This window comes from Coprobacillus sp. AF33-1AC (assembly GCF_003475785.1).
In the GTDB taxonomy this organism is placed as follows: Bacteria; Bacillota_I; Bacilli_A; order Erysipelotrichales; family Coprobacillaceae; genus Faecalibacillus.
The window spans coordinates 1-51,336 of the sequence record NZ_QRQB01000018.1 but is presented as its reverse complement, the minus strand read 5'-3'; the positions used below and the strand labels follow the sequence as shown (position 1 = coordinate 51,336).

46 protein-coding genes are annotated in these 51,336 nt (G+C 30.0%); 39 read left to right on the top strand and 7 right to left on the bottom strand.

Annotation, left to right across the window (positions count from 1 at the left end):
* The first annotated feature begins 265 nt into the window (after positions 1–265).
* The 9 genes from DWZ53_RS07595 to DWZ53_RS07555 all read left to right on the top strand — a co-directional run bounded on the left by DWZ53_RS07595 (position 266) and on the right by DWZ53_RS07555 (position 10,498).
* A complete protein-coding gene (locus DWZ53_RS07595; RefSeq protein WP_118433158.1) occupies positions 266–1,816 on the top strand; it encodes a recombinase family protein in 1,551 nt (516 codons plus the stop codon).
* Entirely contained in the window at positions 1,816–2,328 is a 513-nt protein-coding gene (locus DWZ53_RS07590; protein ID WP_118433156.1) for a hypothetical protein, read from the top strand. Before DWZ53_RS07595 ends, DWZ53_RS07590 begins: the two co-directional genes overlap by 1 nt.
* A 17-nt stretch (positions 2,329–2,345) precedes the next feature.
* The gene (locus tag DWZ53_RS07585; protein WP_118433154.1) at positions 2,346–4,013 is read left to right on the top strand and encodes a recombinase family protein; all 1,668 of its coding nucleotides are present in this window, start codon (positions 2,346–2,348) and stop codon (positions 4,011–4,013) included.
* 80 nt (positions 4,014–4,093) lie between these two features.
* Complete coding sequence (locus DWZ53_RS07580; protein WP_118433152.1) at positions 4,094–6,676, top strand: DEAD/DEAH box helicase family protein; 2,583 nt, start codon at positions 4,094–4,096, stop codon at positions 6,674–6,676.
* A gap of 630 nt (positions 6,677–7,306) precedes the next feature.
* Complete coding sequence (locus DWZ53_RS07575; RefSeq protein ID WP_118433150.1) at positions 7,307–8,068, top strand: MerR family transcriptional regulator; 762 nt, start codon at positions 7,307–7,309, stop codon at positions 8,066–8,068.
* 52 nt (positions 8,069–8,120) lie between these two features.
* Entirely contained in the window at positions 8,121–8,519 is a 399-nt protein-coding gene (locus tag DWZ53_RS07570; protein ID WP_118433148.1) for a C-GCAxxG-C-C family protein, read from the top strand.
* 76 nt (positions 8,520–8,595) lie between these two features.
* Entirely contained in the window at positions 8,596–8,847 is a 252-nt protein-coding gene (locus DWZ53_RS07565) for a DUF454 family protein (protein ID WP_118433146.1), read from the top strand.
* A 60-nt stretch (positions 8,848–8,907) separates the two neighbouring features.
* The gene (locus tag DWZ53_RS07560; protein WP_118433144.1) at positions 8,908–9,888 is read left to right on the top strand and encodes an ROK family protein; all 981 of its coding nucleotides are present in this window, start codon (positions 8,908–8,910) and stop codon (positions 9,886–9,888) included.
* Entirely contained in the window at positions 9,875–10,498 is a 624-nt protein-coding gene (locus tag DWZ53_RS07555; RefSeq protein WP_118433143.1) for an HAD family hydrolase, read from the top strand. The genes DWZ53_RS07560 and DWZ53_RS07555 overlap by 14 nt, the downstream gene beginning before the upstream one ends.
* 123 nt (positions 10,499–10,621) lie before the next feature.
* Here the strand turns inward: DWZ53_RS07555 and DWZ53_RS07550 are convergent, their stop codons facing one another.
* Entirely contained in the window at positions 10,622–11,434 is an 813-nt protein-coding gene (locus DWZ53_RS07550) for a MerR family transcriptional regulator (protein ID WP_118433141.1), read from the bottom strand.
* 70 nt (positions 11,435–11,504) lie between these two features.
* On the opposite strand from DWZ53_RS07550, the gene DWZ53_RS07545 reads away from it, so the two are divergent.
* Together DWZ53_RS07545 and DWZ53_RS07540 are read left to right on the top strand one after the other, a co-directional pair.
* Complete coding sequence (locus DWZ53_RS07545) at positions 11,505–12,851, top strand: MATE family efflux transporter (RefSeq protein ID WP_118433139.1); 1,347 nt, start codon at positions 11,505–11,507, stop codon at positions 12,849–12,851.
* Between the two features lie 44 nt (positions 12,852–12,895).
* Positions 12,896–13,171: a hypothetical protein gene (locus DWZ53_RS07540; protein ID WP_118433137.1), complete on the top strand. Its 276-nt coding sequence runs from the start codon at positions 12,896–12,898 to the stop codon at positions 13,169–13,171.
* 4 nt (positions 13,172–13,175) lie between these two features.
* Here the strand turns inward: DWZ53_RS07540 and DWZ53_RS07535 are convergent, their stop codons facing one another.
* The 3 genes from DWZ53_RS07535 to DWZ53_RS07525 form a co-directional block, all read right to left on the bottom strand.
* Entirely contained in the window at positions 13,176–13,556 is a 381-nt protein-coding gene (locus tag DWZ53_RS07535) for a helix-turn-helix transcriptional regulator (RefSeq protein WP_118433135.1), read from the bottom strand.
* 150 nt (positions 13,557–13,706) lie between these two features.
* Positions 13,707–14,018, bottom strand: a complete 312-nt coding sequence (locus DWZ53_RS07530) for an AraC family ligand binding domain-containing protein (RefSeq protein ID WP_118433133.1) — start codon at positions 14,016–14,018, stop codon at positions 13,707–13,709.
* Positions 14,019–14,045: 27 nt separating this feature from the next.
* Entirely contained in the window at positions 14,046–14,309 is a 264-nt protein-coding gene (locus DWZ53_RS07525) for a DUF4177 domain-containing protein (RefSeq protein WP_118433131.1), read from the bottom strand.
* A 76-nt stretch (positions 14,310–14,385) separates the two neighbouring features.
* On the opposite strand from DWZ53_RS07525, the gene DWZ53_RS07520 reads away from it, so the two are divergent.
* The 9 genes from DWZ53_RS07520 to DWZ53_RS07480 all read left to right on the top strand — a co-directional run bounded on the left by DWZ53_RS07520 (position 14,386) and on the right by DWZ53_RS07480 (position 21,325).
* Positions 14,386–14,787 (top strand): MerR family transcriptional regulator, encoded by a 402-nt coding sequence (locus DWZ53_RS07520; RefSeq protein ID WP_118433129.1) that lies wholly within the window; start codon positions 14,386–14,388, stop codon positions 14,785–14,787.
* 58 nt (positions 14,788–14,845) lie between these two features.
* On the top strand, positions 14,846–15,700 hold the full coding sequence (locus tag DWZ53_RS07515) for an aldo/keto reductase (protein WP_118433127.1): 855 nt from the start codon (positions 14,846–14,848) through the stop codon (positions 15,698–15,700).
* Positions 15,690–16,523 carry an aldo/keto reductase gene (locus tag DWZ53_RS07510; protein WP_158568211.1) on the top strand — a complete coding sequence of 278 codons (834 nt, stop codon included), beginning with the start codon at positions 15,690–15,692 and terminating at the stop codon, positions 16,521–16,523. The genes DWZ53_RS07515 and DWZ53_RS07510 overlap by 11 nt, the downstream gene beginning before the upstream one ends.
* Positions 16,524–16,593: 70 nt before the next feature.
* Positions 16,594–17,043, top strand: a complete 450-nt coding sequence (locus DWZ53_RS07505) for a GNAT family N-acetyltransferase (protein WP_118433123.1) — start codon at positions 16,594–16,596, stop codon at positions 17,041–17,043.
* The gene (locus DWZ53_RS07500; RefSeq protein ID WP_118433121.1) at positions 17,036–18,361 is read left to right on the top strand and encodes a hypothetical protein; all 1,326 of its coding nucleotides are present in this window, start codon (positions 17,036–17,038) and stop codon (positions 18,359–18,361) included. Before DWZ53_RS07505 ends, DWZ53_RS07500 begins: the two co-directional genes overlap by 8 nt.
* Before the next feature lies 1 nt (position 18,362).
* Positions 18,363–19,106, top strand: a complete 744-nt coding sequence (locus DWZ53_RS07495) for a copper homeostasis protein CutC (RefSeq protein WP_118433119.1) — start codon at positions 18,363–18,365, stop codon at positions 19,104–19,106.
* Positions 19,107–19,111: 5 nt separating this feature from the next.
* Complete coding sequence (locus DWZ53_RS07490; protein WP_118433117.1) at positions 19,112–19,486, top strand: PAS domain-containing protein; 375 nt, start codon at positions 19,112–19,114, stop codon at positions 19,484–19,486.
* Positions 19,455–19,874, top strand: a complete 420-nt coding sequence (locus tag DWZ53_RS07485) for a hypothetical protein (protein ID WP_158568209.1) — start codon at positions 19,455–19,457, stop codon at positions 19,872–19,874. Before DWZ53_RS07490 ends, DWZ53_RS07485 begins: the two co-directional genes overlap by 32 nt.
* Before the next feature lie 107 nt (positions 19,875–19,981).
* Positions 19,982–21,325: a dicarboxylate/amino acid:cation symporter gene (locus tag DWZ53_RS07480; RefSeq protein WP_118433113.1), complete on the top strand. Its 1,344-nt coding sequence runs from the start codon at positions 19,982–19,984 to the stop codon at positions 21,323–21,325.
* Positions 21,326–21,373: 48 nt separating this feature from the next.
* Here the strand turns inward: DWZ53_RS07480 and DWZ53_RS07475 are convergent, their stop codons facing one another.
* A complete protein-coding gene (locus DWZ53_RS07475) occupies positions 21,374–21,805 on the bottom strand; it encodes an Rrf2 family transcriptional regulator (RefSeq protein WP_118433164.1) in 432 nt (143 codons plus the stop codon).
* A gap of 156 nt (positions 21,806–21,961) precedes the next feature.
* Here DWZ53_RS07475 and DWZ53_RS07470 point away from each other — a divergent pair, with 156 nt between their 5' ends.
* From DWZ53_RS07470 to DWZ53_RS07435, 8 genes are all read left to right on the top strand, one after another.
* Positions 21,962–24,388, top strand: a complete 2,427-nt coding sequence (locus tag DWZ53_RS07470) for a YhgE/Pip domain-containing protein (protein ID WP_118433111.1) — start codon at positions 21,962–21,964, stop codon at positions 24,386–24,388.
* A gap of 122 nt (positions 24,389–24,510) precedes the next feature.
* On the top strand, positions 24,511–25,458 hold the full coding sequence (locus DWZ53_RS07465) for a 3-hydroxyacyl-CoA dehydrogenase (protein WP_118433109.1): 948 nt from the start codon (positions 24,511–24,513) through the stop codon (positions 25,456–25,458).
* A 111-nt stretch (positions 25,459–25,569) separates the two neighbouring features.
* On the top strand, positions 25,570–27,048 hold the full coding sequence (locus tag DWZ53_RS07460) for a glycoside hydrolase family 1 protein (protein ID WP_118433107.1): 1,479 nt from the start codon (positions 25,570–25,572) through the stop codon (positions 27,046–27,048).
* A 118-nt stretch (positions 27,049–27,166) separates the two neighbouring features.
* A complete protein-coding gene (gene ppk1, locus DWZ53_RS07455; protein WP_118433105.1) occupies positions 27,167–29,206 on the top strand; it encodes a polyphosphate kinase 1 in 2,040 nt (679 codons plus the stop codon).
* Positions 29,207–29,217: 11 nt separating this feature from the next.
* Entirely contained in the window at positions 29,218–30,285 is a 1,068-nt protein-coding gene (locus DWZ53_RS07450; protein ID WP_233541861.1) for a 6-phosphofructokinase, read from the top strand.
* A gap of 91 nt (positions 30,286–30,376) precedes the next feature.
* Positions 30,377–31,582, top strand: a complete 1,206-nt coding sequence (locus tag DWZ53_RS07445; protein WP_118433103.1) for a class I SAM-dependent rRNA methyltransferase — start codon at positions 30,377–30,379, stop codon at positions 31,580–31,582.
* Between the two features lie 154 nt (positions 31,583–31,736).
* Positions 31,737–32,495, top strand: a complete 759-nt coding sequence (locus DWZ53_RS07440; RefSeq protein ID WP_118433101.1) for an EFR1 family ferrodoxin — start codon at positions 31,737–31,739, stop codon at positions 32,493–32,495.
* Between the two features lie 88 nt (positions 32,496–32,583).
* Positions 32,584–34,950 carry a diguanylate cyclase domain-containing protein gene (locus DWZ53_RS07435; protein WP_118433099.1) on the top strand — a complete coding sequence of 789 codons (2,367 nt, stop codon included), beginning with the start codon at positions 32,584–32,586 and terminating at the stop codon, positions 34,948–34,950.
* A gap of 23 nt (positions 34,951–34,973) precedes the next feature.
* Here the strand turns inward: DWZ53_RS07435 and DWZ53_RS07430 are convergent, their stop codons facing one another.
* Positions 34,974–36,311, bottom strand: coding sequence for an MATE family efflux transporter (locus DWZ53_RS07430; RefSeq protein WP_199589133.1), 1,338 nt, complete (start codon positions 36,309–36,311; stop codon positions 34,974–34,976).
* Positions 36,312–36,454: 143 nt separating this feature from the next.
* On the opposite strand from DWZ53_RS07430, the gene DWZ53_RS07425 reads away from it, so the two are divergent.
* Positions 36,455–37,312, top strand: a complete 858-nt coding sequence (locus DWZ53_RS07425; RefSeq protein ID WP_118433097.1) for a MurR/RpiR family transcriptional regulator — start codon at positions 36,455–36,457, stop codon at positions 37,310–37,312.
* Between the two features lie 118 nt (positions 37,313–37,430).
* Positions 37,431–38,243 (top strand): Cof-type HAD-IIB family hydrolase, encoded by an 813-nt coding sequence (locus DWZ53_RS07420; protein ID WP_118433095.1) that lies wholly within the window; start codon positions 37,431–37,433, stop codon positions 38,241–38,243.
* Between the two features lie 18 nt (positions 38,244–38,261).
* Here DWZ53_RS07420 and DWZ53_RS07415 read toward each other — a convergent pair whose 3' ends face one another.
* Entirely contained in the window at positions 38,262–40,820 is a 2,559-nt protein-coding gene (locus DWZ53_RS07415; protein ID WP_118433093.1) for a cation-translocating P-type ATPase, read from the bottom strand.
* Positions 40,821–41,226: 406 nt separating this feature from the next.
* Between DWZ53_RS07415 and DWZ53_RS07410 the strand changes: the two genes are divergently transcribed.
* The 9 genes from DWZ53_RS07410 (at position 41,227) to DWZ53_RS07370 (ending at position 51,252) form a co-directional block, all read left to right on the top strand.
* The gene (locus DWZ53_RS07410) at positions 41,227–42,126 is read left to right on the top strand and encodes a LysR family transcriptional regulator (protein ID WP_118433091.1); all 900 of its coding nucleotides are present in this window, start codon (positions 41,227–41,229) and stop codon (positions 42,124–42,126) included.
* A 106-nt stretch (positions 42,127–42,232) separates the two neighbouring features.
* A complete protein-coding gene (gene metE, locus DWZ53_RS07405) occupies positions 42,233–44,509 on the top strand; it encodes a 5-methyltetrahydropteroyltriglutamate--homocysteine S-methyltransferase (protein ID WP_118433089.1) in 2,277 nt (758 codons plus the stop codon).
* Between the two features lie 122 nt (positions 44,510–44,631).
* Positions 44,632–46,101, top strand: a complete 1,470-nt coding sequence (locus DWZ53_RS07400) for a glycoside hydrolase family 1 protein (RefSeq protein ID WP_118433087.1) — start codon at positions 44,632–44,634, stop codon at positions 46,099–46,101.
* A 402-nt stretch (positions 46,102–46,503) separates the two neighbouring features.
* Complete coding sequence (locus DWZ53_RS07395) at positions 46,504–47,484, top strand: ABC transporter substrate-binding protein (protein ID WP_118433085.1); 981 nt, start codon at positions 46,504–46,506, stop codon at positions 47,482–47,484.
* A gap of 10 nt (positions 47,485–47,494) precedes the next feature.
* Positions 47,495–48,373, top strand: coding sequence for an ABC transporter permease (locus tag DWZ53_RS07390; protein ID WP_118433083.1), 879 nt, complete (start codon positions 47,495–47,497; stop codon positions 48,371–48,373).
* Positions 48,367–49,152, top strand: a complete 786-nt coding sequence (locus tag DWZ53_RS07385; RefSeq protein WP_118433081.1) for an ABC transporter ATP-binding protein — start codon at positions 48,367–48,369, stop codon at positions 49,150–49,152. The genes DWZ53_RS07390 and DWZ53_RS07385 overlap by 7 nt, the downstream gene beginning before the upstream one ends.
* Before the next feature lie 39 nt (positions 49,153–49,191).
* Entirely contained in the window at positions 49,192–49,602 is a 411-nt protein-coding gene (locus DWZ53_RS07380; protein ID WP_118433080.1) for a peptide deformylase, read from the top strand.
* Complete coding sequence (locus DWZ53_RS07375) at positions 49,602–50,468, top strand: DMT family transporter (protein WP_118433078.1); 867 nt, start codon at positions 49,602–49,604, stop codon at positions 50,466–50,468. The genes DWZ53_RS07380 and DWZ53_RS07375 overlap by 1 nt, the downstream gene beginning before the upstream one ends.
* Positions 50,461–51,252, top strand: a complete 792-nt coding sequence (locus tag DWZ53_RS07370) for a Cof-type HAD-IIB family hydrolase (protein ID WP_118433076.1) — start codon at positions 50,461–50,463, stop codon at positions 51,250–51,252. Before DWZ53_RS07375 ends, DWZ53_RS07370 begins: the two co-directional genes overlap by 8 nt.
* Positions 51,253–51,336: the final 84 nt, after the last annotated feature.

Genomic DNA, 51,336 nt, shown 5'->3' with positions numbered 1-51,336 from the left:
TATAAACAGTTCTCTTTAGAATTGTCCAATAAAGTGTAACCTATCCACTTTGATTACTATTACATATATACATGCCTGAAGAAACTTGTCACCTATAAAAAGATCACTAAAAATGTTGCCAATAAAGTTCTGAAAAAGTATGAAGAAGAATGTAATCCACTTGTCAAATATCATTTTTAAATTCACAAAATAAAGTGAATAATGTCATGGATAGTTCGAAAGAGTTGTGGTACTGTGTGTGGTGATAAGAAAGGGGATTTTTAGAATGGCTCAAGCTCAAAAACAAGTACACATTATCGAACCACTGGAAAGATTTGTAAATAGAATCAATCTTATTGGCTGTTATGCGAGAGTCAGTTCAGACAGTGAAGATCAGCTTAATTCATATAAAAATCAGGTTGATTTCTATGAATCCTTTGTCAACAGTCTTGAAAATTCGAAACTGGTTAAGCTCTATACAGATGAAGGAATAACTGGAACAAGAATGGACAAGAGAGATGGTTTTCTTCAAATGATTGAAGACTGTCGAAAAGGTCTTATAAATAGAATAATTACTAAATCGATCAGTCGATTTGCACGAAATATAACGGAGACACTTTCAGTAGTAAGAGAGCTGAAATCAATAGGTGTCTCCGTTTATTTTATGACAGAAAAAATTGATACAGCAAAAATGGGAAGTGAAATGATGCTTGCTGTTTATGCTGCCTGTGCCGAAATTGAATCAAAAGCAATTTCAAATGCACAGAAATGGGCATTTCGTACAAGAGCAAAAGAAGGAAGATACAATCAACCAAAACTGCCATATGGATATCAAAGAATAGATGGTGAAGTAAAAATCATAGAAGTTGAAGCAAAAATCGTTGAAGATATCTTTAATAAATATGTGAATAAAGATTTTTCAGTAACAAAACTTGTAGATTATCTGAATAAACATTATTCCAAAAAGAAAAAGTGGTCACAGTCCACAGTTTCATCAATGCTTAAAAATGAAAGATATTGTGGAGACATGCTTCTTCAAAAAAGATATTCACCTGATGTCTTTCCTTATAAGTTAGTCACAAATAAAGGTGAACTTGCACAGTATTATGTTTACGATGTGTTTCCAAAAATCATTGATCGTGAACTTTTTGAAAAGGCAAATGAAAAACTTGTGAACAACAAGTTGAAGTTCAACAAAAACCAGACGGATGGAAACAGAGAATATCTGCTGACATCAAAAATAAAATGTGAACATTGTGGTGGAACTTTTAAAAGAAGGGTGTTGAGGAATAAAGAATATTGGAGTTGCAGTAATCATGTTACTTCAGCAAAGAAATGTGAAGTAAAAATGATTGGAACGGATGAAATAGAAGATGCATTTTTAAAAATCTTTTATAAGCTCAAAGAAAATATTCATGTTTTGGAAGCCTATAAAAAACATATTGTGAATTTTACGACAAATGACGATGACAAATGTGAACTTGATCTCGTTAATCGTGAACTTAAAAAAGTAAGCAGTTCTATCAATACACTTGTTCGATATTATCAGAAAGATCTTATAAGTCTGGAAGATTATAAGAAAAAGCATAACGAGTTGCTGGTAGACAAATCAGTTTTTGAAATGCAAAAGTGCAAACTCAATGAAAAAATCTATCAGAGATTTGAAGTGATACAGACACAGATCATCATTGAATGTCTGGAATCAGCAAAAGAAATTACTTCACTGGATGAAGAAATCTTCAATACTTTAGTTGATTCGATTGAAGTGGGAACATTGGATATCCAGTTCACATTGAAAAACGATCTTAAGTTAAAAGTAGAAAGGAAACAGTTCTAATGGATAAAGAAAAGGCAAAAGAAAATAGAATGATACAGCAGTTTTTTAAAAACAAGGTTTTTTGGGGAATTGACAGCGTTCCTTTAAAAAGAAAAATCTACAGAGGTAAAAGAGATAAGAATGGATCTCGAAAAAATGAATGCTTCTATGTAAGTGAAGATCAGAAATATCGAATTGAAGAAAGTGTTCTGGTCAAGAATGTGAATTTGTTGCTGGAAGAAGTTATCAATATGAAAGACAAATACATACAAGGATGGAACAGTGAATCAAGTGAACAGTATTTTGAAATACTAAACAGAAATGCACTTCAAAATGTGAATACAGAAAGTGACTACAAGAACTTTATCTGTGACTATCTGAATCAGCAAAATTCACAGGAATATGAAAATGTGAAGTTAAAAAGCAATATAGAAAAATGTGAATTCAAGAATATTATTGAAAAGATTGAGGTATATGAAACAGGAATACTGAGTATTTTCAATAATGGTCTTGAACTTTTTATTAATTATTAAGGAAAGGAGGTAAGATTGTGAACTATATTATCAGAGATGACAAAGAACATGAAACAACTGCACCGAAGGTTAAAGTGATTGCTCCAAGAAAGAAGTTTCAGCCATCATACAATGACAGGCAAAACAGGGAAATAAGAGTTGGAGCATACTGCAGAGTTTCAACAGATTCTGACGAACAGGAACTGAGTTATGAAACACAGTGTGAATATTATGAAAACTACATAGGCAGTCATGAAAACTGGGAACTTGTTGCCATTTATTCAGATGAAGGAATAACGGGTACATCAACCAATAAAAGATCAGATTTTATGCGTATGATTGATGATGCTCGAGCAGGAAAATTAGATATGATCATTACTAAAAGTATTACACGATTTGCAAGGAACACAGTTGATTCACTGATGTATTTGAGAATCCTCAAGGAATACAATGTTGATGTTTACTTTGAAGTGGAGAATGTTCACAGTCTGGAAGCAAATGAGATGTTGCTGACGATCCTTTCAAGTGTTGCCCAACAAAGCAGTGAAGATAAAAGCGAAAGTATCAAGTGGGGATATCAAAGGCAGTTTGAAAAAGGAAAGGTTTATGCTGCCAATATGTATGGCTATAAGTCAAACAGAGGAACACTTGATATTATTGAAGAAGAAGCAAAAGTTGTTCGAGAGATCTTTTCTAAATATCTTTCAGGTATGAGCGAAAGTAAAATAGCAAGGTACCTGACGGAAAACAAAGTCCCCAAGAAGAACGGGAGTACAAAATGGGATTCAGGAACAATTGGCAGGATGCTGCAAAATGAAAAGTACAGTGGGGATGCTCTTTTAAAGAAGACATTCAGCATAGACTTTCTTCATAAGAAACGGTATAAAAATGAAGGTCAGAAGAAAATGTACTTTGTGGAAAACAGTCATCCTGCGATTGTGACTAAAGAAGTATTCAAAGCAGCTCAAGTAGAAAGAACAAAAAGGAACATGAAATCAAATGATGAAAAAGAAGTTGTGGAAAGTCATCATCAGAATCGCTATTCATCAAAAAATCCTTTAAGTAACAAAATCATCTGTTCAGAGTGTGGCGCCTTATATAGAAGGGCTGTCTGGACAAAAAGAAATAAGGAAAAAGAACCTGTATGGAGATGTTCAAACAGGTTGAAGAATGGAAATGCAATCTGTCCCAACAGTGTGACTTTAAAAGAAAAACCATTACTGGATGCTTTAACATCATTGATCAATGGAAAAACCAAATCAAAAGAAAAAACACGACTTGAACTTGCTAAAGAATTATCGGAATATTTGAATCCAAAAGATATTGTTGAAAAGAAACAAAAACTGAATTGTGAATTAGAAAATGTGAATTCACAAATAAATGAATTATTAGATAAAGGAATGTTACTTGTTGCCAGAGGCGTTCAAGACGAAAGTCAAATTGAGGAACACTTGGCACAATGTTATCAAACCAAACAAATGCTTAAAAAAGAACTGAAAAAGCTTGATGACAAATACAATGCATTAAAGCAAGGCAGACAGGAAAAACTATTAAAAACGTTAGAAAAAAATAGCAATGAACATACTGTTATGACACAAGAAAATCTTGCAGTTTTTATTGATAGAATTGTTGTAAAGAAAGACAAGATCGAAATAGAAACAATAGATGATCAAAAATGTGAGATTTCTTTAGAAATATTAAAATAGATATAACAATTATTAGATGAATTGAAACCTTGTTGATTGATTTTTAAATGGTATAATAGATACATAGAGGAGGAAAAATTATGGCGTTTCTATATAAAAGAAGAGAAAGAATTTCATACGATACACCTCAAGCTATGTATCAAGATAACAAGGCAAAAACAATTCTAGGACCATTAGATTATCAATCAAATATGATTAATGAATATATGAAAGAATTAAATACAAATAATGTTGCATTGGAGCTTCCCACTGGTAGTGGAAAAACATTAATTGGACTATTGATTGGTGAATATAGAAGAAAAATGAAACACGAGACAGTTTTGTTTTTATGTACAACTAATCAATTAGTAAAGCAGGTGGTTGAACAGGCAAATAAAAAATATGGAATAAATGCAATTGCTTTTTGTGGAAGACAAAAAGATTATAATATCAGTGATTGGGTACAATATAGTTCAGGAGAAGCGATAGGTGTTACGACGTATAGTTCTTTTTTTGCAACCAATTCACGTTTCGATGAAGTGGACATTATAATTATGGATGATGTTCATTCGAGTGAAGACTATATTATTTCTAATTGGACGGTAAATATATCGAAAAATGATATAGCATTTGAGCAAATAGCAGCAATTCTTAAAACTATTTTAAGTGAAAATGATTATATAAATTTAACGGCAGATGAAACCAGTATATGCCCTGAAAATTGGTGTAATTTAGTTCCAATGCCACTTTTAATTGAGAGAATATCTGAGATAAATAGTATTTTACAAATAAATATTAATGATGAAAGAAAATTTGCATATATGAATATTGCTGAAAATTTAAAAGATTGTAATATTTATATAAGTAATAAACAAATTCAAATTAGACCATGGATACCTCCAACAATGTTTCATAATGCATTTTCTAATGCAAAGCAAAGGATACTGATGTCTGCAACTTTAGGGAAAAGTGGTGAATTAGAAAGAATAACAGGAATTTCTAAAATAAAAAAATTACCAATGATTGATAATTGGGATCAAAGAAGTATAGGTAGAAAATTATTTATTTTTCCTGATTTAGCTATGGAAAAATCAGAAAAGAAAAAAATAATACCTGAATTACAGTTATTGATGAAAAAAAGTGTATTTCTTGTACCAAATAAAAGCGTTGAGAGAAAATTTGCAGAAAACTTAAAAGAAATATGTAATACAGATGTATTTGATGCAGGTGAATTAGAAAGCAATAAGGATGTATTTTTAAAATCAGAAAATTCATCAGTAATTTTAGCTAATAGGTTTGAAGGAATTGATTTTCCTGATGACTCAAGTCGATTATTATTTGTATACCGAATTCCAAAGTTAATGAATTTACAGGAAAATTTTTTAGTATCTAAAATGTCTGCTGCTACAATATATACTGAAAGAATTAAAACTCGTATTATTCAGGCATTTGGGCGATGCACAAGAAATGCTAATGATTATGCAGTAATATGTGTTTTTGGAAAATCAATTATGAATGAATTTACAAAAGAAGAAAAACAAATGCAATATCCAGCTGAGTTAAGAGCAGAATTATCATTTGGATTAGAAACATCTGAGGGGTATAAAACGATTACAGATATTATAACAAATGTAAAGTTATTTTTAGATCAAAAAAGTCCTGAGTGGCAGGATGCAAATGAAGCAATAATTGAAAGAAGAAATGAATATATGGAAGATGAAATCAAAAATCCATATAGCTCATGTTATGATCAATTAAATGCTGTTGCTAAATTTGAAGTAAATTATCAAAGTTATATTTGGACTAATAATTATATTAAGGCAATTGAACAATTGAATACTATTATTAGTACTTTAACATCACCTAAATTAAAAGGATATAAATGCTATTGGATATATATTAAAGGTTGTTTGCAATATTATTTATATAAACAAGGGGCACAACAATATGGTAGTATTTCAAAAAGAAGTTTTGAAGAAGCGGCTGGACTAAATGTTCCATTAAAATGGTTAAATACTCTATCAATGAAATTATTTTCTGGGGAAAGTAATACTACTAATACAGAAGATTATTTTGAAGATGTGATAGATGGCATTGAAAATAAATTACAAAAATACAGTTCTCCACAAAAATTCGAAAGATATATTGAAAAAATATTAGGCGATTTAAATTCAGAAGATGGTAAAAAATTTGAAAAAGGACAAGAAGAATTTGGTAAATTACTGGGATGCTTTTCAAAGAATGATGATAGTCAAGGAGCTCCTGATCCGTATTGGATTATAAATCTAGATATGGTTGTTGTTTTTGAAGATAAGATTTATAAAACAGATAAGAAAATACCAATTGAGGATGTAAGGGAAGCAGGAACTCACCATATATGGATAAAGAGAAATGTAGATGGTTTATCTCCAAATGCTAAGATTTTAACTATATTTGTTACTACTTCTAAAGAAATAGAAGAGAAAGCACGACAATTTGCAGATGGCATATATTATATGCATAAAAGTGACTTTATGAGTTTTGTTAATAGTTATATTGCAGTCATTAGAAAGGAATACAATACTTTTAACGAAAATGGAGATTACGGTTGGAGAAATGATTTATATGAAAATTTACAAACACAAAAACTTTTAATGTCTGACTTTATTGAATTATTAACAAAGAAAAAGTTAGCTGAAATATAAAAGGTAAAAATAAATATTATAAAGGTATATAGAAAATATATGCCTTTTTAAGTAGAAAAATAATTGTTTTAATTAGCCAATAATATGTAAATTTATGTGAATTTTATATTTTCTATTTTATTGTTTGTACTTTTCAAACATGATATACTAATCTTGTTTAAAAATTAAATATGCGATGTAATATGTACGGAAAAAGTAAATTGTGAGAATCTTATATATGATATTGAGTCGCTTTTTGAAAAGGTAATAATATATGTAATGATATCTTTATTGACTCTTAAATTCAAGTCAATTACGAAAGTATGAAATTTCGTTGATATAAATAATGAAAACCTATGAAATACATGTGAATGAAACGTGTAATCATGGGTTTTTAGTTTTGATACAGAGTAACCTAATGACGCAAATTTATTTAATTTAGGTAAAAATAAATATGTCGAAAATTGCCGGGGAAATAAAATGTATTTTATATTGTTTTTATAAAGGTTCAAAAAATTATACAATAAATAGTTTAGCGTGGCTTAGTTGTATTTTTAATATCATCAAGAAATATGATAAAAATTGTTGTGATTTCATCTTGACTATATCCTCAGGTCATAGTGTTATAATGAGATAAAAGGTGGGATAAACATGATAGTACATGAAATAGAACAAAAATATAATGTGACTAAAAAAACACTTATTTATTATGAAAATGAAGGATTACTTAAACCGGGTAGAGATCATAATAATTATCGTCATTATAGCTACGATGACATAACAAGATTGAAATATATACTATTACTTAGATCAATGGATATTTCAATTAATGAAATTAAACAAATTCTTAATGAAGAACTATCTGTAGCTGATGTTTTAAAAGATAAAAAAGAACTCATAAAACAACAGCATCTCAAATTAGAGGATATAGATAAAAAAATAAATGAGTTTATTAAAAGAAGAAAAGTTAAAGTATCACTTAGTCAAGACCAAGAAGATAAAGATACAACAGATTATTTGTTTTTTAATCAAGAAGTTATCAAATATCATGATGTTATGATTCCTTATCAAGATATTCAATATTTTAAATTATCCATGTCCAGTGCGATAGGTCATGCCCGAGGTTTGATATCAGTATTTATGAATTATTATGTAGATTTAGATATTGTGATAGCATTACATACTTATAGTTTTCAAATTATGAATAACGAACAAGTGGTTTCAATGATGGAAATCATTAAAGAAAAAAATATAAAGATAGAAGATCCTTTAAATTTAATGAATATTTATTTAGAAAAAAGAGATTTAGTAGCATTAAACAATTATATTAATAGGAATTTTAGAAAATGGGCTAAACAATATCATTTAGATAATCCTAGAGAAAATTATTTAATAAATAAGCATTGTGATTGATTAAAATTATACTTGTGTTATGATTTTATTTAGATATAAGGAAGGTAATAATATGAATAAACATGTAGAAAAAGCAATGGCATTAAGAAATGCAACGCCCATGGTCAATAACTGTGCACAAGCTATTATGAGAACTTATGCCAGTGAATTAGGATTAGATGAAGATTTAGCAGCAAAGTTAGCTTGTAACTTTGGCGGTGGTATGAAGTGTGGTAGTGTGTGTGGTGCCATCACTGGAGGAATTATGGTTTTAGGGGCAAAAGGTTTAGATTCTCCTAAAATTGTTGGTGAATTTAAAAATGCAATAGCGAATAATCATGATGGAATGGTTAATTGTAGTGACTTATTAAGAGCTAATGCCAAAAAAGGTGGTATTAAAAAAGTACACTGTGATGCCATGATTAAGGAAGCCATTGAATTAATTGATCAATTAGAAGAAAAATACAAATAAGATTGGTTAGCCAATCTTTTTTTGTTCACGTTTCATTCATAATGATTTGTTATGATGAAATCAAGGAGTAAAGGATATGGCTAAAACAATAAAAGTAGTTTATAAAACTGTTTTGTTTATATTAGGTGTTATTTTCATTATACTAGGATTAATTGGATTAATGTTACCGGTTATACCGCAAATTCCCTTTTTGCTTGCTGGAGCGATTTGTTTAACACGTTCTTCTAGTAAACTAAGGAATTGGCTTTTTTCTCATCGCCTTTATCAAAAACATTGTAAAAAGTATGTAGAAAAACATTCATTTTTAAGAAAATTATTAGGTGTATAACTTCATGATTTTCTTTATTTTTTACTTTTATTATACTATAATAAAAGTAAAGGTGATGCTATGACAAATGCTTTAAAACAAATCAAGAAACAACATTTATACGCTATTATCAAAGATATTTATTTACATCAAAGTTCAACAATGAATGAATTATCTTCACGATTAAATTTATCACAGCCTAGTATACGAAATATGGTTCGATATCTTCAAGATAGTCAAGCAATTATGGAAATAGGTAATGATCAATCTAGTGGAGGAAGATGTCCAACCCGTTTTGCTTTAAATCAAGATCAATATCATATTTTATGTTTATATATTAAACATGACATGATTGACCTTGAATTAAGATACATTAATGAAATTGTTGTTAAAGAAGAAATTCTTTATGATAAAAATCAGGATCTTACAGTTCTTATTGAAAAGACAGTTCATCAATATAATCCTCATTGTGTATGCATAGGGGTTGAAGGGATTATTAAGGGATATATGTATATTACTGATCATCATAATCAAATAGAAAACCATACCTGGATTAAAGATTTAAAAGATAAATTGAAAATACCGGTTTACTTACAAAATGATGTTAAGATGATGCATCAAGGGCGTTATTTTCATCATCAATTAAATCATAGTTATTATGTTCACATTAATGAAGTAGGAATAGGAGGATCTTATTTTGAACATGATGGTCCTCTTTATGGGAAAAATGGTTTGTCAGGAGAAATGGGGTTAATACATAAACAAGGTATAACTTTAAATCAATTGATAAGGCAATGCCAATCACAAGATGAATTTAATCAGTATGTTTATTTTATTTTAGAGATGATTATAACGATGTTTGATCCTCAACTTATAGATATTTCTATTCATCATCAATTTACATATCAAAAAGAAAAAATAGATGAAAGGTTAAAGAATTATTTAGGACATCATGTTATTTGTTATGACGGTGATTATCAAGAAATGTTATTTGAAGGATTGTTATATACAGGGGTAGTTAATTTAATGAAGGAAAGGATAGAAAATAATGAAAAAATATAAAGCGTTTATTTATGATTTAGATGGAACAGTATTAAATACGCTTAATATGAATATGTATCCATTAATGAAAATTATTAAAGAAGAAACAGGAGAAGATTGGACTTTTGAACAGGTTTTAAAATTTGCCCCTTATCCAGGTATGAAAGTCATGGAAGAATTAAATATTAAGGATAAAGAAAAAACTTATGCAAGATGGGTTCAATATGTAAACGAATATGAAGAAGGAGCTACTTTATATGAGGGCTTTAATGAAGTATTTGAAATCCTTAACAATCAAAAAATAAAACAAGCAATTGTTTCTGCTAAAACATTAAAACAATATCAAATAGATGTGGTTTCCAAAGGAATAGACCAATATATGGAAACAGCTGTCTTAGCTGATGATACAACAAAACATAAACCTGATCCAGAACCATTATTAGAATGTATAAAAAGATTAAATATTTTACCTGAAGAAGCTATTTATATAGGTGATGCTTTATCTGATCAACAAGCTTCTATGAATGCTGGTATTGATTTTGGGTATGCTAAATGGGGAAGTGTCATTGGTAATCTTTCTCATTGTGATTATGTATTTGAACATCCTTTAGATATATTAAAACTTATTTAATAATATAAATCGAAATACACATTTATAAATTTTATATCACACCATTAGACATAGAAAGAATGGTAGGAATTAGTGTTATTGATATGTTAAGTTATACAACTCAACTGTGATAATACATGATATCTAAATGATTCTTACTGATATTTCAGTAATATAATCACGTGGATCTTGTACTAATAGATGATCAACAACATAATGTTCAACATAAAGTTCATCACAGATAAGGTGATGAGCTTTTTTGTAGTCTAGTAATTTTTGAATTGTTTGTTTAATATTTTTCCAATTTCCTTTATGATAGGCAACAAGATATTGACCTTCTGGTAAAATTTTATAGTTTTGTTCTTGAGGAGGATCATAAAGTAATAAAGAAACATTATTATAAATATCAAAATCATTATTTTGAAAGTCTTGATCATATTGTATATAAGCAACTTGATAGAAATGGTAAGGATGACGTTGGACAAAGTGAGTAATTAATTCATTGGTAGCTTTGTAAAAATTTTGATTAGAGTCGTCAGATATCGTGTTATAAAGATAGTAACGTGAAGGATAGTGTTTAATAGTGATGTTAGAGAAATCTTCTTGGCAAGAAGTAAGAATACTTTTCTTTTTTTGTTCAATCCAATGATTCATTTTATTTAATTTTTGGATTTGATTTTGAATTTGATGTTGATGATTATTTAAAATCTCAACGATATGATCATGATTACGATTCTTCATTAATTTTTTAATATCGTTTAAAGGGATGTCTAAATCTTTTAAAACAAGAATCGTATCTAAAGTTTCCATTTGTTCTACAGAATAAAAGCGATACCCTTTTTCATCTTTCATTTGTGGTTTAAAAAGACCGATATCATCATAATGAAAGAGAGTATGTTTTGTAATACCCATGATTTTTGCAAGTTCACCGGTTGTCATATAGTTATTATGTTTCATTTTTTTACTTTCTCCTCTTGACTATAGGGTAACCCTATAGTATATGCTTGAGGATGTCAAGGAGGAATGTATGAATAAGTCAATTTATAATCAAGTTACGACATATAAACTTTTTAAAATTGCTTTTCCTTCGATTTTAATGATGGTTTTTATGTCTTTATATACAATCGTAGATGGAATTTTTATTTCTCGATTTTTAGGAAGTTCAGCTCTTTCTTCACTTAATATCGTTTACCCTGTTATTAGTTTAGCTACAGCGATTGCGACGATGCTAGCCTCAGGTGGAACGGCGATTATCTCTAGAAAATTAGGAGAACAAAATGAACAAACTGCAAGAGAGTGTTTAACTCAATTTGTGGTTTTAGGTTTAATCATTAGTTTTATTTTAATGGTGATGACACAATTGTTTTTAACGCCTATTTCTTTATTATTAGGGGCTAATCAAAAACTATTGCCACAATGTAATGAGTATTTATCGACAATGATGTATTTTGCGCCAGCAGCGATGTTACAGGCATTATTTCAGTGTTATTTTGTTGCTGCCAATAGACCCTCTTTAGGATTAAATCTATCTATATTTGCGGGTATTACAAATGTTGTTTTAGATTATATTTTTATTGCTAAGTTACATTTAGGTATATCAGGAGCAGCTTTAGCTACTGGTTTAGGACAAATGATTCCTGCAATCACTGGTTTGATTCTTTTTATTTTTAATAAAGATCAGTTATATTTTGTAAAATTCAAATTTGATATTAAAGTGATTATTGAGGCGTGTTATAACGGTTCGTCAGAAATGGTAACCCAGTTATCTAATGCGATTATGACTTTCTTGTTTAATATTGTTTTAATGAGATTAGCAGGAGAAAACGGAGTAGCTGCGATTACGATTTTGTTATATGCTGAATTTTTATTTAATGCATTTTATTTAGGATTTTCAATGGGAATTAGTCCGGTTGTTGGTTATAAATATGGTGCTAAAGATAAAAAAGAATTGAAACATATTTATAAGGTGTCATTTATTTTTGTTGCATGTTCTTCGTTTGTGATTACAATGATTGCTTTTGCATCGCTACGCGAGCTTGTTGGAGTGTTTACCCAAGTCCCCCAAACTTATCAATTAACTGTAGAAGGTTTTAAAATTTTTGCATTTAATTTTCTTTTTAGTGGAATTAATATTACAACATCAGGATTTTTTACTGCTTTATCTAATGGAAAGATTTCAGCAATCATTTCTTTTTGCCGAACATTAGTATTTACAGGTAGTTCACTCATTATCTTATCTGCCATCTTTGCTTTAACTGGAACATGGTTAGCTATACCGGTAGCTGAATTATTAACATTTATATTATCAATGTATTTTCATTATCGTTACTTTATTAAAAAGAGTGAGGTTAATTATTTTCAATTGGCTAAATAGTGATATTGTGATAAAATATCTTAATAATATAAGGAGGAAAGGTTATGGCATTATTTGATGATTTAACAAAAAAAGCAGCCAAGTTAACAGAGAAAACAATTGAAAAATCTTCTGAGTTAGCAGGAACTGCTAAAACTAAAGTGAGTATTAAAAGTACAGAAGCAGATTTGGATCAAAAGTATATTGAATTAGGTAAATTGTATTACCAAGTTTTAACACAAAGTGATGTGTTTGATGAACAAAGTAAACCACTTGTTCAAGAAATAGATGAATTAAAGAAAAAAATTGAAGAATTAGAAGAAAGTTTAAATAAAGAATAAGGAACTATTGTTTGAATAGTTCCTTTTGATATTGTTTAGGGGTAATATGAATATATTTTTTAAAGGCTTGAATATAAGGACTCACGCTATTAAAGCCTACTTGTAAGGCTACTTCAGTAATATTATTTTGAGGATGAGCAAGTAATGTTAGGCTTTGATTGATACGATATTGAATGAGATATTCATAAGGAGAAACACTTAAAGATGATTTAAATATTTTTCCTAAATAGCCAATACTTAAATGACAAAAAGAGGCGATATCAGCTAAACTTAAATCTTCTTGATAGTGTTGATGAATAAAAATAATACATTGTTCAATATTTCTTTCTTGAAGATAGTGAACAGAAGAAGTTATTTGAGGCACTTTTTTAATTAATAAAGACATAATTAAAGAAATAAGGGAACATAAGATATAAATATCTTGATATTGTGGAAGTTTGAAAATGAGTTCTAATATTTCTTTTTCTTTTATTAAATAAAGGGTAGTATGACTTTGATTTAAAAAAGAAGAGATTTGTTTATTTAATTTTTCCTCTTAAAATAAAAGACAATTTAAGGGAATCAAATAAGTACGATAATGACCATGAACGCTATCTTTGATGATATGCAATACTTTGGAATTAATAAAAATAGCTTGTTTTTCATGAACAGTGATATTTTGTTGAAGGGTACTGACTGTAATGTGACCTTTTAATACATAGATGATTTGGATTTCATCATGCCAGTGCAGTTCATGAAAATGAGATCTTTTAGGAATACAGTAATCATGATTGACATCTAGAATTAAGATAGGGAAATCGGTATTCAAGTTAGGATTTTTTGAATATAAATCAAATGATTGAATCATAACATGAAAATATAAACCTGTTAAGGTCTATATTTTTTCAAATACCATTGTTGCTTGAATACGATCTCCACCACCTAATCCTTTACTACCACCATTTGATGTAGAAATCGTATGTAGGCGATAGCCTTTGCTGGCTTGTTCATTAATGACATTTTCTAATTCAACAAGATTACCAGAGCCAGTACCAAATAACTTTTCTTTTAAAGTAACTTGAAGAACAACATATTGTAAATCATTGCCGGATGCTTTTGAATATGAAGATTCTTCCATGACTTTATCCATAAATCCCATAAAAATACCTCCTTTATTATCTATATTTTATCATAGTTATGATAAAATATGTTATATAAAAAATGAGGGATGAACAATGAATTACACACTTAAAGAAGTATGTCAGATATTAGAAATGTCAGAACATACAGTACGTTATTATACAGATTTAAATTTATTTGAAGTAAAAAGAGATCAACATAATTATCGAGTCTTTGATGAGCAGGCTTTAGATTGGCTAAGAGGAGTTAAGTATTTAAGAGGTTTAGGCATGTCATTAGAATCTATTAAAAAGTTTCATGATTTGTGCATGCAAGATGGCGATGAAGCCATTGTACAAAGATTACAAATATTACAAGATCAACTTATCAAAGCCAATGAAGAATTGAAACAAGCACAAAATCGGGTTCAGTATTTAAAACATAAAATTGAAAAAGAAGAAAAGATTTTAAAACATATCATTCCTGATCAACAAAATCCAAGTAAAAAGAAATATTAAAATATGTCTTGCCCTAGAGTTACTCTAGGGTGTTATGCTTTTTGTAGGAGGAGGGCATATGGAATATAAAACTTTAAATAATGGTGTAAAAATGCCGGCTTTAGGATTTGGCATTTGTGGATTCAGTGATTTATTAGGATGTAAAAATATTATTTTAGAGGCGATTAAACAAGGAGTAAGAATGTTTGATACAGCTGCCATTTATCAAAATGAGGAAGCTTTAGGAATGGCTATTAAGGAAAGTGGTATTGATCGAAAAGAGTTTTTTATTACTTCAAAACTTTGGGTAAGTGATAATAGTTATCAAGGAGCAATACGCGGGTTTTATCAATCGTTACATAAACTTCAATTAGATTATATTGATTTATATTTGATTCATCGTCCTTTAGGGGATTATTATGGGGCTTATCGTGCTTTAACTGATTTATATAAAGAAGGAAAAATAAAAGCAATAGGTGTATCTAACTTCTTTGATGATCGCTTATATGATCTTATTTATCATCAAGAAGTTAAACCAGCTATTAATCAAATTCAAATTCATCCTTTCTTGCAAAGAAAAGATGAATTAGCTTTTCATCAAAAAATGAATGTCCAAGTTGAAGCGTGGTCACCTTTTGCATCAGGCAAGCAAAATATATTTGAAAACGATGTTTTAAAAGATATCGCTAAGCGTTATCAACGAAGTGTAGGACAAATTGTTTTAAGATGGCATCTACAAAGAAATGAGATTGTTATTTTTAAATCAAGTTCAAAAGAGAGAATTAAAGAGAATTTAGCTGTTTTTGATTTTGAATTAAGCAAAGAAGATATGACAATTATATCTAAGTTAGATCAAGGTAGAATAGAAGATAGTGCTTATCGAATTGAAAGTATGAAAAGAGTATATGGATTGGAGAATGAGTATGGAATATAAAACTTTAAATAATGGTATTAAAATACCGGTATTAGGATTTGGCACTTTTCAAATCAGTGGGAAGCAATGTGTAGAGAGCGTCTTACAAGCACTTAAACAGGGTTATCGTTTGATTGATACAGCAGAAGCTTATGGTAATGAAAAAGAAATAGGTGAAGCCATTCGATTAAGCAACGTATCACGAAAAGAATTATTCATTGTAAGTAAAGTCAATTTTACTTCTTATGAAAATACGAAGGAAGTTATAAAACAATCTTTAGAGCATTTACAAACAGATTATTTAGATTTAGTATTATTACATTGGCCTTTTGGTCATTATTATCAAGCTTGGCGTGATTTAGAAGATTTATATAATCAGGGTATAATTAAAGCAATCGGTATTTCTAATTTTGATATGGATCGTATGATTGATTTAATCCATTTTAATCATGTTGTTCCTGCTGTTAATCAAATTGAAACGCACGTTCTTTGTCAAAGACAAGAAGAACATCAATGGTTAAATAAATACCAAGTTGCTCATTTTGCTTATGCACCACTTGGTCAAGGACAACTCCAAGACATGTTTGAAATACCGATCATTCAAGAATTAGCCTTAAAATATCAAAAAACGCCTGCACAAATTTGTTTACGTTATTTAACACAAAGTGACCAAATCGTGATTTGTAAAACAATTCATGAACAAAGAATGATCGAAAATATCAGTATTTTTGATTTTATGCTCACTGAAGAAGAAATGAATAAAGTAAAAGCGATAGATCGAAAGCAAATTCAAATAGGGAAAGCTAATCAACCAGAATTTGTTGAATTTGCGATGACTTGGTAAAACATATGAAGTAATTCATATGTTTTTTTTAATTATTCTTTGATAAAATAATAAAAGAAAAGAGGATAATATGGAAATAAAATTAATAGATGCAAATAATGTAAAAGAAGTACAAGCTGTTTTTTATCAGGTTTTTACAGTAGAACCATGGAATGATCAATGGGATGATTTAAAACAGTTAGAACTCTATTTACTAGATGAAATGGATAATAAAAGTTCTTTATCTTATGGTTTATATGATCAAGATCAATTAGTTGGTTTTTGTATAGGAAGAATAAAACATTGGTATGAAGGAATTGAATATTGGATAGATGAATTTGGTGTACTTAATCAATATCAAGGCAAGGGAACAGGTTCTTTGTTTATGAAAGAAGTAGAAAAGGCAATAAAAGAACAAGGGATAAAAGGAATTGTATTGTTTACAGAAAGGGATATACCGGCTTATCATTTTTATCAAAAAAATGGATTTAAAGATCATGATGATAAAGTTATTTTTACAAAGGGTTTAAAAGATGAATAAAAAGAGATATTTTCAAGTATTATTGAATCCTTTATTCATTGTGATTTATTGTTTTAGTTTATATCAAATTTATTTATTATGTTTAAATGGTGGATTAAGAAGACATCTGATGGTGATTGTTCCTTTAATATTGATTGAAGGAATATGGTTTCTTTTTTGGACGATTTATTACTTTATATTAAAGAAAGATTTGCATATTTTTGATCAACTGATAAGTAAGTGCAAACCATTATTAACTATAGAATTATGCGTGATGATTGTGATGACTTGTTTTTTTGGCTATCGAACTTATCAAACAGCGATTCCTTATCAAGGACATTTATCATGGTATCTAGAAAGAAAAAATTCTTCAAAACAAATAGAAATGAAACATTTACAATTTTATAAAACAGGGATAAAGGGTATCTTTAAAGATTTAAATATTTCAATAAATGATGATCTTTATATAAGTGATTCTTTTATCGTCGATGTTAATAAAAAGGGGAAGATTACAAAGATTGAAGGTCTCATTTATAATCATGAACATAGTTATTTACTTGATTATAAGGGACAAGATATGACAGTATGGATAGATAATGAAGTAAACAAAACTTACCAACAAAAAGATAAATTAAATGAAATGTTTAATATGATTGATCATATGAGTTTACAGCTTAATCAATTAAAAGGACAAACATATCGTATTAAATACGTAGGTTATCAAGAAGCTGTATTAAATAAAGAGGATTATTATGAAAATGATGATCAGTATATTCAATGTGATCAGCAACATTTATATGAACACGTATCTGGCTATTGTTTACAAATAAAATACCAAGATACAGTAAGTTGTTTTTATCAGCCGGCTATGATAAATGAAAGTCAAACTGAAGAAAAACATAACGCTGGTGAAATGGTTATTGATCAAAGTGATGAAGTAACACTTTATTATAATGATTCTATTACTTATAAATTAGTTGTGAGTGATGCTGCTTTAGGAACACGTTATTATACTTTTAATAAAAATGATGAAGTAATTAATCAAGATCCATTTAATGGTGAAGGTGGTCAAGCTAAAGGCATATATTTTATTGATGAAAATCAAGGCTTTATTTTATTAGGACATGGAGGAAGTGAAGAAACATCACTTTATGTAACGAATGATGGTGGTAAGAGTTTTATGTTACAGTCTTTTGATCAATGTCCTTACGTTGGGCTACCATACAGTGAAAATGGTAAAGTCTATGTAAAAGTAAAAAAAGCAAGTGATGCGACTGAAGAAAATCTTTATGAATATCTATCAGGTAAATGGGTTTATGTAAAAAGTGAAGGTGAATAAGATGGAAAGAATAGTAGAAATATGTTGTGGTAGTTATGAAGATGGATTGAATGCTTATAAAGGTGGTGCGAAAAGAATAGAACTTAATAGTGCATTGTATTTAGGTGGGTTAACGCCATCTTTAGCGACTTTAACATTAATTAAAAAGAATACTGATTTAAAAGTCATTTCAATGGTAAGACCACGAGGAGCTGGATTCTGTTATAGTGATAAAGAATTTGAAGTAATGAAAGAAGATGCAAAACTTTTATTAGAACATGGTAGTGATGGGATTGCTTTTGGATGTTTAAATAAAGATGGGACAATTAATGAAAGACAAACTCGAAAAATGGTTTCTATTATTCAATTATATCATGGTGAAGTTGTTTTTCATCGTGCTTTTGATTGTGTTCAAGACCCTTATCAAGCAATCGAATTGCTTATTCAATTAGGGGTTAATCGTGTTTTAACCAGTGGATTACAAGCAAAAGCCATGGATGGCATAGCAGTGATTAAAACATTACAAGAACGTTACGGCAGTCAAATAGAGATTCTTGCTGGAAGTGGCATCAATGCGACTAATGCTAAAACAATGATGGAACAAACAGGAATTAGTCAAGTACATAGTTCATGTAAAGATTGGTGTTGTGATGAAACAACCAGTGGTAAAAATGTAAGTTATAGTTATGCGCCCCAACCCCATGAAAATGACTATGATATGGTTTCAGAAGTGTTAGTTAAAAAAATTGTTAAAAGTGTAGGATAAGTAAAATGAAATTAGATATGTTTTTTAAAAGTGTTATTGATCAAGAGTTAGTGCCAGTTGTTTTATGTGACACGCATCATACAATTATTTATATGAACCCTGTAGCTATAAATAGATATCAAAAATTTGGTGGTGAATCATTAATTGGTCAAAGTTTATTGAATTGTCATGGTGAAAAATCTAAGATAGCAATCGGAAAAATATTAACATGGTTTAAAGAAAGTGAAGATCATAATCGTGTTTATACTTCTTATAACAGTAAAGAAGATAAAGATATTTATATGATAGCTTTAAGAGATGAAAATAAACAAGTTATAGGTTATTATGAAAAACATGAGTGTCGAAAAAATGAAACTGGAAAAATGTATGATATGGATTAAAAAGACAAGTTTAATTTTTATTTGTGTATTATTGATAAGCGGCTGTCAAAGTCACTATACAGTAGATTATGGTCATTCAAGCCTTTATAGTAAACAAGACTTAAAGCAAGCTGTTAAAATTATTTTGAAAGAATTTAATACGTGGAATGGTTGTTCATTACGTCATCTTCAATATTTAGGAGATAAAAAAGCAAAAAATGAGTTAAAGTATTGTCGTTCTTTAAAGAAGAAAGATTATCAGGAAGCTGTTGTTTTTTCTAGTTCTTTTCATACTTCTAAAGATGTTGAAGGGGGATTTGAATCTCATGAGGAATACACAGATTGGCAGTGGTTTCTAGCAAGAACAAAACATGGTAAATGGGAATTATTAACTTGGGGATATGCTTAAATGAGATGAAAATCTCATTTTTTTTATAAATGTAAATTTTTATCTTGTAAATTTAAAATATTATTATATAATGTTGATAATTTGGGAAAAAATTCGAGGAGGTCTTTATGAAATCAAGTCAAGATGGAAAGAAATTAGCAAAAAAGATGCTAATTGCATTAGTATGCGGGCTTATTGCTAGTTTTGGATGTATTTTACTTAGAGAGTATTTAAACAGTCATGGACAAGCAGCTGTTTGGAAAACAATTAATAATTTGTTATTCCAAGATATTACAGCTGAAGGAGCAACAAGTTCAGTTGGTATTTTCTATATTATTGGGCAATTATTTGTTAATTCATTACAACTTATTATTGTTCCGATGGTTTTTGTTTCTATTTCATTAGCAATCTGTGCGATTACAGATACTAAGAAATTAGGAAGAATTTCCTCAAAAACAATTTTTACATTTTTAAAAACAACAGTTTGTGCTTTAGCGTGGGCTGGTGTAGTAGGCTTTGTCGTTTATAAATTAGGATTATTTAATCGAGTTGATGCTAGTCATGTGACGCTTCAACAGGGAACAACAGGATCGAATCCGTTGAATATTATTTTATCTATTGTACCAAATAATTTTGTCAGTGCATTTACTTCTAATGGAAATGTATTAGCGATTGTCTTTTTAGCCGTTGCAATTGGTTTAGCAATGAATCAAATTCCTGAAAGAACAAAAACATTAAAAAAATTAATGTTAGAAATTGCTGATATTATTTCTGTATGTTTATCATTTGTTATTACCAAATTTGCACCTTATGCAATCTTTTGTTTACTAACAAGAACATTTGCTATTTATGGTGTTGATTCATTAAAACCAGCCTTAGCATATGTTGTTTCCGTTGTTTTTGCTTTATTTGCTTATTTATTTATTGCTTATCCAATTTATTTAATGACGATGGCTCATGTTGATCCTCGTCCATTTATGAAGAAAGCTGCTAAAGTAGCCGTATTTGGTTTTTCAACATCATCTTCTGCTGCTACACTTCCTTTAAACAAGAAAACAACAGTAGAAGAATTAGGAGTTCATGAAGAAATCGCATCCTTTACTTTACCATTAGGGATGACGATTAATATGGATGGAACAGCTATTATGCAAGTGATTGCAGCAATGTTTATTGCTGTAAGTTCGGGATATAAAGTGTCTTTTACTTCGATGGCTATTATCGCAATACTTGCATTAATTGCTTCTGTTGGTACACCGGCAGCACCGGGAGCAGGAGCCGTCATCTTATTTACGATTTTAACAGGAATGGGATATACCAATGATGCAGCACTTTTAGCTTATTCATTGATTCTAGCAATTAATCGACCTATTGAAATGTTAGTGACATCATTGAATGTTGTGGGGGATTCTTCAACCTCGGTTATTGTGGCTAAAAAAGAAAATATGTTTGACGAAGATATCTATAACAGTTAATGACTTATACATAATATAAAATGGACATCATATGATATGGTGTCCATTTTATATTATACCTTTATGAGCAAACTTAGTAATTTCAGCTAAGTTAATCTCTTTTAATTTTGATTTATATTGATATTCAGCATCATTTAAATAATTCATGATCACACTTTCTGTTTGTTTTACATTAAAAGCAGGATCAAATACTTTATCTACTAGATGTGTTGTTTGAATAAATTTTTCTTTTCCTTCAATGGCTTCAAAGATATCAAAGAAGGAAATATCATCCATTTTTTTATTTAAAACAAAACCACCTAATTTGCTTGCTTTAGAAGTAATGAGACCAGCTACTACGAGTTGTCTTGTTACTTTCTTTAAATAAGAATCAGATACATCTAATATTTGACTTAATTCATGACTTTTTAAAGGACCGTCATGTGTCCCAATAAGCAATAGAATACATATTGCTTGTTCAAAACTTTTTCTTATTTTCATTTCCTTTTCATCCCTTTTGTTTATTTTATCAAAAAAGTTAATTTTTGTATCAAGATTATTGACATTTATAATGAATAATTTATAATACACTATAGACATTATATATCCATAGATGTAAAATGTCTATAGACAAAGTATATAGAAAGAAGGATATTTATGATTAAGCAAGAGTGGAAAAATATTTTTCACAATACTTGGATCAAAATAGTATTAGTTGCTTTAATCGCTATTCCTAGTATTTACACTGTTGTCTTTTTAGGTTCTATGTGGGATCCATATGGAAACAGTGGAGATCTTCCTGTTGCTGTTGTTAACGAAGATAAGGCAGTTGTTTACAACGATAAGAATCTTAACGTTGGTAAAGAACTTGTCAATAAGTTAAAAGATAATGATTCTTTAGACTTCCACTTCGTTAGTCAAAAGAAAGCAATGTCAGGATTAAAAGATGGCGATTATTACATGGTCATTACGATTCCAAGTAATTTCTCAAAAAATGCGACAACTTTGTTGGATAAGGAACCTCAAAAGATGATTTTGAAGTATACAACAAATCCTGGAACAAACTATGTTGCATCAAAAATGGACGATTCAGCTATCGCCAAAATTAAAGCTGAGGTTTCTTCTTCAGTAACAAAAACTTATGCTGAAACAATTTTTACGTCAATTGGTACAATGTCTGATGGATTTGCTGAAGCCAGTGATGGTACTCAACAATTATCTGATGGGATGTCTCAATTAAAAGACGGAAATAAAACAATCAGTGATAACTTAAAAGTATTAGCGAGTAGCTCTTTAACATTTAAAGATGGTACAAATACTTTAACAAAGGGTTTAAAAGATTACACAGATGGTGTTGTTACTGTTAACAACGGTGTCTATCAATTAAAAGATAAAGTTGGCGAATATACTAATTATACAAAAACAGCATCTGATGGTGCAAGTCAACTTAATTCTAAAAGTCAAGATTTAGTTAATGGAGTTAAAAAATTAACTGAAGGTGTACAACAAGTACAAGGAGTTAATAGTTCTTTAACACAAGGGCTAGAAACATTGTCTGCAACTATTGAAGCAGCAGGAGTACCTAGCCAAGAAGAATTGACTGCTCTTAGTAAAGAGGCAAGTACTTTTGAAAATGTAACATTGCCAACAATTAAAACAAGCACTCAACAGTTAAAAGGAGCAGCAACTAGTTCAAATCAAACTAATGCCAGTTCCAAAAAAATTATTGATCAATTATATGCCAGTGGGAAAATTGATATTAATGAATACACGGCATTAGCAGGTTCTCTTCAATATTCTAATGTAATTAATGAAAGTTTATTGGGTGAAGAAGGAAATTCTGAAAAGCCAGGGTTACTAAATACAACAGACAACTTAGCAACAAAAGTAAATGAGTTATCTAAGAAATCTTTAGCTTCTGCACAAGGAGTAGCTGGTATTCAACAAGCTTTAACAAAAGTATCGGCTGATCCAGTTAACGATCAAAAAAATGTCGGTTTAATTCAGGCAAGTAAATTAGTTGATAATGGATTAAGCCAAGTTAGCACTGGGTTAACAGATAAAAAAGAAGGATTATTAACAGGGGTAAATAATTATGTTACTGCTGTTGGACAAATTTCAAACGGCTTAACAACACTTACAAACAATAACAAAGCACTTAATGAGGCAATGTCTACTTTAAATGCTGGTACTTCAACACTTGTAAGTAACAATGGAACTTTGATGAGTGGTGCTAATCAATTAGCTGATGGTGCCGGTCAAATTAGTGATGGTGCTGGTAAGTTAGCTGCTGGTTCTGATACTTTAGGTGAAGGTATTACTACTGCTGCAGATGGTGTAACAACATTAAATGATGCATTAAAATCTGGAGCTGAAGAAAGTAAGATTGATTCTACAAACAAGACTACAGATATGGTTGCTGCACCAGTTGATACAAAACACAAAGAAATTTCTAAAGTAGAAAATAATGGTCATGCTATGGCTCCATATATGATGTCAGTTGGATTATATGTAACATGTTTAGCATTTGCGTTAATGTATCCATTAAGACATGGTATTAAAAAAGCAGAAGATGCTTTAAAATATTGGGCAAGCAAAGCAACTGTTATGTATACAGTTTCTACATTAGCTGCAATTATCATGGTTACAGCTTTAAGATTGATCAATGGATTTGAACCTGTTAATTTAGGAATGACATATTTACTTGCGATATTAGTATCGGCTGCATTTATGTCACTTGTTATCTTATTAAGTTTAACTACAGGTTATATTGGCGACTTCTTATTATTAGTATTTATGATTGTTAACTTAGGTGGTTCTGCTGGTACTTATCCATTAGAAACTGGACCTATGATTTATAAAGTCATTCATAAATTTGTTCCTTACACATATAGTGTTGATGGATTCAGAAAAGTGATTAGTATGACAAATCCTTCATTATCAGCTGAAATTGCTGTCTTTGTAGGAATTATCGTTGTATGTTCAGTGTTAACAGTTGTTTACTTCAAATTCAAAAATAAAGAAAACAAACATGTTTTCCCTCAAGTATTTGAAGAAGTAAATGGAACAAAATCACATGAATAAAAAATGAAGGTCTAAATCGAAAGATTTAGACCTTTTTTTGTTATGAAGTTCAAATTGATTTATGATTAATGTTTTGTTAAATATTTCACAAAATGATAAGATAAAAGTAGGAGGAATAAATTATGAATATAAAAAAAGTAGTCGTTATTGGTGGTGGCGTGTTAGGAAGCCAAATTGCCTATCAGGCAGCTTATTGTGGATTTGATGTGACAATATGGCTAAGAAGTGAAGGGAGTATTGGTAGGTGTCAACCTAAATTAGATCATTTAAAAGAAGTTTATCATGAAACAATTGCTTTAATGAATAGTGATGAAGGGAAGACTTCTCAAAATTGGGCAATGGGAATTAGTGATTATGATGACTTTGATTTTGATAAATGCATTGAAAAAGCAAATCATGCTTATGATTCAATTAAGCTAGAATTAGATTTACAAAAAGCAGTTAGTGATGCAGATTTGATTATCGAATCAATGGCAGAGAATGTTGAACAAAAAACAGCTATTTATAAAAAGATGGCAGATATGTTACCAGAAAAAACAATTATTGTGACAAATTCTTCAACATTGTTGCCATCTAAGTTTGCTAAGTATACAAAACGTCCTCACAAATATTTATCTTTACATTTTGCTAATAGTATTTGGAAAAATAATATGACAGAAGTTATGGCACAAAAACAAACTGAACAAAAGTATTTTGATGAAATCATGGAATTTGCTAAAGCGATACGTATGATTCCTTTACCAGTAAAGAAAGAAAAATCAGGTTATTTATTAAATTCTATGTTAGTTCCTTTATTGTTTTCAGGAATGGATTTATATGTTAATGGTATTAGTGATCCTCAAAGTATTGATCAAGCATGGACATTAGGTACAGGAGCACCTAAAGGACCATTCCAAATCTTAGATACGGTAGGTTTAACAACAGCTTATAATATTGTTTCTATGTACTTAAAGGTTCCATCATTTTTAGCTCCTTATAATTTTAAAGGAATGGCTAAAATGTTAAAGAAATATATAGATGAAGGAAAACTAGGAATGGCTTCAGGAGAAGGGTTCTATAAATATAAATAATATAGGCATCATTAAGTTATCTTAATGATGCTTTTTTTCAAAAAATGAAAGCTACATCTATGGTGATATTCAAGTGCTATAATACTTTTTAGAAAAGATGGAGGTAGAGTTATGAGTTTTCCAAAGAATTTTTTATGGGGTGGAGCTATTGCTGCTAATCAATATGAAGGAGCATGGCTAGAAGATGGTAAACAACCTAATGTGACAGATGTTTTAGTAGGAATTATGTCTAAAGATCCTGGTATTAAATGGAATGAAACGAAGAAAAAATATGAAATGGCATTAAATCCAGATAAAGTATATTTATCTCATGATGCTGTTGATGGATATCATCGTTATCGTGAAGATTTAAAATTAATGAAAGGGATGGGATTTAATAGTTTTAGAACTTCTATTGCATGGGGAAGAATCTTTCCTAATGGTGATGAAACTGAACCTAATGAAGCTGGATTAGCTTATTATGATGATATGTTTGATTGTATGAATGAACTTGGAATGGAACCAATTATTACATTATCTCATTATGAAACACCATTACATTTGATGACTGAATATGGTGGATGGTCTAATCCTAAAATGATTGAATTCTGGTTACGTTATGTAACAACAGTATTTAATCGTTATAAAGGTAAAGTTAAATTATGGCTTACTTTTAATGAAGTGAATGCTTTATTTAGAATGCCGTTAGTAGCTGGTGGTGTTCTTACTATCAAAGATCCTCAAGATCCAAATGATCCTATTGGTTCAACAACTAAACAAGATCAATGGGATGCTTATCATAATATATTAGTTGCTAATGCTAAAACAGTACAAGTTGGTCATGAAATTGATCCAAATAATCAAATTGGATGTATGATGACAGCTTCTTCTGTTGCAACTTATCCTTATAACTGTGATCCTTTAAATGTAGTAGGAACATTAGATACGCAAAGAATGAATATCTTTTATATGGCCGATCCATTCTGTTTAGGTATTGTACCAACTTATTTAAAGAAAGTATGGAAAGAAGATCAAGTAACAGTTAGCTTTAGTGATGAAGAATTAAGACTTATTAAAGAAAATACAGTAGATTTCTTATCATTTAGTTATTATCGTTCTACAACTTATGATCGTGAAGTGAATTTAAAAGTGGATACAGGTGGTCTTACATGTAGAGATAATCCATATCTAAAAGATAAAGCACCTCAACCTTGGGGATGGGCAGTAGATCCTGTAGGTCTTCGTTATACTTTAAATGTATTATATGATCGTTATCATTTACCATTATATATTGTTGAAAATGGTGTTGGTTTAGATGAAAATTTAGATGAACAAGGACATATTCATGATGAATTTAGAGTTCATTATATTGAAGAACATATTAAAAATGTTCATGCAGCTATTGAAGATGGCGTAGATTGTCGTGGATATTTATATTGGGGACCTATTGATGTTGTTTCAGCCGGTACGGGTGAAATGAAAAAACGTTATGGTTTTGTTTATGTTGATCGTTTTAATGATGGTCATGGAACTTTAGAAAGAAAATTAAAAGATTCTTATTCTTGTTATAAAGAAATTATTGAATCTAATGGAGAAATATTACTTAAATAGGGACTTATTAAAATAAGTCCTTTTCTTTACACAATCTTGATAGTTCACATAATACCAGATGTTATATAATCTATTTTGGCAATAAAAGTGTATAATAGAATCATAGGGGGGAATACGAATGAATAATTGCAAAGAAAATAGAGAATTATCATGGTTAAAGTTTAATGATCGTGTATTAATGCAGGCAAAGGATCGAGGTGTTCCTTTAGCAGAAAAATTAAGTTTTATTTCTATTTATCAAACGAATTTAGATGAATTTTTTATGGTAAGAATAGGATCACTTTATGATCAAATGTTGTTTTATCCTGATACTAGGGATAACAAAACAGGGATGACAGGTGAAGAACAATTAAAAGCATGTTTTAAAAGAGTAGCTTATTTAAATAAGAAAAAAGATCGTATTTATCAAAGAACCATGAATCAACTTAGTGAATCAGGAATGAGTGTTTTAAAATATAAAGATATTACGAGTAAAGAAGATCGTCGCTATTTTCAAGATTACTTTGAAAGAGAAATTTTACCTTTAATATCTCCTCAAGTTATATCAAAAAGACAACCATTTCCATTTATTAATAATCGTGAGATGTATGCTGTTGTTCGTCTTGAATCTAAAAAAGGTAAACGTAAAATGGGGATTGTTTCATGTTCTAATGCGATGGATGAAAGACTCATACCAGTGCCTAGTCAACCAGGAAAATTTATTTTAGTAGAAGATATTATTTTACATTTTGTTTCCCATATTTTTTCTAAATACACTGTAAAAAGTAAAGGACTCATTAGGGTAACGAGAAGTGCAGATATTGATGAGGATGATCATTCATTAGAAGGACATGAAGATTATCGTGAAATGATGGAAACTTTAATTAAACAAAGACGTAAATTATGTCCGGTACGTTTAGAAATGTCATCAGGATTAGAGGATGTTGAAGTATTGATGTTAATGAATTTCTTAAATTTAAAGAAAAATCAAGTGTTTGAAAGTGAAGCACCGTTAGATTTTGGCTTTATTAGTGAATTAAGAGATCATTTAAAATATATCCATCCTGAAATGTTCTATAAACGTCTTGAATCAAGAAATAGTTCAATAGTAGATAATAGAGTTCCGATGATTAAACAAATATTAAAACATGATTTATTACTTTGTTATCCATTTGAATCTATGTCACCATTTTTAAGATTATTAGATGAAGCCAGTCATGATGCTAATGTAGCAAGTATTAAAATGACTTTATATCGTGTTGCTAAAAATTCTAAAATTGTTAAATCATTAATAAAAGCAGCAGAAAATGGAAAAGAAGTGGTTGTTTTAGTAGAGTTAAGAGCACGATTTGATGAAGAAAATAATATTGATTGGTCTAAACGATTAGAAGAAGCAGGATGTCGTGTTATTTATGGATTAGATGGATTAAAGGTTCATTCTAAATTGTGTTTAATTACTTATAAAACAGAAGGTAGTGTAAAATACATTAGCCAAATTGGTACTGGTAATTATAATGAAAAAACATCTAAACTTTATACTGATTTATCATTAATGACAGCAAACCAAGAAATTGGTGAAGAAATTAATGGTGTATTTAATCATTTAAGTCTTGGAGAAACTGAAAATCATACTGATTTATTAATGGTTGCGCCTCATTGTATGATTTCTAAAATATTTGTGCATATAGATGAACAAATTGCTTTAGCTAAAGAAGGTAAAGAAGCTTATATAGGTTTTAAATGTAATGCTCTTACAAGTCGTAAAATGATAGATAAATTAATTGAAGCCAGTCAAGCTGGCGTTAAGATTGATATGATTGTAAGAGGAATATGTTGTTTAATTCCAGGTGTAGAAGGATATACTGAAAATATTCATGTTATTTCTATTGTTGGACGCTATCTTGAACATTCACGTATTTACATATTTGGTAAAGATGATCCAAAGGTTTATATTTCTTCAGCAGATTTAATGACGCGTAATCTAGAAAGAAGAGTAGAAGTAGCAGCGCCAGTTCTTGATACAAAACTTAAAAAGATGTTACTCAATATGTTTAATATTATGTTGTCAGACAATGTTAAAGCATCACAGTTAGAAAGTGATGGAAAATATAAACGTGTAAAGAATAAAAAAGCATTGATGAACAGCCAAGAATATTTTTTCAAAAATGAAGTAAAGTAGGAAGGAATGAGATGATGAAAGTTGGAATCTTAACAAGTGGTGGTGATTGCCAAGCACTTAATGCAACAATGCGTGGCCTAGCAAAAACACTTTATCGTCAAAGTAAAGATATTGAAATTATTGGTTTTTTAAAAGGTTATAAAGGACTGATGTTAGGACAATATAAAAAGATGAAAGAAGAAGATTTTGAAGATATTCTTAATCTTGGAGGAACAATTTTAGGAACTTCGCGTTGTCCTTTTAAAAAAATGAGAGTCATTGAAGATGGCTTTGACAAAGTGGAAGCGATGAAAAAAACATATAATAAACTTAAATTAGATTGTTTAGTGGTTTTAGGGGGGAATGGTTCTTTAAAATCAGCCAATATGTTAGCTCAAGAAGGACTTAATGTGATTGGTTTACCTAAAACAATTGATAATGATACATGGGGAACAGATTATACCTTTGGTTTTCAAAGTGCTGTTAATGTTGCTAGTCAATATTTAGATGAAATCCAAACCACAGCTAAAAGCCATGACCGTATTTTTGTTGTTGAAATTATGGGACATCGAGTTGGTCATATTTGTTTAGCTTCCGGATTAGCATCAGGTGCAGATGTTATCTTATTGCCAGAGATACCTTATGATATAAAAGGAATTGTAAAAGCAATTAAAGAAAGACAAAAAAAGGGTCAAAATTATGCTGTGATTGCCTGTGCTGAAGGCGCTATTAGTAAAGAAGATAGTCTTCTTACTAAAAAGAAATATAAAGCTAAGGTAGCGAGTCGAAATGGGATGTCGGTGGCTTATGAAGTAGCTAAAGAATTAGAAGGTTATTTTGATAATGAGATTCGTGTATCGCTTGCAGGACATGTTCAACGTGGTGGACAACCTAGCAGTTATGATCGTTTAATGGCAACACGCTTTGGTATTGAAGGAGCAAGACTTGTTTTAAATCAAGATTTTGGTAAGCTGGTTGTTTTAGATAAAACAGAAGTGAAGGCGATTCCTTTAGCTCAAAGTGCAGGTAAATTAAAATATGTTGATCCTGAAGGCGAAGTGGTAACAGGGGCTAAGTTAATGGGTGTTTCATTTGGTTAAAAGAGGTTATGAAAAATAACTTCTTTTTTGTATCATTGAATTAAGATTTATTATTTGTTAGAATAGGTGCGCATAGAAAGTAGGTAATCATATGAAAAGAGAGTATCCAATTGTATATTTAAGTCCTGAAGGGGAAAAATGGCTTGATAAAGGTCAAATGTGGATGTATAAAAATAACGCTATTGTTGATGAAAGTTTAGAAAATGGGATCTTAGTTGATATTATGACAACATCAAATCGTTATATGGGAACAGGTTTTTTATCTAAGGAAAGTCATATTACAGTACGTATTTTATCTAAAAATCAAAATGAAGTTATTAATCATCAATTTTTTAAATCTAGAATACAAAAAGCTTATGATTTTAGAAAAACAGTAGAAAAAGATAATTTAACTAATTGTCGTTTAGTATTTGGGGAAGCTGATCAGTTACCTGGTCTTACAGTAGATCGATATAATGATATTTTAGTTTGTCAAATTAGTTCTTATGGTTTAGAACAAATCAAAGATGAAATTTATGATTTATTATTAGAAACATTAAGAGAAGATGGTCAAGATGTTAAAGGAATTTATGAAAGAAATGATATTCAAGTACGTCAAAAAGAAGGATTAAAGATGTATAAAGGGTATTGGAAACAACCGGTACCCACTAAAACAATCATTAATGAAAATGGGTTAAAATTAAATGTAGATGTAGAAAATGGTCAAAAAACAGGCTATTTCTTAGATCAAAAATCTAATCGTGTTTTATTAAGAAATATGGCTTTTGGTAAAACAGTATTAGACTGTTTTAGTCATACTGGAGGATTTGCATTAAATGCAGCTTTAGGAAATGCGAAACATGTAGATGCTGTAGATGTTTCTCAAGTAGCTTTAGATCAAGGTTTAGCTAATGCTAAACTAAATCATTTAGAAAAGAGAATGTCATTTATTCAAGCAGATGTTTTTGATTATTTAGATCAATGTCAACAAGGACAATACGATATCATTGTTTTAGATCCACCTGCTTTTACTAAATCAAGAAGAACAATTAATCATGCTTATCAAGGATATAAAAGAATTAATAAAAGAGCGATGGAATTATTAAAGAATGACGGTTATTTGCTTACATGTAGTTGTTCACGTTTTATGGAAACAAGTCATTTTGAACAAATGTTAAAAGATGCTGCCCAAGAAGCGCATGTGACTTTAAAACAAGTTTCAGTAACTCAACAAAATGCTGATCATCCAATATTATGGACCATGGAAGAAACATCATATTTAAAATTTTATATTTTCCAAATTGTTGATGCAAAGTAATCATGGAAAATAGATGGCAATATTGATTAATGTAATATATAGGGAGCATACACGAGGATATCGAATGCTCTTTTTTATTAAAATGATATAATAAAAGTAAATTTAAGCATATGTTTTTTAGTGTATATAAAATGAGAGGAAGGTGTAAGACGATATGATTTTTTGTTTTTCGGGAACGGGTAATAGTCGTTATATTGCTAAGAAAATAGCTGAGACCCTAGAAGATACTATCATTGATTTAAATGTCAAAATTGAAGAAAATGATTATTCACCATTACAAACAGGCTGTCATGTAATTGTGGTTGTGCCCACTTATGCATGGCGAATACCACGCATAGTATCAAACTGGCTTTTAAGTACAAAGTTATTAGGAGCAAAGCGAATTTGGTTTGTTATGGATTGTGGTGGTGAAATTGGCAATGCCGCAAAATATAACAGACAGATTGCTTGCGAAAAACAATTACAATACATGGGCACAATGCAAATTATTATGCCAGAAAACTATATTGCAATGTTTAATGCACCACAAGTTAATGAAGCAAAACAAATCGTAGAAAAAGCAGTACCGTATATTGAAAATGCAATTACTTTTATTAAAGCAGAAAAGCCATTTCCAATACCACGAAACAATCTTTATGACCGTTTTATGAGTGGACCAGTTAATCCTGTTTTTTATCGTTTCTTCGTTAAGGCTAATGCATTTTTGGTAGATAAGCGATGTACTGGATGTGGTCAATGTGCAAAAAAATGTCCGTTAAATAATATTAAATTAATAAATGGAAAACCAGTTTGGAATAAAAACTGTACACATTGTATGGCTTGTATATGTTATTGTCCTGTAAAAGCTATTGAATATGGTAAAAAGAGTAAGAATAAACCTCGTTATTACTTTGAACAATTAAAAATTAAATAGTTTTCAAGGTTGACTTCCTATCGCAATTCTTGACATAAAAGGGTATAATATATAAAAGGTAAGTGTTTTTTATGGAAGGAGCAATCATATGGACGAAAAGATGAAATCTACTATTTTAATTGTTGATGATTCACAATTAAATAGATTAGTTTTATATGAATTGTTAAATGATCGATATAATGTGATTGAAGCTACTAATGGAGTAGATGCTTTAAATATTATAAAAGAGCAAGATGCTCGTATTGATTTGGTGTTATTGGATATTATTATGCCTGGAGTCGATGGATATGAAGTTCTTGAAGAGATGAATCGACTTCATTTTATAGATTATATTCCAGTTATTATGATTTCTTCTGAAGGAGCTTCATCAACTGTAGAAAGAGCTTATGAGTTAGGGGCAACAGACTACATCACAAGACCATTTGAAAAGTATATTATTATGCGACGTATTTCTAATACGATTAGGTTATATCAAAAACAAAAGAAATTACTTAATTTAGTTGAAGACCAAGTACAACAAAGAGTAGATAATAATAGTATGCTGATTAAGGTTCTTGCTAATATTGTTGAATTTAGAAATGGTGAAAGTGGTTTACATGTTCAACATATTCAGTCGCTTACTAAAATGTTATTAATGTATTTAATTCAAAAAACAGATCAATATCAAATAGATGAATATCATGTTTTATTGATTAGTACAGCTTCGGCGTTACATGATATTGGAAAAATATCAATAGATGACAAAATATTAAATAAACCAGGGCGATTAACTGCTGAAGAATTTGAAATCATTAAAGGACATTCACTTATTGGTGCTAATATGATTCAACAAATTCCTAGTTATAAAAATGATGCGATGCTTAGATATGCTTATGATATTTGTCGATGGCATCATGAACGTTATGATGGTAGAGGATATCCTGATGGTTTAACGGGTGAAGAAATTCCTATTTGGGCACAAGTTGTAGCTTTAGCTGATGTATATGATGCTTTAACGAGTGAAAGATGCTATAAAAAAGCTTATAGTCATAAACAGGCAATGGAAATGATTTTAAATGGGCAATGTGGAACATTTAATCCATTATTGCTAGATTGTTTATGTGATATAGAAGAAGTTATCCAAAGGGAATTAGAAAATGATTATGTAAGAGTGGATGGTCAGGTTGTTTCAAAAATCACTGATGAAATTGTTGAAAATCAACTCACTAAGGATATAAGCCAAATTGAATCTAAATCACATCTTCCTATAGAGCAACAGTTGGGAATTACTTTCAAATATGATTTGGCTGATGATACGGTTTATATTTCTTCTAGAGGAGCTGCAAGTTTAGGATTAGATCAAGTTATTGTTCATCCTGCTAATGATGATCAGTCTTTTTTAACAAAATCAAACATAAAAAAATTAGTTTCTAAGTTACGACAAACTGACAGTTTACATACCACTGTTGAAATGAAATTTCAATTAGAATTCAATCATACTAAGAATTGGTATAAAATTCATGCGGATTCTTTATGGGAAAATCAACAATATGCAGGTGTCATTGGAAATATTACATGTTTAAATGAAAGTGAAATTGTTGAATTAAATCAAAATCAACATATTTTAAAATGTTCTTTTACAGAAGCTTTAGATATTATTGAACAATTAAAGAAAATTTTTGATCATGTAAGATTGGTTGATATTCATAATCAAAAAGTGGTAAAGATTACGAGTCAAGGAATAGAAGAATCTACAGAAAAATGCAACGAATTTTGGAATCATGATCATGCTTGTCGTAGTTGTGTTTCATGCCATTCTTATGATAAAAAAGGACAAGCAGTTAAGTTGGAATTTATTGATCATGATGTTTATGGTGTGATTGCTGAATATATTGAGATTGATAATCAACCATGGGTTTTAGAAATTATTTGTAAAACGAAGGAAGAAATTTTACTAAGTGCACACGGTCATACGAAGTTTATGGAAAAGATTTCTCAATATAATCGTCAATTCTATACAGATATCTTAACAGGATGTTATAGTAGAAGATATTATGAAGAAGTTGTAAAGCATATTGATACTATTGATGCAATAGCAATGATTGATGGGGATAACTTTAAACATATTAATGATCATTATGGTCATGCTGTTGGAGATTTAGCTTTACAACATATGGCAAGTGCAATTAAATCATGTATTCGGGATGATGATTTATTAATTCGTTATGGTGGCGATGAATTTATATTGGTTTTCCAAAATATGGTTCAAGAAACATTTAAGGAAAGATTGAACATCATTTTAAATACAGTTAAAAATGAAACCATAAATGACTACCCTGATATTCATTTATCAGTAACAATCGGTGGTGTTCATGGTGTCCATCATGTAAGTGATGCTTTAAAACAGGCAGATGATTTGATGTATCAAGGGAAAGATAAAACAAATCATGTCATAATAAAAAATGAGAATTCTTAATTAAGTGAATTCTCATTTTTTTATTAGTAAGATAATTCTTTTTTTTGAACATGATAATAAGCAATAGCTAAAGCAAGAGCTGTACAGACCCAGCTTACTGGATAAATCATGAGTAAGTGATCATAACTTGCTATCATAGGATAAAGGGTATAAATGTATAAAATACGTAAACCGCAGATACCTAATACACAAATAATAGCTGGGGTACTTGAATAACCAATACCACGCATAAAGGCAGATAGTAATTCAATAAACATATTAATAATTTCTAATGATAAAACGATATACATACGGGTATAAGCAAGAGCTGCGATATGAGGATCACTTGTAAAGAAACTAATACATAATTCATGGAAGACGAGGAAGATAATTGTAATAATGATAGTTGCAATACTTCCTAAAAGAATAGTCCATTTAGTGATTTGTTTACAACGTTGATAATTTTTAGCAGCATAGTTTTGACCGATAAAGGTAACAGCTGCTTGGCTAAAAGCACTGATAATAAAATAACTAAAGTATTCATAGTTTAAGGCAGCAGCACTTGCAGCTACGGTAGCAGAACCAAAATCATTTAATGATGATTGGATAAGCACATTGGAGATTGAAAAGACAGCAGATTGTAATCCTGTTGGTACACCAATTTTAGCAATTTGAATTAAAATATGTTTATGAAATTTTAATTCTTTTAAATTAACTCTTAATGCACCTTGTTCTTGAGTTAAACAATAAAGTAAGATGAGAGAACTAATAATATTAGAAATCACAGTAGCAATAGCAACACCTTCAACACTCATATGAAACATAATAACAAAGACTAAATTTAAAACAACATTAACACTTCCTGAAATAATTAAAGCAATAAGTGGTCTTTTGGTATCACCTTTACTTCTTAATATAGCGGCTGTAAAGTTATATAACATAATAAAAGGCATACCAGAAAAATAAATCTTTAAATAAAGTGTAGCAAGATCAATGACATCTTCTGGTGTAGACATCATCTCTAAAATAGGACGAGCACAACTAATACCAATCACTAATAAAACAATCCCACTTACTAAAGCAAGTAAGATGGATGTATGCACGGCTTGATTAGCTTTTTTTTGATTATCACTACCAATAAATGAAGCGACTACAACATTTGTCCCTACTGATAAACCCACAAATAAATTGACTAATAAATTAATAACAGGACCATTAGCACCTACGGCAGCAAGAGCACTATTACCAGCAAAATTTCCGACTACAGCAACATCGGCTGCATTAAATAATTGTTGGAGAATACTTGTAGCAGCAAGTGGTAAAGCAAATAATAATAATTTATCCCATAGACTACCATGAAGCATATCGACTTGTTTTCTCATAATGAACCCCCTCTTTATAAAACAAAAGATATTATAAGGGTTCAAGTAGTATTGATGTCAAGAACAATGATGGTTATTTCAAAAATTGAAAATATCTTGATATGAATAATGGTATAATAAAATTAATGAATGGGGAGAAATTTATGAATATATTTTTAAAATTACAAAAACAGGACCATTTTTCAAGTAATGAAAAAATAGTAGCTAATTATATATTAAAAAAACCACAAGCAGTATTAAATATGTCTTATAAAGAATTAGGACAAGCCTGTTTTGTTTCACCAGCAACTGTTTATCGTTTATGCGATAAGTTAGAATTATCTGGATTTTCTGATTTGAAAATGAAAATTACCAGTTCACTTCCAGATTATTTGAAGTGTAATGATGATTTTGATTTTGATTTCCCAGTTAAACAATATCAAACCCATTATGAAATTGTTCATAATTTAGGTGAAGATTATAAACAAACAATTGATCTTACGGGAAATCTTTTTGATTTAGAACAACTAAGATTGGTAGCGAGTGCTATGAAAAAAGCCCAAGTTATTGATCTTTATACTTCAGCAGGAAATATTTATTTTGCATTGAATTTTCAATTTCAGATGCAAGAAATAGGTGTTCATGTTCATGTACCTATTGAAGATTACCAACAACGATTAACAGCAGCAAGCAGTGATGAAAATCATTTAGCGGTTGTTATTACTTTTGGTGGAAGAGGTGTATTAACAGAGGTTTTACCACGTATTCTTTCAAAAGTGAAGACACCTATTGTTTTAATTTCTTCTAGAGATTATTCATTTAAAGATATTGAACCGGATTATCATCTCTATTTAGCACATCATGAAAATCATTATAAAAAGATTTCATCTTTTTCTACTAGGCTTTCTTTGCTTTATATTTTAGATACTTTATATACAAGTTATTTTGAATTAGATTATCAAAATAATTTAGATCGAAAATTATATTATTATGAAAATTTAGTAGAAGGTAAGATAAAATGAGAAAAGAATTCTAAATTATATTTTAATATAAGATAATTTTGAAAAAATAATTCGTTTCCATTAGTTTGCATTGTTTATCGTTATAGCATTTTTTATGATGAAGATAGGAGGTCGTGTTATGAGTGTAAAAGCAATTATGTGTGATATTGATGGAACTCTTCTTTGTTCAAAAGGATATGTGACACCAATAACAGTAGAAGCAATAAAAAAAGCAAGAGAAAAAGGAATTTTATTTGGTTTATCAACAGGGAGAGATGTCAATAGTATTCAAACTTTACTAAAGGATTGGCATATTGATGGATTGGTTGATATCATCGTTGGTACTGGCGGAGGAGAAATTTATGATTATAAATTAGATACTTATAAGGAACAGTATCCTTTAGATGGTCAATTAATTCAAAATATTGTTGAACATTATCAAGATATGAAAGTCAATTTTGCTATTCCGGAAAATGGTATTTTATATGCACCTAAAGATGATGAATTAATTCAAATGTTATCTAAAGCGGACCATGTTCCTTATAAAGTGGTGAATTACGATGAATATCTTACAAAACCTAAACCAAAATTGATCATTGTTTGTCAAGAAGATTATATGGATCAAGTCATTGCAAGAAGTCAAACTTTCCATAATGATCAATTTAAATCATCTTCATTAAAAACAGCAAGTGTACTTTATGAATATATGGATCCTAGAGTGACGAAAACAGCCGGATTAATTGAGGCACTTAAGTTACATGATATTGATATCAAGGATATCGTGACTTTTGGTGATGCTGATAATGATTATGATATGACTTTAAATGCTGGTGTTGGGGTCGTTATGGCTAACGGAAGTGAAAAAACAAAGAGTGTTGCTGATTATATTACTGATGATAATGATCATGATGGAATTGGTCATTATATTGAAAAATTTATATTAGACAAATAAAACAACCTAAGGGTTGTTTTATTGTTTAACTATTATTTTTTTAAATTGAATAAGTACAAAAGATAAAAGTGAAAAAGTATAAATCATGATAAGTTTTGATAGTGATAATGAAGTAATCATGAATAAGTCTTGTAAAAATGGGATATAGAAAATAAGATGTAATAAGCCAAAACCAACGAAAAAAGCAAGAATGCTACTGATGTTAGATGTTATTCCAATTCGATAGATTGGCTGATTACTACGACAAGAAAAACCATGAAGTAAACGTGATAGACAAATTGTAGCAAAGGCAAAAGTGGCTGCTGTTAAAGCATCGTACCTTAGCCCAACATAGTAAGCTATCATTGTACAGAAAGCAATAATAGTACCATCAACTAATATTTCATTTAAAGAAGTTTGATTTAAAATATGATTATTTTTATGACGTGGAGGATCATTAAGAACATCCTCTTTTATTTTTTCCATACCAATAGCGATAGCTGGTAAAGAATCGGTAATAAGATTCATAAAAAGTAAATGCACAGGATAGAAAGGTGTAGGTAAGAAAAAGAGAGAAGTCATTAAAACACATAAAATCCCGGCAAAGTTTCCTGATAATAAATAATGAATCGCATTTTTAATATTACGATAAACATTACGACCAATAATAACGGCTTTGACAATAGTGGAAAAGTTATCATCAGTAAGGATCATATTGGCAGCATCTTTAGAAACTTCACTACCGGTGATTCCCATAGCAACACCGATATCACTTTGTTTTAAAGCTGGAGCATCATTGACACCATCACCGGTCATTGCAACAATGGCGCCTTGTTTTTGCCATAGTTTTACAATACGTATTTTATGTTCAGGAGCAACACGGGCATAGACGCTTACTTTTGGTAAAATCGTTTCTAGTTCTTGATCAGATATATGATTAAGTTGTTCTCCTTCTAAACATAAATCCCCATCTTGATAAATACCGATTTGTAAGGCAATACTTTTAGCGGTCACAATGTGATCACCAGTAATCATAACAGGTTTAATGGATGCTTGACGGCATGCTTTTACAGCTAGTGGACTTTCATGGCGAGGAGGATCCATAAGTGAAACTAAGCCAATGAAAGTAAGTTGATTTTCATCTTCTACTGTTAAACCAAAAGATGTACATGGCCTATAAGCAAAGGCTAAGACACGTAAACCTTGGCTGGCAAGCGTTTGGTTTTGTTTTAAAATAGTTTGTTTATGGAAATGAGTGAGTTTTTCTTTTTTGCCATGAATTAAAATGGTTTGGCATTTTTGTAAGATAACATCAGGAGCGCCTTTACTATATAGATGGTTTTTAGAAAGAACAGACATCATTTTTCTGGTTGAATCAAAAGGAAGTTCATTTAAATGAGATAAAGTAGGAAAATGATGATAGTTTACAAGATCAAGTAAGGCAAGTTCGGTAGGATCGCCAATTCTTTGTTGGTTATTTATGGAAGCATTATTACAGAGTGAACATGTTTTTAATAAAGTGAGATGATCATGTTTTTCTTTGTTTAAATCTTGATAGTGGTAAAGTTGGTCATAGAAGTAAATATTTTGAACTGTCATTTTATTTTGCGTTAAAGTTCCAGTTTTATCACTGCAAATAACAGAAATACAACCTAAACTTTCTACGGCACTTAAGTTTTTAATAATGGCATGTTCTTTTGCCATTTTTTGGGTAGAAAGTGATAAAACAATTGTGACGATAGAACTTAATGCTTCAGGAATTGCAGCAACAGCTAAAGCTACAGCAATCATAAAAGCATCAAGCGGTTTTTGTTTAGCTAAAAAGATATTAAGAAAAAGAACCAGAATACTGATAATGATGATAATAATGGATAATTGACCACTAAATTGATCTAGATTTTGTTGAAGTGGGGTTTTACGTTCTTGAGTATCGTTTAGCAACTGGGCAATTTTACCAAGTTCGCTGTTCATACCGATACTTGTTACAACATAGCGACCAGTACCGTTTGTCACTAGACTGCCAGAAAAGACCATATTGTTTTGATTAGATATCATGGTTTCTTTAGATAGAGGGTGACATTGTTTATCAATACTTTCTGTTTCGCCAGTCAAGGCACTTTCATTGGTTTGCAAGGATGAAGCTTCGATAATTCTACCATCTCCACTGATAACATCGCCAGCTTCAATTTGAACAATATCGCCAATGGTCAACTCATCTCCGGGGATCATTTGTAATGTTTGATCTCTTAAGACTTTAACTTGAGGTAAAGATAGTTTTTTTAAACTATCTAGGGATTTTTGGGCTTTGATGGTTTGATGAGTACCTAAAATGGCATTCATGACAATGACAACAATAATAACAATGGTACTTTCAAATTGACCACTTAATCCAGATATAATAGCTGAAATAATTAAAATGATAACAAGTAAGTCTTTGAATTGGTCAATGAATATTTTGATGGGTGATTCATTTTTTTGCTTAAGCAAGACATTTTTACCATACTTTTCTTGATGTAATTTCACATCTTGGCTTGATAAGCCATAAATAGAACTATGACATAATTTTAATGTTTCATTCACTGTTTTTTGATAGTACATAATATTTCCTCCTACAATTTTACAAAAAAGACAAGATCGTTAAAACATAAGCCTTAACGAGTCTTGTCTTTAAGATGCACCAGAATATAGATTCGCGATTGTTGGCAACATCACACAGCTGTGAGACTACTCCCTCATTACTAACATTATAGCAACATTCTAAAGTATTATGCTTAAAATTACACAATCTTAACAAAAATAATGTGTTATAATGTTAGAGAAAATTAAACATTTTCTTTTATCTATCATTGATAGAACACGGAATAGGGTGTAATTCCCTGCGAGTCGGTCACTGTGAAGCCATGAAGGATAAGTCAGATACGTGAAAAGAAAATGATGTTTCTGCCGGAACCGGAAGCATGCAGATGTATGTTTCCTTGTTTGGTAATAAAACAGGGGGATGAAGATGACATTATTACAGTTAAAGTATGTAATTGCCGTAGCGAATGCGGGAACGATTAGTGAAGCAGCCAAGCAGCTTTATATTGCTCAGCCAAGCTTAACTACAGCAATTAAAGAATTAGAAAATGAGTTGGGAATAACCATTTTTATTAGAACTAACCGCGGTGTGATTTTATCAAGTCAAGGTGAAGAATTTTTAGGTTATGCCAGACAGGTGATTGATCAGACGAATTTGATAGAAGAAAAATATTTTGGTCAAGCACCAGTTAAGCATCAGTTTTGTATTTCTACACAACATTATTCTTTTGCCGTAGAAGCATTTGTTTCTTTAATTAAAAAATATGGGGGTCAAGAATATGACTTTAGAATTAGAGAAACACAGACGTATGAAATTATTGAAGATGTTGCTAGATTAAAAAGTGAAATTGGTATTTTATATTTAAATCGTTTTAATGAGACAGTCATCAAAAAGACGTTAAAGGAAAATGATTTACAGTTTCATTCACTGTTTGTAGCTAAACCTCATGTTTTTGTAGGTAAGGATAACCCATTAGCTAAACAAAACCTAGTTACATTAGAAGATTTAGAGCCTTATCCTCGTTTATCTTATGAACAGGGTGAGCATAATTCATTTTATTTTTCTGAAGAAATATTAAGTACTTTAGATAGTAAAAAAGATATTATGGTGTGTGATCGAGCTACGCTTTTTAATTTGTTGATTGGGTTAAATGGTTATACAATATGTAGTGGTATTATTAATGAACAATTGAATGGAAAGAATATTGTAGCGATACCTTTAGAGGTGGATGATTATATGGAAATAGGTTACATTACGCATAATAAAGTCGTTTTAGACCAGTTTGGTAAGCATTATATAGAAACACTTATTGAATATACAAAATAAGCGGTGATTATAGTTTTAAACTATAATCAACCGCTTTTATTTTATATTTTACGTTGATAAAGAAGCATTTTATACTTGAGTTATCAAAGAAAGATGAGGGGAAAATATGAAATATTCAATTATTGGATTTCCACGTATTGGAATTCATAGAGAATTAAAATTTGAAACTGAAAAATATTTTAGAAACGAAATTACACAAATTCAATATCTTGAATTTGTTAGAGAACAAAGAGCATTACAATGGAATAAGCAATTAGAACATCATGTATCTTTTATACCATCCAATGATTATTCTTTATATGATGGTATGCTTGATACGACCGTGATGTTAAATGCAATTGAAAAGCGTTATTTAGATTTAAATGTAGATGATTTAAAGACTTATTTTTCTATGGCTAGAGGTTATCAAGGAAAAGAAGGTGATGTTAAGGCACATACAATGAAAAAATGGTTTAATACTAATTATCATTATATGGTTCCTGAACTAGAAGATGATACATGTATTAAATTAAGAAATCTTGATTTTCTACAAGGATATAAACAGGCTAAATCAATAGGTATTGAAACAAAACCAGTTATTATTGGACCTTATACATTTTTAGATTTAGCTAAAGTAAATGGAACTAAAGATAAAAAAGATTATGTTACAGATTTAAAGAAAGCTTATATTGATATTATTGAACAGTGTCATCAAGCAGGGGTGGCATGGTTACAAATTGATGAGCCTTCTTTAGTTAAAGATATGGATCAAAATGATGTAGCGTTATTCGTTGATTTCTATCAGGAAATATTAAAATATAAAGGAACAACTAAGGTTTTATTACAAACTTATTTTGGGGATGTAAGAGATTGTTATCATGAAATTTGTGGACTCAATTTTGATGGGGTAGGTCTTGACTTTGTTGAAGGAAAACAAACATATGATTTAGTTAAACAGACACCTTTACCAAAAGATAAGATTTTATTTGCAGGATTAATTAATGGTAAAAATATTTGGAAAGCAAATTATCAAGATATTTTAAGACAATTAAAACAATTAAGTGAAAATCAAAATGTGATTTTAAATACATCATGTTCTTTATTACATGTTCCTTATACAATTGAAAATGAAACACAGATGGATTCAAATATTAAAAAGCATTTTTCATTTGCTTATGAAAAATTAAAAGAGATGGATGAAATATGTCAATTATTTGAAGATGAACATTATCAAGAAAATGAACTTTATATTCAAAATCAAAATTTATTTAAAGAAAGTGTATTAAGAACAAATCAACAAGTCCAAGATGCCTTAAAAGCATTAAAAGAAGATGACTTTATTCGACAAGTTCCTAGAAGTCAAAGACGCTTAGTACAAAAAGAGAAACTGAATTTACCATTATTACCAACAACTACAATTGGCTCATTTCCACAAACTAAAGAAGTCAAACAAACAAGGTTTAAGTATAAAAAAGGTAAAATAAGCTATGATGATTATTGTCATGAAATGCAACGTCATATTAAAGAATGTATTGAATTACAAGAAAAAATAGGTTTGGATGTACTTGTTCATGGAGAATTTGAAAGAAATGATATGGTTGAATATTTTGGACAACAATTACAAGGGTATGTCTTTACAGAAAATGGTTGGGTACAGTCATATGGAACAAGGGGTTTAAAACCACCTATTATTTTTAGTGATATTAAAAGAGTTAAACCAATGACGGTTGATGTCATCAAGTATGCCCAATCATTATCTAAAAAGGAAGTAAAAGGAATGCTTACAGGTCCTGTTACAATATTAAACTGGTCATTTCCTAGAGTTGATATTTCATTAAAAGAAATGATGTATCAAATTGCCCTTGCAATTAAAGAAGAAGTGTTAGATTTACAAGCGGCAGGAATTCATATTATTCAAATAGATGAGGCAGCATTAAGAGAAAAACTTCCATTACGCAAGGCGGATTGGCATCATGATTATTTAGACTTTGCGATTAAAGCATTTCGTTTATGTCATAGTAAAGTCAATCCAGAGACTCAAATTCATACTCATATGTGTTATAGTGAATTTGAAGATATTATTAAAGAAATTGATGATATGGATGCAGATGTGATTACTTTTGAAGCCGCCCGTTCAAAATTAACAATTCTAGATGAACTGAAGAAAAATGATTTTGAAACAGAAGTAGGTCCAGGTGTGTATGATATCCATTCACCAAGAATTCCAAGTGTTACAGAAATTGAAGCGGCATTAAAAGTGATGCTAGAAAAGATATCGGTTGAATCTTTATGGGTCAACCCAGATTGTGGTTTGAAAACACGTGGTGAAAATGAAACAGTAGCAAGTTTAATCAACATGATAACGGCAGCACAAAACTTAAGAAAACAATTAAATAAAAATTAATTTAAAAATAAGGATATCTTGAAAGAGATATTCTTTTTTTGCATTTTTTGAAAATCGCTAGTCAAATCAGCTTTATTGGCTTTAAATAGAAGGGTAGAAAAAATGAAGAGGAGATATAAAAAATGGTAAGACAATTTCCAAAAGGATTTTTATGGGGTGGTGCCACTGCTGCCAATCAATATGAAGGTGGATGGAATGAAGGAGGAAAAGGAATTTCAGTATCTGATTGTGCTAGACATCATTTAGATGTTGATGTTCAAGATTATAAAGCACAAAATGCTGTTACTTCAAAAGATATTGAAGATGCTTTAAAATCAAATGATGATTCTCTTTATCCTAAAAGACATGGTGCGGATGGTTATCATCATTATAAAGAAGATATTAAATTGTTTGCAGAAATGGGCTTTAAAGTATATCGTATGTCTATTGCCTGGTCACGTATTTTCCCTAATGGTGATGATTTACAACCTAATGAAGAAGGACTAAAGTTTTATGATGATGTTTTTGATGAATGTTTAAAATATGGCATTGAACCTTTAGTAACAATGTCACATTATGAACCACCTATTAATTTAGTATTAAATTATGATGGTTGGGCTTCAAGAGAAGTTGTAGATATGTTTGTACGATATGTAGAAACAATTTGTGAACGTTATAAAGATAAAGTCAAATATTGGTTAACTTTTAACGAAGTAGACTCTATGATTCGTCATCCTTATACTACTGGTGGATTAATAGAAGATCGTTTTCCAAATAGAAATTTCCAAGAAGTGATTTTCCAAGCAATGCATCATCAATTTGTAGCCAGTGCCTTAGCTACAAAAATCTGTCATGAAAAGATACCGGGATCAAAAGTAGGATGTATGCTTACAAAATTGACTTATTATCCTTATACATGTAAACCAGAAGATGTCCTTCAAGCTCAACAAGATATGAGAAGCACTTATTGTTATAGCGATACGCAAGTGTTTGGTGAATATCCTGCTTATTTGTTAGCTAAATTTAAAAATGAAGGTCTTCATATTAAAATGGAAGATGGCGATTTGGAAATTATGAAAAAATATCCGGTAGATTTTGTTTCATTTAGCTATTATTCTTCAAGTTGTGTTGCTAAAGATGACCAAGGTTTAAAGAAAACAGCAGCTAATACGAATGTAGCCATTAAAAACCCATATATTCCAAGTTCTGATTGGGGATGGCAAATAGATCCGATTGGTTTAAGAATTTCGTTAGTAGATTTATATGATCGTTATCGTAAACCATTATTTGTTGTAGAAAATGGTTTAGGAGCTAAGGATGAATTAATCAATGGTACTGTAGATGATCAATATCGTATTGACTATTTTGATGCTCATTTTAGAGAAATGTTAAATGCGATTGAAATAGATGGTGTTGATTTAATGGGATATACATCTTGGGGATGTATCGACATTGTAAGTGAATCAACAAAACAAATGTCTAAACGTTATGGCTTTATTTATGTAGATGCAGATGATTTAGGAAATGGAACATATAATAGATATAAGAAAAAATCATTTGATTGGTATAAACATGTTATTGAAACAAACGGTGCTTGTTTATTTGAAGATTAATGTTATTTCCTAGGAAATGATGTCGACATTATTGACAAGTTCGTATCAATGTGATAATTTATATACATACATAAACTTGTGATTGGGAGATAAAACAAGGAAAGCCCTCAAAGAGAGTCTAGGATGGTGAAATCTAGATAGTAAGCAACTTGGTAAATGGACCCATGAAGGCAAAGGGGAAAGGTAACGAGTATCTTTTGACGTAAGCCTACGTTACAGGGCAAGAATGTGATAGCATTTTAAAACTTAAGGTGGCATAGCAGATATAACATCTGTCCTTTTGGGACAGGTGTTTTTTGTTTTGAAAATGCGATTTCATAGAAAGGGGTTAATTTATGAAATTGAAACGATGGTGTTTGGTTAAAAACTAAAAAAATCAAAACAAAGAAAAGGGGAAAAATAATGAAAGCAAAAAGATTATTAAAATTATCAATGGCAGTAGCCTTAACAGTAGGATTATTAACAGGATGTTCAAGTAGTAAAGAGGATGTAAAAGAAGTTGCAATTGTTCAATATGTTGAACATACTTCATTAGATACAATTAAAAAATCATTTGATAAAGAAATGGATAAATTAGGATATAAAGAAGGAGAAAATATTCACTATACATTTAAAAATGCTCAAGGAGATATGAATACAGCACCTTCTATTATTCAAGGTTTCCAATCAAGTGAAAAAGATTGTGTTGTCGCTATTGCTACACCAGTAGCGATGTCAGCAGCAACAATGGCTAAAGATACACCTGTTGTTTTTGCAGCTGTAACTGATCCAGTATCAGCAGGATTAACAAGTTCTTTAGAAAAACCTGATAAAAATATCACAGGAACAAGTGATGAAATTCAAGTCGATCAAATCTTAGATAAAGCACTTGAAGTGAATCCAAATTTAAAAACATTAGGTGTAATTTATAATAAAGGTGAAGTAAATTCAGTAACTAATATTAAAAAAGCGAAAGCTTTCTGTGATAGTCATGGTATTGTTATGGAAGAAGCAACAGTAACAGGTGTTAATGAAGTTCAAAGTGCAATTGATGTATTAAATACAAAATGTGATGCTGTTTTTGCTCCAAATGATAATATGATTGCTAGTGCAATGAATATTGTTGGACCAGCATGTGCTAAAGCTAAAAAGCCATTATATGTAGGTGCTGATTCAATGGTACAAGATGGTGGATTTTTATCAGTAGGAATTAATTATGAAAATTTAGGGAAAGAAACAGCTAAGATTGTTGATCAAGTTTTAAAAGGTAAAAAAGTAAGTTCTATTCCAGTTAAAGTATTTAAAGATAATTTAAATATTTATGTTAATAAAAAAGTGTTAAATGAATTAGGAATTACATTACCTGATTCAATTAAAAATGATAAAGCTTATGTAGAAATGTAGGGGTTATATGATGAGTCAGACGGTTGTATTAGGAGCGTTAGAATTAGGTGGTATTTTTGCAGTTTTATCACTTGGTTTATATATCAGTTATAAAGTGTTAGATTTACCAGATTTAACAGTAGATGGAAGTTTTACTCTAGGAAGTGCTGTAAGTGCTGTGGTTACCTTACACGCTTCTCCTTATTTGGGGTTAGTGTTATCTTTTATTGCTGGGGTTATGGCTGGAATTGTAACAGGTTTATTAATCACAAAATTAAAAATTATGCCATTACTTGCCGGTATTTTAACAATGTCTGGTTTATATTCTGTTAATTTGATGATTATGAATGAAACACCTAATCTCTCTTTATTTGGATATAAAACAGTGTTTAGTCAATTAGAAACAATTACACCTTATGCTAAAATTATCATTATTTATGCTCTTGTTATTGCTTTGGTTGTTTTACTTGATTTATTCTTAAGAACTCAATTAGGCTTATCATTAAGAGCATGTGGTGATAATGAAGCAATGGTAAAAGCAAGTTCAATTGATAGTGATAAAATGAAAGTATTAGGTTTAGCGTTAGCTAATGGTTTAGTTTCTTTATCTGGCGCTATCTTTGCTCAACATCAAAGTTTTGCTGATATTACTAATGGAACCGGAATGATGGTTATTGGTCTTGCTAGTATTATTGTAGGAATGACATTTATTAAAAAAGAAAAGATTTTAATGCAATTGATTGCAGTCGTTTTTGGGGCTATTTTTTATCGTTGTATTTTAAGTATTGCCTTACAATTTGGGTTACCTTCTGGTTATTTAAAATTGTTATCAGCAGTATTAGTAGTAATTGCTTTAGCTATGACTAATGGCTCTTTAAAAAGTAAGAAAAGAGGGAGAAAGTCATGTTAGAACTTAAAGATTTGTCAGTTGTATTTTATAAAGGAACTGTGAATGAAAAAGTTGCTCTATCACATGTGAATTTAAAGTTGGAAGCAGGAGACTTTGTTACAATTATTGGTAGTAATGGTGCCGGTAAATCAACTTTATTTCAAACAATATCAGGAGCAGTAGAAAGTGATAGTGGTCAAATTTTATTAAATGGAAAAGATATCACTTTTGAACCTGAATATAAAAGAGCTCGTCATATAGGAAGACTTTTTCAGGATCCTTTAAAAGGAACAGCACCACATATGACAATAGAAGAAAACTTACATTTATCTAATCAAAGAGGAAAACATTTTTCATTGTCTTTAATGTCACATAAATATCGCACTCTTTTTCAAGAATCTTTAAAAGAATTAGATTTGGGATTAGAAAATCGTTTAGATATGAAAGTGGGTTTACTTTCAGGGGGACAAAGGCAAGCCTTGACTTTATTGATGGCAACATTAGTGACACCTGATTTACTATTATTGGATGAACATACTGCCGCATTAGATCCTAAAACGGCTCAAAAAGTATTGCAATTGTCTGATAAAATAGTTAAAGAACATCATATTACAACAATGATGATTACTCATAATATGGAAGATGCTTTGAAGTATGGCAATAAAACAATGATTATGAAAGATGGTCAAATTATTGCTTTAATAGAAGGTGAAGAAAGAAAAAAGATGACGGTAGAACAATTAATACATCTTTATTCTTCTTCAACAAAAGAGTATACTGATCGTGTATTTTTAAAATAAAGATTTTTATAAGAAATCTTTTTTAGTGAGGAAAAAATCATGATAAAAGAAATAGTAAAAGATAATTTTATATTGTCACAAGTATGCCAAGATGCAACAAAGGAAGATCTTTATATTGTTGATGATTTACTAGATACAATCAAGTTTCACCAAACTCATTGTGTTGGAATGGCTGCTAATATGATCGGATATTTAAAAAATATAATTGTAGTTGAGAATCAAAATGGATATCTCATTTTAATTAATCCTGTTATTGAAAAAGAAACAGGAACTTATCAATGTGAGGAATCTTGCTTGTCACACACTGGTACAAAGCAAACTCAAAGATATCATAAAATAAAAGTATCTTATTTAGATGTTCAATTTAAAAAGAGAATAAAAACATTTGAAAGATTTACTGCCCAAATTATTCAACACGAAATCGATCATTGTAAAGGAATTCTTATTTAATGAAAAAACAAGGCTATTTTTTAACCTTATTATCTGCAGTGATTTTTGGTTTAACACCAACTTTGGCTAAAATAACTTATCAACTAGGTAATAACGGTATAACGATGGCATTTTTAAGACATCTTATTGTTATTCCAATTTTATGGATAATGATTAAAATAAAAGGCTATTCATTAAAGATAACCAGAAAACAATTAAAAGATATTTTATGTGTTGGCATTATTGGTAATGCATTGACTGTGATTTTACTTTATACATCTTATAGTTATATAGGAGTCGGGAGTGCAACAGTTTTACACTTTATGTACCCTTTATTTGTTTGTTTAATATATTATTTTTATTATCATCAACCACTTGGTAAGGCCACACTTTTGTGCCTTTTATTAGCAACCGTAGGTATTACTTTTTTTATTGAGTTTAATCAAAGTAGTTTTTTGGGGATGATTATGGCATTAACTTCAGGAGTGTTCTTTGCTTATTATATTGTAGGAGTAGATAAAAAAAGATTAGGCTCACTTAATCCCTATGTACTCAATTTTTATTTTGCTATATCTATTGCGGGCTGTATCCTATTAATAGGAGGTTTAACAAGACAAATTCAATGGGTCTTGCCTTTGAAAGTATATGGTTATGCATTAGTGATTGCCATTTTAACATCTATTATTGCTATTATATGTTTACAACAGGGAATTAAATATATAGGTGGGAGTCGTGCTTCTATCATTAGTATGTTTGAACCGGTAACAAGTGTTATTTTTGGCTGTTTTATTTTAAAAGAACAACTGACAATATTAAAAATCATAGGTTCTATTTTAATATTAGGATCTATTCTCTATATGATTATAAAGGAGGAAAATCATGATTAAATTAATCGCGACAGACATGGACGGAACTTTTCTTGATTCACAAAAAAGGTTTTCACCAGAATTTATTGATATGTTTTATGAACTTAGAAAGAGACAAATTCATTTTGTTATTGCTTCAGGTAATCAATATTATCGCCTTTATCAAAAATTCTTACCTATGTCAAATGGTATGTATTTTATTGGAGAAAACGGAAGTTATATAGCAAAAGGGTGTCAATTACTGTCAAAAAATGTAATAGAACAAAATAAAGTAGATAAAGTAATTTCTATGATTGAGACGATGCCTGAACTGAGAATCATTCTTGCTGGAGTAAAAAATGCATACTGTCTGAATAAATATAAAGAATTAGAAAAGCAGGTGGCTACATATTATTGTAATTATCAATTTGTAGAAAGTTATCATGATATTAATGATGAGATTATGAAAATTGCTATCTTTGATCCTGAAGGGAAGATTATTCAGTATGCTGATCAGATTGCTAAAGGGATTGATACAAGTTTAAAGGCAACAACATCTGGCAATGAATGGATTGATATTCAAAATGCAGACATTAATAAAGGTGTAGGCATCCGTTTTTTACAAAATGAATTAAACATAAAACCAGAAGAATGTATGGCTTTTGGTGATCAAATGAATGATTATACACTATTAAAATCGGTGAAATATAGCTATGCTATGGCTAATGCGGTTTTAAAGATTAAAGAAATATCATACGGAATTGCGCCTAGCAATGACGAACAAGGTGTATTGCAAGTGATTAAAAAAGAAGTTTTTGAACGTTAGAACCTCTTTTTTTTTACAAAAAAATTAAAAAAATAACAAAAAAGAGTAGACAAACAAGAGAAAAGATGGTAGTATAAACGAGCA

Coding starts and splice junctions, on each gene's coding strand:
- DWZ53_RS07595 (WP_118433158.1), top strand. CDS start 266: ATGGCTCAAGCTCAAAAACAAGTACACATTATCGAACCACTGGAAAGA.
- DWZ53_RS07590 (WP_118433156.1), top strand. CDS start 1,816: ATGGATAAAGAAAAGGCAAAAGAAAATAGAATGATACAGCAGTTTTTT.
- DWZ53_RS07580 (WP_118433152.1), top strand. CDS start 4,094: ATGGCGTTTCTATATAAAAGAAGAGAAAGAATTTCATACGATACACCT.
- DWZ53_RS07575 (WP_118433150.1), top strand. CDS start 7,307: ATGATAGTACATGAAATAGAACAAAAATATAATGTGACTAAAAAAACA.
- DWZ53_RS07570 (WP_118433148.1), top strand. CDS start 8,121: ATGAATAAACATGTAGAAAAAGCAATGGCATTAAGAAATGCAACGCCC.
- DWZ53_RS07565 (WP_118433146.1), top strand. CDS start 8,596: ATGGCTAAAACAATAAAAGTAGTTTATAAAACTGTTTTGTTTATATTA.
- DWZ53_RS07560 (WP_118433144.1), top strand. CDS start 8,908: ATGACAAATGCTTTAAAACAAATCAAGAAACAACATTTATACGCTATT.
- DWZ53_RS07555 (WP_118433143.1), top strand. CDS start 9,875: ATGAAAAAATATAAAGCGTTTATTTATGATTTAGATGGAACAGTATTA.
- DWZ53_RS07550 (WP_118433141.1), bottom strand. CDS start 11,434: ATGAAACATAATAACTATATGACAACCGGTGAACTTGCAAAAATCATG.
- DWZ53_RS07545 (WP_118433139.1), top strand. CDS start 11,505: ATGAATAAGTCAATTTATAATCAAGTTACGACATATAAACTTTTTAAA.
- DWZ53_RS07540 (WP_118433137.1), top strand. CDS start 12,896: ATGGCATTATTTGATGATTTAACAAAAAAAGCAGCCAAGTTAACAGAG.
- DWZ53_RS07535 (WP_118433135.1), bottom strand. CDS start 13,556: ATGTCTTTATTAATTAAAAAAGTGCCTCAAATAACTTCTTCTGTTCAC.
- DWZ53_RS07530 (WP_118433133.1), bottom strand. CDS start 14,018: ATGATTCAATCATTTGATTTATATTCAAAAAATCCTAACTTGAATACC.
- DWZ53_RS07525 (WP_118433131.1), bottom strand. CDS start 14,309: ATGGGATTTATGGATAAAGTCATGGAAGAATCTTCATATTCAAAAGCA.
- DWZ53_RS07520 (WP_118433129.1), top strand. CDS start 14,386: ATGAATTACACACTTAAAGAAGTATGTCAGATATTAGAAATGTCAGAA.
- DWZ53_RS07515 (WP_118433127.1), top strand. CDS start 14,846: ATGGAATATAAAACTTTAAATAATGGTGTAAAAATGCCGGCTTTAGGA.
- DWZ53_RS07510 (WP_158568211.1), top strand. CDS start 15,690: ATGGAATATAAAACTTTAAATAATGGTATTAAAATACCGGTATTAGGA.
- DWZ53_RS07505 (WP_118433123.1), top strand. CDS start 16,594: ATGGAAATAAAATTAATAGATGCAAATAATGTAAAAGAAGTACAAGCT.
- DWZ53_RS07500 (WP_118433121.1), top strand. CDS start 17,036: ATGAATAAAAAGAGATATTTTCAAGTATTATTGAATCCTTTATTCATT.
- DWZ53_RS07495 (WP_118433119.1), top strand. CDS start 18,363: ATGGAAAGAATAGTAGAAATATGTTGTGGTAGTTATGAAGATGGATTG.
- DWZ53_RS07490 (WP_118433117.1), top strand. CDS start 19,112: ATGAAATTAGATATGTTTTTTAAAAGTGTTATTGATCAAGAGTTAGTG.
- DWZ53_RS07485 (WP_158568209.1), top strand. CDS start 19,455: ATGAAACTGGAAAAATGTATGATATGGATTAAAAAGACAAGTTTAATT.
- DWZ53_RS07480 (WP_118433113.1), top strand. CDS start 19,982: ATGAAATCAAGTCAAGATGGAAAGAAATTAGCAAAAAAGATGCTAATT.
- DWZ53_RS07475 (WP_118433164.1), bottom strand. CDS start 21,805: ATGAAAATAAGAAAAAGTTTTGAACAAGCAATATGTATTCTATTGCTT.
- DWZ53_RS07470 (WP_118433111.1), top strand. CDS start 21,962: ATGATTAAGCAAGAGTGGAAAAATATTTTTCACAATACTTGGATCAAA.
- DWZ53_RS07465 (WP_118433109.1), top strand. CDS start 24,511: ATGAATATAAAAAAAGTAGTCGTTATTGGTGGTGGCGTGTTAGGAAGC.
- DWZ53_RS07460 (WP_118433107.1), top strand. CDS start 25,570: ATGAGTTTTCCAAAGAATTTTTTATGGGGTGGAGCTATTGCTGCTAAT.
- ppk1 (WP_118433105.1), top strand. CDS start 27,167: ATGAATAATTGCAAAGAAAATAGAGAATTATCATGGTTAAAGTTTAAT.
- DWZ53_RS07450 (WP_233541861.1), top strand. CDS start 29,218: ATGATGAAAGTTGGAATCTTAACAAGTGGTGGTGATTGCCAAGCACTT.
- DWZ53_RS07445 (WP_118433103.1), top strand. CDS start 30,377: ATGAAAAGAGAGTATCCAATTGTATATTTAAGTCCTGAAGGGGAAAAA.
- DWZ53_RS07440 (WP_118433101.1), top strand. CDS start 31,737: ATGATTTTTTGTTTTTCGGGAACGGGTAATAGTCGTTATATTGCTAAG.
- DWZ53_RS07435 (WP_118433099.1), top strand. CDS start 32,584: ATGGACGAAAAGATGAAATCTACTATTTTAATTGTTGATGATTCACAA.
- DWZ53_RS07430 (WP_199589133.1), bottom strand. CDS start 36,311: ATGAGAAAACAAGTCGATATGCTTCATGGTAGTCTATGGGATAAATTA.
- DWZ53_RS07425 (WP_118433097.1), top strand. CDS start 36,455: ATGAATATATTTTTAAAATTACAAAAACAGGACCATTTTTCAAGTAAT.
- DWZ53_RS07420 (WP_118433095.1), top strand. CDS start 37,431: ATGAGTGTAAAAGCAATTATGTGTGATATTGATGGAACTCTTCTTTGT.
- DWZ53_RS07415 (WP_118433093.1), bottom strand. CDS start 40,820: ATGTACTATCAAAAAACAGTGAATGAAACATTAAAATTATGTCATAGT.
- DWZ53_RS07410 (WP_118433091.1), top strand. CDS start 41,227: ATGACATTATTACAGTTAAAGTATGTAATTGCCGTAGCGAATGCGGGA.
- metE (WP_118433089.1), top strand. CDS start 42,233: ATGAAATATTCAATTATTGGATTTCCACGTATTGGAATTCATAGAGAA.
- DWZ53_RS07400 (WP_118433087.1), top strand. CDS start 44,632: ATGGTAAGACAATTTCCAAAAGGATTTTTATGGGGTGGTGCCACTGCT.
- DWZ53_RS07395 (WP_118433085.1), top strand. CDS start 46,504: ATGAAAGCAAAAAGATTATTAAAATTATCAATGGCAGTAGCCTTAACA.
- DWZ53_RS07390 (WP_118433083.1), top strand. CDS start 47,495: ATGAGTCAGACGGTTGTATTAGGAGCGTTAGAATTAGGTGGTATTTTT.
- DWZ53_RS07385 (WP_118433081.1), top strand. CDS start 48,367: ATGTTAGAACTTAAAGATTTGTCAGTTGTATTTTATAAAGGAACTGTG.
- DWZ53_RS07380 (WP_118433080.1), top strand. CDS start 49,192: ATGATAAAAGAAATAGTAAAAGATAATTTTATATTGTCACAAGTATGC.
- DWZ53_RS07375 (WP_118433078.1), top strand. CDS start 49,602: ATGAAAAAACAAGGCTATTTTTTAACCTTATTATCTGCAGTGATTTTT.
- DWZ53_RS07370 (WP_118433076.1), top strand. CDS start 50,461: ATGATTAAATTAATCGCGACAGACATGGACGGAACTTTTCTTGATTCA.